A 57671-nucleotide genomic window follows, 5' to 3' on the forward strand; every position below is an offset into this window, starting at 1 on the left:
TATGAATCTTCTTGAGCGTGCATCCTTCATAACGCAGTAGGATGGCCATGACTCGACGGGCATGCTGCTTGTCGCGCGTAGTCTGAATAATCTTGTGCATTCGGCGTCGCTCTGGGCGAGGTAGGGGTGGTAAGATCGGCATGAACTCAGTCCTTTGGGTGTCGTTTTGTTTTGTTTGGCGACTGATCAGATCGCACAAACTGGACTGAGTTCCCTTCCTTCAGTGATCTACTATTCGGAACAGCTATTTAGAGGGTTCGTATTTTATTGTGTCATTCTGATGCCAAATTAACGTATGAGCAACGAAATACAAAACCCTCTGCATTACAACATAGACACTAAATTCATTGAAAACCAAAAATGCTACGTGTTGCGAATTACATTGAATTTTTATGTGTTTTTTGGAGTGTGCTTTCTGATGAATCGCCTAAAGTCTGCGGTAGAACCAAAGTAATTTGGATATGCCTTTTTAAGGCTTTGAGCATTTTTCGCTGAAAGTAATACGCACATTAAAATATCAGGATCTTTTTCACATTCATTCAATTCGCTCAGGGCTTCAGGAGTTTGATCTAATTTAAATGTTTTAACCCCAACATCCATCTTAAAACTATTCTCACTGATAAATTTAGCTGAAGACAAAGAGTTAGAGTGGAGAGTCACTAAGCACATGCCAATATTTTTTGGCGACTTAAGCTCCTTTAATCCGTGAGTTGCAGCTTGAATGCCTACCGAAAATGTTGTTAGTTTTCGAGTTGCGTCTAGCTGAACTTCAAGTTCATGAAGCCTTTCCTCTAAATGCTCCATATCCGATTTGTCTAGTTCATACGCTTTTTCATCATGTGCTACAAGCTTTCCGGCAACTGAAAAAAATTCACGCCAAAGAGGGTGACCTCCCATGCTTGTTTTTAACTCGATTTGCTCAAGTGTATCAATGATCTCAAGACTTGTTGCCCAAGCATGTTGTAATTGAGTTCTAAGTTGTACTTCTACTTTTGTTTTCTTCCAATTGTGACCATCTTCTTCATCATCAAAGCAACTATAAACAAGATGAACCCCTCCGTACCCACTTTCTTTTGGAGTCAAATAGTCAGATATATTAACAATTTTATGAACTGAACGACTTTTTAATAATAATGCTTGAAGTTCTTTGAGTTGTTTTAAATTCTTAACTATAGCTCTGCAACCTCCAATATCTTGCATGCGTGTTAATTTTATAGCGTTGTCACTTATACCATCTAATGAAGGGCGTTCTAACTTGTTAATAATTGTAGGTAAGCGCTTCAATCTACGAGCAACAATAATATCATCTGACACTCGATTTGATGTTCTAACTAAATGATTTTTCATTAACATCAAAGGATAAGCGTGAAGCTCACGATAATTTTGAATTTTATTGATAGCGTCTTCTCTAGTATCTCCTTCGCAGCCATGCCTGATGTCGCGAGCAGCCTTGTCTATTGCCTTTTTCGAATAACGTAAGATTACTTTCTGCTTTTCATATGTTTGATTTGCCATAGCTCCCCCAATACATAACATTTGTAGTTCTGCGAATTCGCATCTCTTGTGGTGATTTTTCGCATGTTTTTGGCCGACGACAAAATACTGCATATTAATAGCCATTCCAGATGGCTAATTTCTGTTATGCCATTCGGCCACGCTACCACCCGAGCGTTTGAGGCTGCCACTGCCTGCCATTACGGTTTTCAAATGTATCTATTTTGACGACGGGAGTGGGGAAGGGCAATGGCCAGGATGAAAAAGCGGGATGCAAAATGCCTGGCGATGAGCAAGCCAATAGGTGAACAAGCCAATAAAAGTGTCATCAATGAGTCATGGATCAGTAACAGTGCTTCGCTAGTTTGCCCTGCAACAGGGTGGCCTGGATTTTAGGTTCTGAACAGTTGTGTTTATGGCTTGAGCCTGGCCACCCGGCTTCTCACTGTTAAAGGGTTATGGTTACGATGAAAATAGCAAAAATGAAACGTCTGGTTGCTCATGGGGTATTTTGCGCACTCGCCGGCTGGAGCGGCACCGTCGTTGCCACCGACGCCGCCCCCCACAGCCTGGCGGGCTGGGCGGTGCTGGATCAGTCCGCGCGTGAAGCGGGCCCCACGTCAGGCCAGTTTATCAGCGGCAAGTTTGGCGTGGCCCCACCCTTTATCAAAACCCAGCCCGTGCCCGGATGGTCGGGCCTGCTGAACAACCATGACGGCACCTTCACCGCCCTGCCCGACAACGGCTTCGGCGCCAAGGGCAACTCGGGCGACTTCGTGATTGGCTTCTACCAGGTCAGGCCGCAGTTCAGGGAGCAGGGTAACGGCACCACCAAACCGGGGCTGATAAAGAACGAAAGCTTTACCCCCTTTAATGATCGCAACAATATCCTCAACAATGGCCAGGGTGTGGATCTGTTGATCACGGCCGATCTGGAACATTATCGCCACGGTGATGGCATGGGTCAGAATTCGGGCATTCCGGTCGCCGCCGACATCAAGGCCGGGCGGTTGCTGACCGGTTACGACTTTGATGTGGAGTCCATCGCCCGTGCGGATGACGGCAGCTACTGGGTGGGTGAAGAGTTCGGGCCTTTCCTGCTGCACTTCGGCCCCGACGGCACCCTGCTGGAAGAGCCGGTGCCCCATCCGGTGCTGGTTAGCCCCAACCACCCCCATGCCCTTGCTCAGCCGGCCACCGCCACCCATGGCAGCAGCCGCGGATTCGAAAGCCTGGCCTTTGACGAGAACAACGAGTTTCTCTACGCCGTTCCGGAAGCCGCACCTGTGGTGGACGCGCTGCGCCCGGTGCCGGGTGACGAGCGGGTGCTTGAAATCTTCCAGTTCGATCCGAAAACCGCTTTTTATACCGGCGTGAATTTCAAGTATCGCAAGGATGGCCCGGCCACCGGCAACGATATCGTGATTGGTGACATGACCAATGTCGGCAAGGATACCTATGTGCTGATTGAGCGTGACGGCAAGTTCGGCGCCGAGGCCGAAATCAAGCGGCTGTATATCGTTAATCTCAACGAAACCGACGAGAACGGCATTTTGAAGAAGCGCCTGCTGGTTGACCTGCTGGATATTGATGACCCTGAGGATATCGGTGGTCCCCTGGCCGGTCTGGCAGAGAAGAAGTTCACCATGCCGTTCGACTCCATCGAGTGCGTGGTGGTCATCGATGGTAACACCCTGGGTATCGCCATCGACACCAACTTCCCCACCGAGGATGGTCGCCAGCCGGGCGTGCCCGACAGCACCGAGTTTATCAAGCTGACATTCAACACCCCCTTGGCGGAGCTGGCATCGCGGAGTTAAGCCCCATCAAACTGGAAGCCGAAAGGCCTTGCATCGAGCAAGGCCTTTTTTGTTTGTCCGGCGATGCCGGCCAACGGCAGTGAGCCGGCTGCGGCAGCGTGAGGATGGCAAGCATGAAACATAGCGCACTCGGTCAGATTCATGCGGTACCGATGGTGGCAGTCCAGTCCGGAAATACCCTGCGGTAACCCGCGCAACCCGGCACCGACTCCGGCAGTGGGAGCGAGGTGTCGCACCCGGATTTGTTTGATCCCTGCGGCGTTAATGGCCGGATTCGATTGAAAATAGCTGATAAAATGTGCTAAAAGTTCACCGGCGGGTTGAACCCGAATTCAGGGCCGACGGGGATCAGGCTGGATGCAAGATCATGCATCAATAAATAAGCCCTGAATGAAACCGAAATCAAGAAAGCAGGCATTCATAGTAACGGCGGGAGTCCGGTTGGGTTTAGGGTTTTGGCCAACTCGAAACCAACCGGCTTTACCGCCGTTTTCTATTTCTCGCAAACCTGCAATCAACCTTAAATTCTTGTGCATTTTGTCAGAGATAACAGATGAAGAATAAACATTCGGATAGCCGTGGGGGGCGCAGTATTCGGCGTCTGCTGGGCCTTTTTTTTGGTATTGGTCTGTTAGTTGCGCCGGGCCTCGTCGCCGCCGAGGACCAGGTGTTCGGCGACTGGCGTGTTGAGTGCAAGCAGCCGCAATGCCATGCGTCCCAGCAACTCTATGTGGGAGAAGGCGACAAGCGTTCTCGGGTGCTGGCCGCGTCTGTGATGAAGGTGAAGGATCAGCGGGTGCTGCAGCTTGTATTCCCGCTCGGGGTCGATCTCAGACCCGGTATCGTCATCAGAATTGACGACTCCAGGGAACAGCACTTTTCCTTTACCACCTGCGTCAGCGATGGCTGTGTGGCGCTGCTCCCCCTCAATTCCGAACTGTATGCCGGCATGAAGGCGGGCAAGGTGATGAAAGCCGGATTCCGGCCCTTCACGTCGGAGCAGACACTGGTGGCGGAACTCTCCTTGTCCGGCTTTACCAAGGCCAGCGCCAAGGTGCGCTGAGCTGAGTCCGGCGGGTAATCAAAATAAATCGATGTGAAAACAGGAATGACAACGGAGGTTCCAGGGAAGATGAGGCTCAAGCCATTGGCAATGATGATAAGTGGAGTATTCGTATTCGGCCTGACGGCCGAGCACAATCTCCAGGCCGCAGAAGTAGGGGTGAGCCGGCAGAGTGTAGAGGATGTGAGCCCACAGGAGGTTGCAACAGGCGAGCATCGCCTGTTGATTACGGCCCGTCCCGGTGAACTGCAGTCCACCCACGTGCAGGCCAATGGCCTCCGGTTGTTTGTAACGCTGTCTGCGACCGCGGATCTTGAGCAGTGGCGAGCCAAGGCCAGGGCGCTGCTGGCCCAGCCCTCCATTTTTCACAAGGCTTATGTGCAGACCATCGGTGAGCGAAATCACCTGGTGGTTGAATTCATGCGGCCGGTCGACCTGATTGACGAAACGGTGGCCCTCAACGGCGACAGCCGTCTGAGTTGGGAACTGCTGTTGCGCGAACGGCCGGTGGACTCCTCCCTGCAACTGCTGGAGCAGATAAAGGTCGAACAACGGGGCAATCTGTACGACCTGTCTTTCAGCGGTCATTCGGAATTGATTGTCGAAGTCTCGCTGGTCGATCAGAGCCGCAAGCTGGTGGTTGAACTGCCCGGTGTCGCCAAAAATGCGGTGAAGCTGCCGGCCATGCCGGAGTTTCTCGGTACGCCGCAGGTGGAATCGCGGGCCGGTGGCGGCTCGGTGCTGATCTTTACCCCGGCCATGCCAATCGATTTGCTCGATGCCCAGATTGGCAGTGACGACGCCGCCGCAAAAAGCGTCATTCATCTGATACTGGTGCCCGATGCCGCGGTACAGCAAGAAGCCGCCGTTCCCGCCTCCCTGCAGATGACCCAGCTCAGGTCGGGCTTCGGACTTGAAGTGGCCGGCCCTGAATCGGTAGAGGCCCGGGGTTACTATCTGACCGCGCCCAGCAGGCTGGTGGTGGATTTCCCCGGCACTCCGGCAGAGGCGGTTTCCGATCTGGTCAGTGGTTTTGCGGCCGATGAGCGCTTCATCCAGAGTGTCAGATACGGTGCCAGCGGGCTGGGTTCCGCCCGGGTGGAACTGACGCTGAATACAGCCTATGCGGACGGGCTGGCGCGCACGGTCACTCCCTTTATCGACCGCCATGCCGGTGCCCTGACGGTGGTGATGCCGCAAGCGGCGATTCAGCCGCAGGAAGGATTTCCCGATGAGCTGAAAGGGATCGCCGGGTTCGAGCTCGATACCTTGCGTCATGTGGCCGCGTTCGATTTCACCAGTCAGCCGGTGCTGAGCATCGGCTCGGTCACACTGGACGACAAACACTACGCCAGTGTGGCGGATGTTCCGGCGGGCGAACGTTATCGCCTGCTGGATCTCGTCGATGAGGCGCTCCGGCAGGATCCGACCTACCTTGCCGCCAAGGCCGAGTTCAGGCGCGCAGCGAGGTGCTGCCACAGGCCAGGGCGGATTATCTCCCCCAGCTCAGCTTCAGTTACCAGCATTCCGGCAAGCGGCAGACCGTCAACGAGTCCGGCTCCATCCCGACCGGCGATTACAATGTGCCCGGCTACAACCTTGCCCTGAACCTGACGCAGCCGGTCTATCGCCGTGCCAGCCTGATCGCCATCGATCAGGCGGAGGTGGCGGTCGAACAGGCCAAGCTGGCGCTGCTGGCCGCGGAGCAGGACATGCTGATGCGACTGACTACCGCCTATCTGGATGTGCTGGCGGCCCGGGACGAGCGCGATCTGGCCGAGGCCGAGCACAATGCGGTCACGGCCCAGCTGCAGCAGGCGCAAATCCGTTTCAACAGCGGCCTGCTCAGCCTGGCCGACTATAACGAGTCGCGCAGTCTGGAAGCCCTGACGCGGGCTCGCCTGATGAAAGCCGATTTCCAGTACGAGGATGCCCGCCTCGGCGTCAAGGAAATTGTGGGTCAGGAGGTGGAAAGCCTGCACGGCTTCAACGCCGACTTCCGTGCGGCAGCGCCCTTCCCCGAACGCGTCGATCGCTGGGTCGGGGCGGCCCTGGATCAGAATCTGGCGCTGCAGGCCCAGCGGCTTTCTACCAACATCGCCCGGCAGGAAATCGGCCGGCGCAGGGCCGAGCATCTGCCAACGGTGGATCTGTTCGCTTCTGCGGGGCAGCAGGTTTCCGAAAGCACCCTGTTTTCCGACACGCGCCAGGATGTGAACGAATTAGAGGTGGGGATTCGCGTCAATGTGCCGATATACAGTGGTGGCCGGACCGCATCACTGGTCAGGGAGTCGGCGGCGAGGCTGGATCGCTCCAATCAGGAACTGGAGCGGGAATACCGCAAAACCGAGCGTATCGTGCGTTCCGCCTATGCGAGCCTGGTCTCCAGTACGGCCATGCTGGCGGCTCTGCGTGAGGGGATCCTGGCGCAGGAGATACGCCTGGCGACGAGGCTCAAGGGGTTCGAGTCCGGTGTGGAAACCTCCGTTTCCGTGTTGGACGCCTATCAGAGCTACTATGCGGCTCGACGTGATTTCATGAATGCACGTTATGAGTATCTGAAGAATCGCCTGACGCTCAAACAGGCGGTCGGCAGTTTGGCCCGTAATGACGTGGCCGATCTGGACCTGATGCTGGAACAGAAGTAAGCGACCTGAAGATACCGGACGGAGAACACCACTATGGGTAGTGCAATCAAAGGCTTTAGAAAGGGATCTCTGCGCGCACGTGCACTGAGGCAGTGGCAGGGCATGATCAAGCGATCTCTTGAGTCCCAGGTGGTGGTCACACAGCGCATGCCGACCGGTGTGGTCGAGCCGATGGAGCCGCGCTATCTCCTATCCGGTGACCTGATGGTCGTGCCGCCGGCCCCGGAACAACCCTCGCCGGAGCCGGTGATCAACCTCGCCCTAGAGGCCGAGAAGAGTCTGGTTGCCGCCGCCCGTCCCGTGGATGAGGTGGCCGATACGGAAGCCGCCGATACCCTCGTCGATCAGGTCATTTTCGTCGACCAGGGAGTGGAAAACGCCGACACCCTGATCCAGCAGGTACTGTCCAACTCCGCTCTGGATAGCAGCCGCTATGAAGTGGTCTTTCTCGACGGTCTGAGTGATGGGGTCGAACAGGTTGGCCAGTGGCTGTCCCGTTATCAGGACCTGAACGCGGTACACCTGATCTCCCACGGGGCCGACGGCCAGATTAGCCTCGGTAATACGGTGCTGGAGCAGGCGACGCTGGAACGATACGGTGATGTGCTCGCCCGCTGGGGCGAGGCGCTGTCGGATCAGGGCGATATCCTGATCTACGGCTGCTCCGTGGCCGGTATTCCCGAAGGGGAGGCGCTGGTGCAGGCACTGGCCGACCTCACCGGTGCCGATGTTGCCGCATCCGACGACCTGACCGGTAGCGAGACCTTCGGTGGCGACTGGGAGCTGGAAGTTCGGGCGGGCCTTATCGATGTGTCGATGCTGCTCGATGGTGGTAGCTGGCAGGGGCTGCTGGCGGACTTTACCTCCGATTCAACCGATGAGAATTTTACCGGTACGGCCACCGATGACCGCTTCGTGTTTGGCGATGACTGGGGCAGCGATGCGGCCACCGGCGCGGGTGGCAACGACACACTCGATTTCTCCGGTGTCACCCGGGATCTGGTGTTCACCGTGGACGGTGACACCGTCACTGTCGCCTATGCCGACAGTGATGAAACCGACAGCTTCACCTTCGATGCCACGGACGGCGGTTTCAGCATCATCGGCGGGCAGGGCAATGATGAATATCGGCTGCTGGACGGTGCCAGTCTGCAGTCCGTGAGCGATGGCCAGGGCCAGGACAAGGCGATATTCCTCAATGCCGTTGCGCCGGTGACCGTTACCCGTCACGAAGACCGTAGTACCGATGTCAGCAATCAGGGCAGCTACAACCTTTCCGGGATCGAATCCCTGACCGGCCATATTTCGCTCGGCAACAGCATGGTGTCCCAGTTGTCGCAGAGTCTCGGCAGTTGGGAGGAGTTGATTGCCGAACTGCTGAACGATTCCGTTCTGTCGGCCGAACTGCCCCTGCTGGGCATGTCGGTCGGCGGCCTGCTGGCGCAGGGGTTCAGTGAAAACCAGCTGTCCACGGCAGAAGGCGCGGCCACCACCTTCCTGAATGACTTGCTCACCGTCAGCAACGACACCCTGACCGGCCTGACCAACCTGGGTGACCTGGCCGATGCGGTGGCGGCCGAGTTGAACGGGCTGGTATCGGGTGAGTTGTTCTCGGTGGCAGCCGGTGTGCACGACTGGTCGGAACTCAGGCTGGATCTGTTGTTCGATGCCACCCGGAGTCTGACACTGACACCGGAGCTGGACGAAAGTCTGACCGACGATCTCGCCCAGGCGGGGCTGACGCTGTCGGCGTTCTCCAACATCGAGCTGCAAGCCCGGCTGGAAGGCGCCGTTTCCATGGGCGTCAGGCTCGATGAGCTGAGTTCGCTGAACCCGACCGATGCGGCCGATCTCGGATTCATCCGCATGTTGCCGTTCAACCTGGGAGTGTCGGCCAGTGCCGATGACCTGGCCCTGAATGTTGGACTGAGCGAGACGGTGTTCGGCTCGGGCGCGGGCAGCATTGGCGTGACCGGAGGACGGCTGGCTCTGGCGGCCGAGGCCGGTTTCGCCATCGATCCGGCATCGCTGGACAGCCAACAGCGAGTCACCCTCGGCGCGGTGCCGGAGCTGAACCGCTGGAGCAGCGGCTCTCTGGAGGCGGATCTGCCGCTCTCGGCCCGGCTTGGCAGCTACGATCTGTCTTCGTTGGGCACCCCGCGTCTGGTGCTGGCAACCGACCGGCTGTTTGTCTATCAGCAGGACATTCTGCTGGTGAGCCGGCCCGATGTCAGTTTCGATATCGAACTCAACGCGACGTTGGCCGCCGACATTCTGACCGCGCTGGACCGCCTGAAAGACAGTGGCGACTTCGTACTGAATAACAGCTTCTTCACCACCACACTGCCGGGCCTGGGGGCTTCCCTGGCCGATCTGTTCTCCGCCGATGACAGCAGCGAAAACACCCTGAATCGCATCTTCAACCTGAAGGAGGCGGCAGAGGCCTATTATGCGACCACCACGCTGAATACGGGGACTGACACGGCGACGGTCGGAGGGCTGGTCGATGCGCTGAATCAATATCTGTTGTCGGCCGCCGCCATGCCGTTCGATTCCGCCCAGGCAGACTGGAGCGGGGCCATGCTGGCCTATACCGACTTCGGCGGGCTGGATTTGAGCGGGTTCGACTTCGGTGGCGCGGATCTGCGTAACGCCAATTTTGTCGGCGCGGATCTGACCGGCGCCAACTTCGCAGGCGCCAACCTCGGCGGCGCCGTGTTCAGCGACACCAGCGGCAAGGCGGTGGCCCGCCAGGCCAACTTCTCTTCCGCCAACCTGTTTGGTGCCATGCTCGCCGGCCTGGATCTGCGGGGGGCGGTGTTTACGGCAGCCGATCTGAGCGGCGCCGATCTGACCGCGGCCTCGCTGGTGGCGGCCAACTTTGCCCGCTCTCTGGTGAGCACCACCACCCGGGTGCAGAATGCGATCTTCTCCGGCAGCGCCGCCGCCGAACTGCAAGCGGCCGAGGGCATGGCCGATATCGTCGACCTGACGGCTTCCGCCGGTGCCGACCTGTCCGGCTTCGATCTTTCCGGGGTCGATCTGTCCGGGCTCGACCTGAGCAATGTGATACTGACCGGCGCCAACCTGACCGGCGCCAATTTGCAGGGCAGCAACCTGCAGGGAGCCGAGCTGACCAATGCCGTGCTCGCCAGGGCCTTCATTTACGGGGCACAGTTTGATGCCGCCCTGGGCGTGGCCCCAGACGCGCTGGCGTTTGCCGACAGCGTGGATACCTCGGATCTGGCAACCACAGGCTTGAACTCGGCACTGCTGTTGCTGGCCGAAGGCACCAGTCTGGCCGGCTTTGATCTGTCCGGCGTGGATCTGAGCAACCTGGACTTCACCGGTATCGACCTGAGTGGTACCTCACTGGCGGGCAGCAACCTGAACGGGGCGTCCCTGGCCGGTGCTATTTTGAGTGATACCACCGACTTTACCGGTGCCTCTCTCGAGGGTGTGGCGGACTTGCCGTCGGAACTGAAGGGCATCTTCGCACGGGCCTCACTGGCCGGTGTGGATCTGACCGATACCGTGCTGGATGGGTTGAACCTGGCCGGTGCCGACCTGACCGGTGCCGTGCTGACCGGCGCCTCTCTGCTGGGCGCCGACCTGCGGGCGGCGATCATCAACGACATCACCGCGGCGGGGGCCGATGCGGCTGCCATTATGGATGCGGTCACCTCCGCCCTGAGTGGCGCCCTGTACGACAGCCTGACGGCGATGAACGAAGCCTCTGCGGCGGCCTATCAGGCCGCGATGGCGCCGTTCGCGCTGGATGACGTCTTTACCGAAGGGGCCTCCGGCCCGCTGTTCGCCTTTCAGGGGGGCTTGAGCTTCTCCGCCGACGGTATGGGGCTGTTGTTCAACCTGCAGGTCAACATCGACAAGCAGGTGGCGCGGGACTTTGCCGTCAACAACACCGATCTGCTGGTCGAGGCCGGTAATCTCGCCCCCGAATTCGAGCTGGCCGCCACCGCCGTCGCCCGCCTGGTCGCGGCGCTGAATACCGATCTCGGTGTCGACATGGTTGCCAATGGCGGGGGCTTCGATACCGAGTCCTGGCTGCGACTCAACCGGCTGGATGCCGGCGCCCGGCTGGCGCTGACCGGACTGGACGCCAGCCTGTCTCTGGCGGGGCTGGCCGAGGTTCAGGTGCGTGAAGGGGTGATCGATCTGCGCGCTGCGGCCCAGGTCGAGCTGGCCGATCCGGACAATGCGGATGGCCTGAACCGCATCACGGCGACCGATATCTCCAGTGCCGGCGGCATCAACGCCCTGGCCGGGCTGACCACTACCTCCAACCTGCGTGGCAGCCTGTTGCTCAATGCCGCAGGGGCCGGTTTCAGCCTGAACGACTTCGGCCTGCCGACCCTGATCTTCCGGGCGCCGGAGTTGATCTCCCGAAACGCCGACACCGGGGAGTGGCAAGTCGCCACCCCCGAGATGTATCTGGATGTACGCATCACCGAAACCCTGAAAGACAGCATCCTCGACCTGCTGGGCAGCATCGACGAGACCGGTAACGCGGCACTCGACAACCCGGTGCTGAACGGCAAGATCCCGGGGCTGGATAAAAGTGTCAACGAACTGCTGGGCTTCGACAGTGACGCCGGTGATGGCGCCAGCATCGACGTGTTCAAGCTGCAGGATGCGGCGTCGGCCTACCTGAACGACTTCGGCTATACCACCAATGACTTTCCGTCCCTATCGGGTCTGGTTGAGTCGCTGAACCTGGCGCTGTCCCGTGATCTGAGCATTCCCTTTACCACCAGTCAGATGGACTGGAGTGGCTTTGATCTGGCCGGCTTCGACTTCGGCAAGCTGGGCATCGATACCCTGCGCAATTTCGATTTCAGCGGTGCCAACCTGGCCGGTGCCGACTTCCGTGGCCTGGACCTGTCCGGTGTGGACTTCAGCGGCGCCAACCTGGCCGGCGCCCTGTTCGACGGTGCCAGCCTGCTGCGTAACGCCACCTTTGATGGTGCCACTCTGACCGGCATCGACTGGAGCAACGTCGACCTGCGCGGGCTGAACTTCTCCGGCGCCGATCTGCGCGGGGCCCTGTTCACCGGCCTCGATCTGTCTCGCATCAACCTGAGCGGTGCCAACCTGAGCGGTGCCAACTTCAGTGGCGCCAACCTGCGCTGGGCCGATCTGGTCGGGTCCAACCTGTCCGGTGCCGATCTGTCCTTTGCGCTGGCACTGGACGTGGACTGGTCCAGCTGGTTCGCCGGCGACCTGCGCTTTGACGCCAACACCAAGCTGACCGGTCTGATCGTGGATACCGATCTGCGCAGCCTGTTTGGCTCTCTGGCCTCAAGCGTGTTGCGCCTCGGCAGTGGCCTTGATCTGTCCGGCTGGACCGACAAGGACTGGAGCGGCTGGGATCTGTCCGGCATCGACTTATCCGGCATCAACCTGAGCGGCTTCGATCTGTCCGGCACCAACCTGCGTGATGTGCGCTTCAACGGCGCTAACCTGCAAGGTGTAAACCTGTCGCGAGCTCTGGCGCTGGATGTGGACTGGAGCGGTGTCACCGGCACCCTGGCGGATATCGGCGGCATGCTGTCGAAGATATTCGATGGTTCCCTACCAAGTGCTACTACCGGCAGTGCGACCACCTGGGCCAGCGGCATCGACCTGAGCGGTTTCGACTTCTCCGGCTGGGACCTGAGCGGGCTGGACTTCGGCGGCATTAATCTGGGCGACCTGAAGCTGAGCTGGTCGATGCTGACCGGTGTGAACCTTACCGGCGCCACCTTCGGCGCGGTGGACTGGACCGGCTCGCGCTGGTCAAAGGTGACGCTGCCCAGCGGCACCCTGTCCGGCAGCTTCCGCAACGTGGACTTCGGTGATTTCAGCTTCAGCAGCGATATCACCTGGTCGCTGACCGGTGCCGACTTCGTTGGTATCAATCTGACCGGTGTCAGCGGTATCGGTGACTTCCTCACCAATATCAATAGCGCCTGGACCACCTCTGGCAGCTTAACCCCCCTGGATTTCGGCTGGGTCGACTTCTCCGGTCTCGATCTGTCCGCGCTGACCGGTCTCAGCAGTACCCTGTTCCAGTTCGGCAGCTTCCGTGGCGCCGATTTCAGCGGCATGCGCCTGCCGAACATCGGCGTGGACTGGAACTTCTCCGGCCTGGATCTGTCGCTGGGTAACTGGAATGGGCTGACCGTCGATGGCGGATACCAGCTCAACCTGGACGGTGCCCGCCTGCTGGGCGCGGCGCTGGATATTGGCAGCTATATCGGTACAGCGACCGGCGCCTTCTATGATGGTCTGACCCGCTTCGGCAGTGCCAGCGCCGAGTTCATCGCCGGTCTGGAGATGGATCAGGCGGTGCTGGACAGCGTGTTCGGCGAGCCGCTGGACGGTCCGCGTATCGCCATCAGCCCGATGTTCGATACCAGCGGCAGCGAGGTGATCCTCGGCTTCAATCTGGTCAGCAACATCGATCAGATGCTCAGTTTCGGCTTCGACTTCGCGCTGGGTGATGTACTGACGCTGGGGGCCGATGGCCTGGCGCGTTTTGCCTTGGCGCTGGATCTGGATGCCGGTATCGCGCTAGCCACCCGTACCGGCTCCACGCCGGTGGGCGACATCCCGCTGCCGGAGCCGGGTGATTCCGATATCTTCTTCAACCTCAACCGCTTCGATACCGGTGTGGCGCTGGAACTGTTTAATATTCAGGCCGCCCTTGGTACGACCGGCTTTGCCGGAGCCAGCATTACGGAGGGTGAGCTCAGCGTGCGGGTGGCGGCCAGCATCACCGCCGAAGATCCGGATAACACCGATGGCAAGGGGCGCATTACCCTGAGCGACCTGAGTGCCGCCGGTTTCGATACTGTGTTCGACCTGACGCCGGCGATGGCGCTGGATGGCCGTTTCGTATTGGGTGGCGACCTGGGCGGCTTCAACGTCACCGACTGGGGCAACCCGGTGCTGACCATCGGCTCCAACATCGTCAACGGCGCCTTCGTGCCCGACTATTTCTTCGATGTCAGCATCGATGCGCAAGCGGTGCGTATCAACCTCGCAGATCTGTTCGCCGAGGTGGCCTCGGTCGGCAGTGCACTCGATGGTTCCGATTTTCTTGATGCGATACTGCCGTTCCTGGACACCAGCCTGGGCAACCTGCTCAAGAGCGAAGACGGGCGCACCCTGGGCGATCTGCTCTCGTTCCAGCGCGTGGACCTGGATGCCGATGGCAACGAGGTTCGCACCAGCGTGCTGGCAGATTACTATGCGAATGCCGATGACCCTACCTACAGCGGCCTGATCGACTGGCTGCGCGACTTCCTGGGCGCGACCGGGTTCTATTCCGACCTCGAATCCCTGTTGCCGAGCCAGTATGGGGAATCCGCACAGGGGCCCTTCACCATAGGTGGTGGTCTGTTTCTTGATGATCAGAATGAGATCCAGCACCTCAGTATCGATGCGACCGGTGGCAGCTATACCCTGAACTTCAGGCAGGGCGGAGCGGACTACACCACCGATGCTATTGCATACAATGCCGATGCCGATGCCGTGCAAACCGCACTGAGAGAAGCGCTGGGTGCCCTCTTTGACGACACCACCAAGCTGACAGTGACCGATGAGGGCAACGGTGTGCTGGCCATTGCCTTCGCCGGCAACTGGGCGGCGACCAACGTCGTTCAGCTGCGGGCCGACAGCAGCAACCTGACCGGCGGGCAGGCGCGGGTCACCACCGCCCAGCAGGGCGGCAGCCGTGGTCTGTCTCTGGATCTGGGATTGAATCTGGGCAAGGCGCTCTCGCTGCCGTTCAATCTGGGCACCGGGCTGGACGAGCTGGGTTTTGCGCTCAAGGGCGACGGCACCCTGGATCTGAATGCCTTGCTGAATCTGGATCTGTCCTTCGGCCTGGCGTTCGACAGCCTGGCGGACCTGACGACCGGCGACAGTTATTTCTTCCAGGCCCGGGATATTTCCGCCCAGGTGGTGGCCGGCACCGACAGCTTCAACGCCGCCGTGTCACTGGGCGTGCTGGATGCCGAGATCGACAATGGCAGCGTTCACTTTGTGGCCGATGCCGGTGTCACGGTCAAGAACAGTGCCACCGCTGCGGCCGTCGGTCAGCGGGTATCGCTGTCCGACTTCGCTGCCGCCGCGAGTCTTTCAGATTTGATTGACGCCTCGGCAACAGTCTGGGCCGAGGCCGACTTCCCGCTCAAGGCCAAGCTGTTCGGCGGCGATCTGACCAAGCTGACCGGTGGCGAAAACCCCAGCATCGAGGTGTACTGGGGCAGCGCGGCGTTGCCGATTGACTTCGACCTGATCGCAGATACCGACCCGGTCATCAAAAAGAAAAACCTGACCAATCTGGCCAGCCTGTCGAACATGACACCGGCCATGATGGTGCAGATGCTGGTCAATATCGGGGACTTCCTCGACCAGTTCCGCGACTCCGAGGCCTTCCAGATCCCGATTCCGTTTACCGGTACCGATCTCGGCGATGCGTTCGACTTCGCCTACGGCTGGACCAAGGTGCTGAACGAGAAGCTGCAGGGCGTGCTCAGCTTCGACCTGACCAGCGAGCAGCCGGTGTCACCGCGCCTGAGCGATGATCTGGCCTTCGATCTGGTGTTGCAGCGCCCGGGAGACCTGGTTGCCAGCAGTTATACCGTGACCCTGTGGCAGGCCGATACCCAGAGCTTTACCCATATCAACGAGCTGGCGGACTACATCAGTGGCCGTATTTCGCAAGCCACCGATGGCGCCTTGCAGTTGCAGGACAGCCTGCCGCAGTGGGTCAGCGATACCACGACGACCGATACTACCGCTACCGATACCGGCAGCGCCAGCAGCACGGCGGTGACGGGAACGGCGGCCAGCGTGAGCGAACAACAGGCCGGTGGTGAACCGGTCAATGCCACGTTGCGCGTCGAGCTGGGCACCGCGACCGGCACCCTGTCGCTGTCGTACAAGGGGAAAGCGGCCGAGACCCTGGCCATCACCGCGGCCATGAGCGATCCCGACATCGCATCCGCCCTGGCCGGGACCATGGCCACCGCGGTAGGGACCGTTGCCGACAACATACGGGTGACCGGCAGTCGCGGCGAAGGCTTCCGCATCGAATTTGCCGGTGCCGTGTCGGGCCGGGCCTATACGGCCGACGACTTCAGCTACAGCATGAGCGTGTCGTCGACGGCGACCTCATCGGTTACCGAAACCGAGGCCCATACCACCGGTGGCGGCGAAGTGAAGGTGCTGACCTTCACGGGGTATGCGGCCGGTACCTTCGAATTGCAGCTGATGGGGCAGACCACGGACCCCATTCGCTATATTGCGGATCCCACCGGCACCCTGCAGGGCAAGATGATTCAGCAGGCGCTGGAGAAAATTGCGGGCGTCGGCAATGTGAAGGTGACTTTCCCGCAGAAAGACCCGCTGGATCCCACCGGCAAGAAGGCAAACTATGGTTCTGCGCCCAAGTTCCTGATCGAGTTCAAGGGTGACTTGGCCAACCAGGACATTCCGGACATGACGGTGTACTACGGCAACCTGAAAAACGGCACCTATGTCCCCGCCGGGGAAAGCCGTGGCGTCACCATCGCCGAACTGACGCCGGGGCAAAACGCCTCGGGTGAAGTTCAGACGGTCAGCGTCAGTGCCGATCCGGCGACGCCGGCAACTTTCGATCTGAGCTGGAGTTATGGGGGCAAGACCTGGACGACTGGTGTTACCCCGTCGGGTACGCTCTCCAGCGATATCACGGCGTCTGCCCTGCGGGCCGCCCTGCTCAATGCCACCTCCGGTGCCAGCCGTCTGGGCGACATCGACGGTCTCGAGATTGCGGTGCGTCAGGTGGCCACGGGCAGCTGGAAGGTGAGCTTCGGCGGCATTCTGGCCGGCCAGGAACTGGCAGAGCTGGCGGTGGTGAACCTGTCCAATGCCACCACCCCCGATGTTGCCATGGGGACAGTCCAGGAGGCCTATTTGCGTAACGAGGTGCAGAGCATACTGCTGGGCGCCTCCGTGGGCGATTACCGGGTGCAGCTGGGCAGTGACGGCGCGCTGTCCGGGCGCTTCGCGGCAACCGCCTCTGCCGCCGAGCTTCAGGCCGTACTGCAAGCCATGCCGGACATCGGTGTGGGCAATGTCAAGGTCACCGGCGAGTCGCAGCGCTGGCAGGTCGAGTTCACCGGACGGCTGGCAGGGCAGGATCTGCCGTTGCTGCAGATGAGCCCGCTGCAGTCCATCGCACTGGCGCCGGTCACCGCCGCCGCTGGCGAAACAGTGACTCAGGTGGTTGAAATCAAGTTTGCCGACCAAAGCACCTACGCGGTCGGTGTCGATATTGCCAACATGAGCATGGCCGAGGCGCAACAGGCGCTGCTCGAGGCACTGGAACAACTGGATGGCGTCGGCGCCGGCAACGTCAGCGTGGTGGCGGCACCGACGCCGGTGGGCGAAAGCCAGCGCTGGGATATTCTCTTTACCGGCGAGCTGGCCGGCAAGACGGTTCAGGCACTCAACCTGAATGTCACGCTGAACGTGACCACCGGCGGCGTGACCCAAACCACCACAGAACAGATCGAAGGGCAGGAAATCCGGGCCAGCCTGATCCAGGTCGGTACTTCGGAGCTGCGCCCGATGGCCGGCGGCCTGACCTGGGGCAAGCTCAGCATTCGCCCGGTCAATGTGGATGACTTCACCTATGTCGCCATCATTCCGAGTGCCGGCATCCTGATTGAAGCCATTCAGACCGGCAGCGAGGTAACCGGTCTCAGCGAGGTGCAGCGGCTGACGGTCAATGATGCGGCTTCCGGCAGCTATACCCTGACCCTGACGTTCGACAGTGGCGATACCTTCACCACGGCGGCGATTGCCGCCGGCGCCGATGCGGCGACCATTCAGACCGCCATCAACGATGCCCTGGACACGGCCGGCAGCGTCAGTGTCGCGCTGGAAAACGATCAGCAGACCAACGTCTTCGAAATTACCTTCACCGGCACCCTGTCCAGGCTGGATGTGCCGCTGCTGACGGCCAGCTTCGGCGGCTTGCGCGCCTACGCCGGCGCCGAGGCCGTTGCCTACACGCTGCAGGAAGGACGTGCCGCGATCGGCGAACAGGTGGCGCGCGATGAAGTCCAGAGGCTGACGTTCAACAACGTCGCGGGCGGCATGTACTCTCTGGTGATGCAGCTTGATGGCAGCTACTACAACCTGCAGGAGCCGCTCGAAGTTCTGCCGGATGAAACCGCTCTGGATACCTGGCTGACCGGGCTCGGTATCGACATCACCGGACTCAGCCTGCATGAAAAACGGGCCGTGGAGCTGGAGCGGGCACTGCAGCTGGCATTCACCACCGGTGAGCGCGCCATTGCCGGCGCCGACGTCGCCGTGGTAGCGGTGCCGGGAGAGGGCCCGAGTGCCTTCAGCTACGACATTCAGTTCTCGGGCAGTATTGGCGAGCGTAACCTGCCGACTCTGCTGGTATTCCACAATTTGCAGGCGGTCGACACCAGCACCAGCTTCGGCAACGGCAGCTCGGCTCTGGGCTTCTCAGCCACCGGAACTGAAGCCCAGACCGAAATCGGGCCCAAGTTCAATACCCTCGAAGACTTCGCGTCCGTGCTGGCCGATGCCATCAACGAGCTGCTGCCCAGTGGGGAAACCTTCAATATCGCGGCACGGTTCGATCCGATCGCGATGGATTTCATGTTCGATATCAGCCTGTCGCCTTCGCTGCCGGCACTGGCGTTGCCGGTGTGGCTGGATATCGGCGATCTGGATCCGCTGGCTTCCCTGGAACTGTCGGGCCTGCTGGCGGTGAACGGTGGTGTCGACTTGACTACCACCATCGGCCTCGACTTCAATCGCCCTGAAAACTTCAAGATTGACAGCGGTGTGCTGGTATCGGGTGAGGTGCAGGGTACCAAGGCCGGAGGCGTGGATACGGGCTTCGCCCGGTTCCTGCAGGATCCGTCAAAGCCTTACGATTCGAGAGTGCAGGTTCAGAACGGGACAGATCCGGATACCGGTGAGCCCATCATGAAGCCCAACCCGGATTACAATCCGGCCGTAGACACCAGCTTCGATGTCAACTTCGATGGCGACCGCTACAGGGTCACCATCAGTGCGGCCTCCCAGGACGACAACAACAACCTGAACGATTTGCTGGCCGACATCCGCACGGCGCTGAGTGGTGTGGCCGTGCATGCCAACAGTGCCCTGAGTCGCCTGGGCTATCAGAATCTGGGGCAGGCCGTCGAGGTGGCGCTGGCCGCCGATGAAGCCGGTGATGAACAGCTGAGCTTTACCCTCTATGGCAAGACCATCACCGAAGCGGGCGTGGCGGCCAGCGGGGCCTTCTCTTCGGTATTCGGTATCACCAGCCTGACCACGCCAATCGATTGGCAGAGCGTCGGGTTGCCAGGTTCGCTGACGCTGGCCAACGGCAGTGCCTTCGATCTGATCATCGATGGCGCCGATGACCTGGCTTCCGCTGGCGTGACGGCGGCGACCGGTGATAACCGCATTACCGTCGGCATTGCGTCCGGTACCTATACACCTCAATCATTGATGAACGCCCTCAATACGGCATTGGCCGGCATTACCGGTGGTGAGCTGGGACCGTTGCAGACCAAGGTCAGTCACCTGGGGGAGGCCTTGAGCTTCAGCCTGGGCACGCTGCCGGATGGTACCCCGGTCATGCAACTGAATACCCAGGGCCAGCATGTTGCCTCGCTGAAGTTTGCGGCCGTGGATCATGATCCGCTGGTGCGCCACCTCGGCTTCGTGACCGACTCGCTGAACAAGGCCGGCGGGGTGTCGGTCTTCCTCGAAGACACCCTGGTCGGTGCCCGCCTGGTGGCCGGTGTCGAGCAGTTCGAAGGCCGTGCCTCCATCGGTTTTGTCGACCTGTCGATGGACAACATGCTGGCGCAGATCGATGCCGGCGTGAACGTGCGTCTGCTGGATGGCGCCGATGGCAATCCGGGTGGACGGGTCTATCTGGATGAGCTGATCGATGCCGCGACCCTGAAGGACAGCCTGCTGGGAATGCGGGGTGAGGTGGTACTGAATGCCGGTGGCAGCGAAACGCTGATCGCGGCCCCCCGAACAGAAGAGCCGGGGGTACTGACGGAGGATCTGGGCCTGAGCATCACCCTGAACGGTGATACGCTCAATGACGGCCAGGCGATAGAGCTGGATGTGAAACTGCTGGCGTCCTCGACGCTGACCAACACCAGCGTAGCGGACCTGGCCGACGACCTGAACACGGCCATCGAGACGGCAATCGATCGATGGAATAGTGCAAACAGCGACCAGCTGAGTGCTGACCAGCTGGCTGAGCTCAAGTCTCATAGCTGGGTGACGGCCGGTGACCTGGTGCTCTATAACGTCAATACCAAAACATCCACCACCACCGTGGCCGGGGCGCTGCAGTTCATTGCACCGGCGGTCGCCAGTGTCCGGGTCGAAGGCCGGCGCCTGATCGGCGAGTACATGAGCCCGGTCACCTTCAGCGACAGCAACTACACCATCGGCAGTCAGCCGATGGCCAGGTTGGTTATCGATGGCATCAGCCTCGATGCGGGGGGCCTGAATCTGTTGCCGCCGGATGTGGACCCTCGTATCGACATCAGCCTGCCGATCATCGATGTCTGGCAGGGAGCCCTGTCGTTATCGGAGGCGGTCGATATCCGGGTGATCGGTGCCGATGCGCTGACCGGTTTCGGCGATCTGTCCTGGCTGCAGGTCATCGAAGGGCTGCGCATGGCGTCGAACCTGCTCAGCCAGTTTGAAACCTTCAGTTTCCTGGATCAGGACATTCCGGTTATCGATCTCAGTGTCAACGACATGTTCGATATCGCGGTGGAGCTGGCGCGCGCCATCGAGGAGGTGGGCAATAATCCGGCGACGGGGGTGGGGCAGCTGCAGGCAGTGCTGGCCGACAGTTTCGGTCTGCCCATCTATGACCCGACCCGTCCCGAGGTGTTCGGTGTCAGCCTGGAGTACGATGCCACCTCCAATGCGGTGATGCTCAATATTCCCTACGAGATCAACCTGCTCGACAAGAGCTATCCGATCTCCATCGATCTGGCGACGCTCGGTGAGCTGATTGGCGGGTCGACGCTGCAGGATCTGATGGGTTCCGTCGGCAGCATTGTCGATGTGGGAGGCAGTGCTCTGGTCACACTGCAGTCTTCGGCCATGGTCAATATCGCGCTCGGGCTGGACCTCGCGTCCGGCGCCATGTTCGTTTACGACTACTTCGATGGCGGCACCACCGACAATCTCGATGACGATACCGGTACCTTTGCCCGTCTGGGGATGGAGGTCAACGGAACCGCGCTGGCGTTCAATGCCTCGCTGGGGCTGTTCTCGCTCGACGTCAAGGGGGGCACCGCGGATATCCTGGCTCAGGCCGGCCTCTATCTGGGCGACGATCCCGCCGGCGCGGCCGGGCAGGGCGATGGCCGTCATTATCTCGGTTCTGCGGTGTCCGTGCTGACCCTGCAGGACGGCGAGAGCGTTGCCCTGATCTGGGACGAGACGGCCGTGACCACCGGTTTCGATATCGGCGGCACCGGCACGACAGCCGATGCCTGGACCCTCACCGCCGATAACGATGACGCCTTCCGTCTGCACTTCAACGTTGCCGGGGTGGACTACCATACCCAGTCACTGGCGCGTGGCTACGATGCCGCCACGGTCAAGGCCTATATCGCAGAGGCGCTGCTGTATGGCCCAACGGCGCTGCGAGGCACAGTGAGTGTCGAACAGGTCGATGCCGAGGACCCGACCCAGGGCTGGAAGATTGTGGTCAGAGGGGCCGGTTTTGACGGCAAGTCGCTGAGCCTGGAGGTTCAGCAGTTGCGTGCCGACGCCGATGGCGGCCCCCTCGGTGCGCTGAACGAGATTCAGTGGGTCAGCATTCCTTCCGGCTCGGGTGGCAGCTTCACCCTGAGCGCGAACATCGACGGCAAGGACTACCGCACCGGCGACATCGCCTGGAACGCCGATGCCGCCACGGTGGCAACGGCATTGCGTACCGCCCTGACCAGTGGAACCAGGGCAATAGCGGGGGCCGATGTCAATGTTACCCTGCATAACGACGCCAGGCCCCAGGATGGCTGGCACATCGAATTTACCGGCTCCCTGGCCGGCCGTGGTATTTCGTTGCTCGAAGCGGATGACGGCGGCCTGACCCACGCGGGGGCGGTGGTGGCCGTGCCGGTGGTGGTGAGCAAATCCCCGGGCGTGGTCAACCAGGCCCGGGTCATGCTGGTGGCGGCGACCAGTGGCACCTTCGATATGAGCTTCGGCTATGGCTCGGCCACCAAAACCCTGACCGGCCTTGCCTGGAATATCACGGCTGAAGAGTTGCAAACCAGGCTCAATACCGCCATGGGCGGCGGATACAGTGGCATCCTGGTGGTGGACGACAGCGATAACGGCGGCTTCCTGATCAGCTTCGATGGCAACCTGCTGCGCGGCCAGGGGGTCACCGTCAGCGTGGATGGCACCAACCTGGGGGCTCGCCCTTCGGCGCACTCTACCGGGACATGACCGTGGATTTCGAGGGCTCGGCCAATGTGCTGTTGCCGGGCTATGTCACCCTGCCCAACGATATCTTCGCTCTGGGTCGCGAGCTGGGCTTGATCGATGCCAGCCTCAGAAACCCGATCTACATCGGTGACCTCGAATTGCAGGTCAACAGCCTGAGCGAACTGATGAACGGCCTGATGGCCGGTGACACGGTCAGCTCCGTCATGATCGACAGCGCGGGCGCCTATGACAGTGCCTATACCCTCAACTATCGCCTGCCCGAGCTGGGCGGCATGTTCGACCTGTTCAAGCTCAACAACCCCCTGATCCGCCTGATCCGTGACCCGTCCGTGATCATCGACGGCATCGATTATGCGCTCAAGGGCATTCAGCAGTCGCTGGATGCCATTGCCTCGCTGCCGTTGCCGCTGATCGGCGAGCAACTGGCCGAGGGGGCCCAGTTCATCGCCGATATTCGCGGCAGCGTGATTGCCGAGATCCAGAACTTCATCGACAGTTCGCTCGATACCTACGGCGGCATGGAAAATGCGCTGCGCATGACCCTGTTCGAGGTGTTCACCTCCGACAGCAATAACGACGGTCTGATCAATCCGCTGAGCATGGATCAGTGGATCGAGGCCGAGATTGACGGCATGGCGATTGCGGACCGTGGCGGTGACAATCCCTTCCTGAACTACCTTAAGGACTACAACGGCGATGGGGTGATCACGGCCGACGATATCGTGGTCGAATACCTGGCATTTGGCTCCCTGTCTCCGGCCGTGGCGGCAGGTACCCGTCTGGGCTATACCCTGGCCGGTCGTACCTCCGATGTGCGAGGTGACAAGAAGGGCGGTGATATCGTGGCGGTGGACGGCTACGACCCACTGGCCGAAGCCGGTGCACTGCAATTCCGCATGAACCTCGGCCAGAGCCTGCTGTCCCGCGAGCTGGATCTGTCCTTCGATATCGGCCTGGCGGGACTCAACCTGGATGTGGACGGCGGTATCGGGCTCGATCTGGGCTGGGACTTCTTCTTTGGTTTCGGGGTGAATATCGAGGAAGGCCTCTATCTGGTTTCCGAGATGCCGGGCAATGCGGGCCTGGATGATGCGGCGCTCACCCAGAGCGTCTACGACCTGATCACCCAGAAAAAGACCCTGCCGTCCGACAGTCTCACGGAAACCACGCAGCTGCGTCTGACACCGCCGGATACCTCTGCCGGCACCTTTGACCTGACCTTTACGGCCGACGGAACCGGCAGGACAGTGTCGGGGCTGGACAGCAGCACGCTGACGGCTTCCATCCTGCAGCAGCAGCTCAATACCGCTGTTGCAGCGGATTATACCGGCATCAGCGTCACCGAAAGCGGTGGCAACTGGGTCATCGACTTTGGTGGCGCCAGCCTCGCCGGCAAGACCGTGACCCTGACCAACACGGCGAGCCTGGCGGTGTCTACGCTGAGCACGCCAACCGATCCGGCCACGGTCGCCTCCCAAATCTACGTGACTCCTCCGGTCTCCTCCCAGGGGACCTTCGACTTGAGCTTCTCGGCCGGAGGCAACAGCTGGAACCTGACCGGGGCCGGCAACGACATGACGGCGTCCCAGTTGCAGACCCGGCTCAACAAGGCGGTGGCTGCCGACTATACCGGCATTACCGTGGCCGAGCAGGATGATACCTGGTTGATCACCTTTGGGGGTGCATCCTTGCTGGGGCAGGACGTTTCGTTGAGCGGCAGCTTCGAGGCGGTTCAGGACCCGGCGCTCAATCCGCTGATCGACAATCCCTGGGATCTGCCGGACTCCAACCCGGCGGTCAACGAGCTCAGCATAGTGTTCGATGCCTATCTGGCGGGTAACCCGGCGTCGATATCGGCCAATATCTTCTTCGTGGCCGGTACCCTGACCGATTATCTGGCGGGTGATCTGGTGGTGGATCAGGACGGCAATGACGTCAGCAACTACTCGCCCTTCGGGGACGAGGTGGGTGCGCGCACCTTCTTCCATGGCGAGTTCGCCATCAACATGACCGACCGCAACTCGGACGGCCGTCTGACCTATGCCGAAATGACCAGCGGCAAGTTCTCCGACAATTTCCGCCAGCAGTTTACCGGTGCGGCCCAGGCCAACTTCCATATGGAACTGGCGATTCCGGATACGCCGTTGCCGCGTATCATCGGTGATTTCCACATGACCTGGGCGCTCAACACCGCCTCGATTCCGATCGGCTACGGCGACATGTTTTCGACCCAGCCACAGGTCTGGATTACCGACCTGGCCATCGATGTCGGCAGCCTGTTCTCCGACTTCCTCGCGCCCATCGTGGGCGAAATCCAGCAGGTGACCCAGCCTCTGCAGCCGGTGATCGACGGGCTGACCATGGCGATACCGGGCCTGTCCGAACTGGCCGGGCGCGACTATACGGTACTGGATCTTGCCGAGGAGCTGGGTCAGGGCAAGGTGAACGTCAAGTTCATCAAGTCTTTCGTCTACATGCTGGATCTGTTCAACGCGATTCCGGTTGATGCCCAGGGGCTGATTATCCCGATCGGACGGGTGTTCAGCTTCGGTGGCAACCTGCAGGACAGCGGCAGTCGCAAGAATTCATCCCTGAGTGGTGATGTCAACAGCACCGATCAGGCGATGAGTTCCAGCAACGGGACCGGTTCCACCGCCGGGACGGCCTCGTTCCTCGATAAACTGCAGAACCCGAACAACGCCTTCAAGATCCCGATTCTGACCGATCTGTCGCTGGTGCTGGATCTGATCATGGGCAAACCGGTGGATCTGGTGACCTTTACGCCACCGAACCTGAGTGTGGATGTGCGGATTGATGCGGGCTCCTATATTGTCCCGGGCGTCAAGGCGGGTATCCGGGGCGGGGTCGCTGTTAATGTGGCATTGACGCTGGGATTCGATACCTACGGCATCATGAAGTTTATCGACAGTGAAAATCCGCTGCACATGCTCGAAGGCTTCTATGTCAGCGACAATTTCATCAATGGGGTCGATACACCGGAAGTGGTGTTGAATGCCTTTCTGGCCGTGTATGCGGAACTGAATATCGGACTTGCCCGGGCGGGGGCGGAAGGGGGCATCAAACTCACCGGCGAGCTGGATTTCTGGGATGAAAATGGCCCGGGGGCCCGGGATGGCAAATTCCGTGCGCTGGAAATTCTCAACCAGCTGATGTGTGAGCCGTTTAATCCGCTCAATCTGGTTGAAGCCAGCCTGAGGGCAAATGCCTACGCCAAAATTTACGTCGACGTAAACACCTTTATCGCCGGCTGGCAATCCATTTACAGTAAAACACTCATCGATGTTCAGCTGTTCGAGGTCGTCTGGAAGCCCAAGCCCTGCATGCCGATACTGGCATCGGACGATAACGGTGACGGCACCTTCGTGCTGCACATGGGAGATAACGCCCTGTTGCCATCCGACAGTGCGGTGGATTTCAACATCGCCGCCATGATGGAGGGCAAGGGGGCCGAAGATCGCAAATACCGCAATATCGAGGACGGTGACGAGAAGTTTGTCATCAAGGAAACCGGTAACGGTGAAATCGAGATCACCGCGACCCTCAACGGCACCGAATACACCGTTGCCTATACCGGCGTTAAAAGGATCGTCGGCTTTACCGGTCGCGGCAACGACACGGTCGATGTCTCCGGCCTCAAGAACATCGATGTGGTGCTGGTGGCCGGTGACGGGACCGACAAGCTGGTCGGCAGCCCGAACGACGATGTGCTGATCGGGGGTAGCGGCAGCTCCAGCCTCGAGGGGGGCGACGGCGACGATCTGTTGATTGCCCGTGCCGGAACCACCGCCATGGAGGGGGGCGACGGTGCAGACAGCTATCGCTTCCTCGGTAACTGGGGGGTGGCGACCATCGCGGACAACGATATCCGTGGCAGCGCCAACGTGATCGACTTCTCCAAACAGACGGCCGGGCTGGTGCTCGACACCTACAACGGCAAGGTGACCCAGGGCAATAGCCGGGTATCCTGGGACAGCCGCACCGAAATAGGCCTGATTGCAGGGGGCAGCGGTGACGACATCCTGGATATGTCCTACGAGAGCGCAAGATTGCATATTCAGGTGGCCGACATCTCCGCCGACATGGTGCAGCTCGAGGCAACACTCAACAGTCATGCCCAGAGTCGCCTGACCGATACCGATGCCGCGGGGCTGAATGACGGGGTGATCACCGGCATGACCAGTGGCGCGGTCAACAACGAGGGTGCGCCGGTATCCTCTTACGGCGATCGTGTGCTTCGCTTCACCGGCTTCGAAAATCTGATCGGTGGTGTCCAGAGCGATATCTTCGCCTTCGAGAACAAGGCCGCCGTCAGTGGCAGCCTCCATGGCGGGTCGGCCCGCGGGGTTGGACTGAATGTGACGCAAGAACGTGAGGGGGTGCGCAATACCATCGATTTTTCCGACTATGCAACGGCGCTCAGCATCAACACCAGTGGCAGCGAATACACCCTGCCGGACGGCTTCACGACGGTGGCAGGTGCCGCGACCGTGGCATCGGGCAGCCGTATCAACACCAATGCGACCAACGTCACCATCCGTGGCTTCCACAACATCATCGGTGGTCAGGGCAACGATGTGCTGGTCGGGGACAAACGACAGAACCAGATCTTCGGCATGCAGGGCAATGACACCCTGATCAGTACCAGTGGTGGCGACCTGCTGGTCGCCGATACGCTGATCGTCGAAGACACCGACAACCGGATCGAGTCCAAATCCACCGCGGTTGTCACACGGCCGGCCTGGACCCAGCTGCCGGCACGGGAATGGACCTGGTTCGACTCCACACTTCACAGCAGCTCGTTCAACAGCACCGAAGAGGTACTGATCGGCGGCCTGGGTGACGATGTGCTGCTGGGTTCGCTGGGGCTGGATCGGCTCTATACCGGGGCCGGCAACGATACCTTGGCGGGGGATCTGGCGCGCATGAGCTTCGATGCAACCGGAGCCCTGGTGAGGGCGGAAGTGGACGACACCACCGATGCCGGTTTTGGTGAAGCCGACTACATCGAAGGCCTGCATGGGGATCATGTGGTGATCGGTGGCGCCGGGGCCGACGAGATCCTGCTGGGCGACGGCGACAACCTGGTGCTGGCGGATGAGGGCTATCTGGTACTGGATCCGTTCACCCGCCGTGCCCTGGAGGTCGCGACCTGGACCAGCGGTTATGGCGCCGGGGACACCGTCACGCTGGGCGCTGGCAGCAACATCGTGCTGGGTGGCGCGGGTGCCGACCGTATCGTGGCAACGGATCCGGATGGCGAACGCAACATCGTAATGGGTGACCACGGTCGTATCGAGTTTTCTCTGGCGGAGCCGGATGACCACCGTCTCGGCAGCATCACATCGCAGACCGGTGTGACGAGCGGTGGCGACGATATCATCACCCTGGGCACCGGGGACGCCGTCGTGATCGGTGGCCGTGGCGCGGACAGCATCACCCTGGCCGCGGCTGGCGGTGACACCAGCGGCGACTCCCTACGGCTGCTGGCCGGGGATCATGCAGATATCCTGTTCGATAGCTATGGTGCCATGACCGCCTTCCGCTCCACCGATACCCTGGCCGCCACCACCGGTGTCGACCAGATCCGGATTGGCAGCGGCGGCGACACGGCCGCGCGCAACCTGGGACAGAATTTCATCATCGGCGGCATGGGTAACGACCGTATTCTGGTGTCGGCTCATATCGATACCGATGGCCGATGGGTGCAGGGCGAGGCGACCAGTGAAGACGTGATCCTGGGGGATAACGGCGAAGTGCTGCGCGCGGCCTCCACCGGTTCAGGTCCGAACATGATGCTGAAGGTGACCAGCACCGAAACCGACAAGGGCGGTAACGATGAGATCGTCTCCGCCAACGGCAACAAGCTGGTGATTGGCGGCTTTGGAGCCGACACTATTTCGCTGCTCGACGGTACCCATCTGGTCATGGGGGACAGTGCCACCTTCCTGTTCGATACGGTCGCCGAAAACGGTGTGCTGCGCTCCGCCACCACCATCAGCACCGTGCTGGGTGGTGCCGATACCATCAGGCTGCGCGACGGCTACAAGCTGGTGGCGGGTGGCATCGGCGCCGATAACATCACCATCGATGCGACCACCACCGCCGATGCCGGCGGTAACGGCTGGAGCAATGGTGGCGACTTTATCGGCGGCACCAGCTACCTGGCCGGGGTGGTGGGTATTGCGGCGGTGTTGCCGGCTCCGGTAACGGCGTCGGCCCAGACCGAAAATCGCGGTCGCACCGGTCGTTTCATTGCCGGCGACAACGCCGAATTCCTGTTCGATAACCGGGGTGGTCTGACGACGCTGCGGACCCTGGACCAGATCGCCGCCACCGGTGGTAATGACACTATCCTGATTGGTGCCGACAACACCCGGGAAACACTGGGTTTCAACCTGGTGATGGCGGGCATGGGGGCCGACAGTGTCACTATTGCACCGGGCTCGCTGAGCGAAAGCATCGTGCTGGGCGACAATGGCGAATATCTCCGACAGTCCCAGAGCTACCTGCTGAACGCGGTCAGATCCACCGTTACCGGTTCGGGCAGTGGCGACAGTATTCTGCTGGGCTCCGGTGAACACATGGTGATCGGCGGTCAGGGCGCCGATACCGTCGATATTCGCTCCACCGATGCCCGCGCGGCACAGGATGGAATGAGCAATCGTCTGCTGGTGGCCGGTGACTCGGCCGAGATGGTGTTCAGTTCCGGCGCACTGGTGCGGATCGAGAGTCTCGCGATCAACAGTGGTGGTGACGACAGGCTGACGATAGGGGAAGGTGATCTGGCACTGATCGGCGGCTTCGGACGCGATCAGGTGTTCGTCAATGCCAACACCACGGCCTTCAGGGTGCTGGCGGGTGACAACGCACGCTTCGAGTTTGCCCCGACCGATCAGGCGGACGAGCAGGTCGAGAGCCTGACTCGCATGGTATCCACCGACCTTCAGGCCGCCACCGGCGGCGATGACCAGATCCGGGTCGGTATCGCCGGCTCCGTGACCGGTGATATGGGCGAGGTGCTGGCAATCGGCGGCATCGGCGCCGACCGCATCGGCATCAACGGGGCCCGAGCCCGCACCACGCTGGTGGGAGACAACGGCGAGATCAGGCGTGCCGCCGGTCTGGTCGGCAACGGCGGTGCCCAGCGGCAGTCCGTCAGCAGCCATGACGTCACCCTGGGGGCGGACGATATTCTGACCACCGTCGCCGGCGACGCCGTCATCATCGGCGGTAGCGGCAGTGACGAAATCCGTGCCGGACGGGGTAACACCCTGGTGGCCGGTGATCATGCCCGCATGCTGTTCGGTGCGGCGGGAACTCCCGAATTGATCACCAGTCTTGGCACCAGCATCGGCGGTAACGACCGCATCCAGATCGGGGGCGGTGACAATACCCTGGCCGACGGCAACAAGGTCGTGATCGGCGGTTTCGGGGCCGACGCCATTACTCTGAGTGCGGATGTGGCGGCAACCGGTGAAAGCCGGGAGCGGGCCATTGCCGGCGACAATGCCAACATTGCCTTCGATGTGCAGGGGCGGCTGCTGAGCTTTGCGACGCTGGATGGCGATGTGTCTTCCGGCGGTAACGACACCATTACCCTGACGATTTCCGGTGATGATCAGAATGCCGGCGCCATGGCGGAATATCAGGTGATTGCCGGCGGCGTGGCCGACGACGAGATCCGAATCCAGACCGGTGTCAGAACCGACGATGTGATCTCCGGGGACAACCTGGACTATCGTCGCCTGATCACCGCTGACGATAGTCGTCAGCATCTGTTCGCAGGGGTGACCCAGCCGACGCTGGGTGGTGATGACAAGATAGTGACCGCCGCCGGCAACAAGCTGATCTTCGGCGGTGCCGGTGCCGACGGCGTGACCGCCTTCACCGGAGCGGAAGACAGTTCGGTCCTGTTCGGTGATGCCGGTGCCGCGGTTTACGAGCAGTACCTGAACGCAGATGGCTTCGAGCGAACCCGTTTGCAGCAGTTGATGACCACCTCGGCTGCCTCGGGTGGCGTCGACAGCATGGTGCTGGGCAGCGGCGATGCCGCCGTGTTTGGTGGTGCCGGTGCGGATCAGATCCGCATCAGCTCGCCCGATCAGGGCCGTCGTCTGGTGGCGGGTGACGACGCGCAGGTCAACTACGACCTGGGTGTCCCGGTTCTGATGCAGAGCACCGACACCAGCTCTGTCGCGACAGGGCAGACGGGCAATCATTTCATCCTGCCGGATGCGGGCACCAACTTCCTGCTCGGTGGCCTGTCACTCGATACCCTCACCGGCAGCATCGGTGACCGTCATCGCCTGTTGCCGGGCTCCGGCTCCATCAATCTGCTGAGCAAGGTGGTCAGTGTCGTCGTACTGGGCGAGGCGGGCGAGATGGGCATCTTCGCCGATCGCGAATATGCCTCCGCCGCCAATGACGACGTGCTGATCCCGGGCTCGACCCTGGTCGAGGGGGATACCGGTGGCAGTACCGGTGCCGGCGACAGCTATACCTATTATGGCGAAGGCAGCGTGACCGAAGAGCTGAGTAACAGCGTGTCCGGCCGCATTGCCTACCCGTCTCTGACCGGCGGTTTTGCGACCTTCAGCCCCGCGTCCAACAGCCAGCAGGGCCGCTATGGCTATCTGACCGTATTCGAGAACGGTGGCTGGCGCTACGACCTGGGTCAGGATGCCAGCGGCTTCAGCGAAGCCGTCAATGCCCAGGTGCAGGCCCTGACCGATGGTGAACAGCGAGTCGAGTACTTCACGGTCACCACCACCGATGGCAGTGCCACCACGGTGACCATCAACCTGTCTGGCCGTACCGATGCACCGGGATCCGTCACGACCACGCTAACCGAAGACGACAGCCTGGTCAGTGCGGCGTCCGGTCGCCTGCTGGATGGCGAAGATACGACACTGAGAACGCGTTATCTGGCCATGGAAACCGATACCGCCTTCGGCCGGTTTACACTGACCGCCGATGGTCAGTGGCAATACCAGATCGATAATGGCGCCGCGGCCGTCCAGGCATTGCGCGCCGGTGAGCGGATTGTCGACTCACTGGTGGCGACCACCCTGGATGGCAGTACCGCGACCATTGCGGTCGAGCTGGTGGGAACCAACGATGGCGCCGAGATCGGGGGGGCCGAGCCGACGGTCGGCACCCTGGTTGAAGAAGCCGACAACAGCGCGGGCGAGCAGCTGCTCACGGCGAGTGGTCAGCTGACGATAAGCGATGCGGACGCTGGCGAAGACGCCTTCGCCGAACAGGTCGAGATGTTGTCGGCAGATACACTGGGCGAGCTGAGCATCTCCGCCGATGGCCACTGGAATTACGTGGTACGCAATGGCGATATTCAGTATCTGAAAGAAGGGGAAGTCCGGGTTGAGCGCTTCCGGATCGGCAGTGCCGATGGCAGTGCGACCAGAACACTGGAGATCCGCATCGAGGGACGCAACAACGCCGCCCAGATCTCCGACCCGGGCAGCCAACGGGTGACCGAGGATCAGCTTACCCGGATCGGGGGGGCGCTGAGCGTGAGTGATGCCGATGCCGGCCAGTCCCTGTTCGTGGCGCAGGACAGCAGTTCGGCCTACGGTCGCTTCGTGCTGGAAACCGACGGCAGCTGGAGCTACACCCTCGACAATGCCTCTGCGGCCGTTCAGCAACTGACTTCCGCCGATCTGCTGACCGACACTGTGACCGTGATGACAGAGGATGGCACCAGCCGCACCTTCAGCGTCGAGATTCAGGGCGATGATGACCAGCCGGTGATCACGCCGGCGGCCGGTGACGGTGCCCTGGCCGTACTGCATGAAGATAGCCAGCTGCTGGCCGGCGGTGTACTGACCATCAGCGATGCCGATGCCGGTCAGGCCCAGTTTGTGGCCCAGAACAGCGGCTCTGCCTACGGTCGCTTCGTGCTGAAAACCGACGGCAGCTGGACCTACACCCTGGATAATGCCGCGGCCGCCGTGCAGGAGCTGGTCTCCGGTCAACAGGTGATCGACGCCTTCACGGTCGAAACAGCTGACGGCACCACCCAGCGCTTCAGCTTTGCCATCAATGGCAGCGATGACCAGCCGGTGATCACACCGGCGGCCGGTGACGGTGCCCTGGCGGTGCTGCATGAAGATAGCCAACTGCAGGCCAGCGGGGAGCTGGCTGTCAGTGATGCCGATGCGGGCCAGTCGTTGTTTGTGGCCCAGGACAGCATCTCCGCTTATGGGCGCTTCGTGCTGAATGCCGATGGCAGCTGGAATTACAGCCTCGATAATGCCTCGGCCCAGGTACAGCAACTGACAGCGGCAGATACCCTGAGCGATAGCTTCACGGTAACGACGGCGGACGGCACCACCGAGACCTTCAGCTTCACTATCCGCGGCAGTGACGACCAGCCGGTCATCACCCCGGACACGGGTGATGGTGCCCTGGCGGTATTGACCGAGAGTCGGCAGCAGCAGGCCAGCGGGGTGCTGGCCATCAGCGATGCCGATGCCGGACAGTCCCTGTTTGTGGCCCAGGACAGCGACTCCGTCTACGGTCGTTTCGTGCTGGATACGGATGGACGCTGGAACTACACCCTGAACAACGACGCACCCGCGGTACAAGGGCTGGCGGAAGGTGTCAGTGTGACCGATCGCTTTGCCGTCGAAACGGCGGACGGCAGTGTCCGGCAGGCTACGTTCACCATTCATGGCCGGAACAATACCCCGGTCATCACGCCAGACCCGACTACAGGCGCGATGGCGAATCTGATCGAGAGTCTGGTCATGTCCGAAAGCGGCCGTTTACAGATTATCGATGCAGATCAGGGAGAGTCCGCGTTTGTTGCGCTCAACAAGAGAACCGCGTATGGTTCGTTGGCACTGGATTCGTCCGGTAACTGGGAGTACCGACTGAACCCTGCCAGCACCGCGCTGGCCGAGCTGGCCCGGAATGAACGCATCGAGGAAAGTTTCACGCTGACGACGCTCGATGGTTCCGAGTTTGTTTTTTCGGTACGCATCACCGGTTATCTGAACGTGAGCCAGAATCAGGCCGCCTACATTCTGAATGAATCCCCGACCAACTCCGGGCCGACGCCGGCGACGGGTGAAGGCACTCGCGGTGAATTCACAACCGGCAGCCTGCTTGAACAGATGGCCGAAGCCGGCTCTCCTGCCGAGCAGGATGATAATTCGAGCACTTCTCAGGTGGTGCCCTTCAGTCTGAACACCCTGGGTGAGCGCGTCTTTATGCCGACGGCCGGGGTGGTACCGACCGGGGCCAGGCCGGCCCTGGGTGGCGAGATCGCCGCCGCTCCCAGCCTGCTGGACTCGGGTATCGTGTTTGGCCATGCCGAAGGTGTGGCCACACAGGTCGGCGTACCGGCAAACGGGCCTGAAGCGGCGCAGTCACTGCTTGCAGATGAAGATGATGATCGCGAGCGCAGGCTCGCTGCCGAAGAGCCGGTTGAACAGACCGGGGAGGCGGTCGGGGAAACCGAAAATGAAACCACATCCGGGCTGAATCCGGATGACAATCAGTCAGTACCCGGCAGAGACACCGTGGTCGAGGCCGATTCGCCAGAGACGAATGCAGAGGGCGAGGCCGATGAGCCTCAACACCAGGCACCTGGAGCAGATAGTGCGGTCTCCGAAGAGGCCGGTGTGACGGCCCTCGAAGGGATCGGTGCGGCTTCGAGCCTGGCGGTTGCCCGGGCCGGAGCCCCGAACGGCAATGGACGAATCCGCTGGAACTGGGGGCGGTTGGACACTTGAAAACAATAATGAATATTGATGCGATGGACAGAATTGACAGGGACCCTATGTTGACACCGATATCCGTGAAATGCTTTGGCGCGGCCCGTGAGGTAACGCAATGACGGCGGCCAGAGCAGATATCAAGCCACTCGTTTCGCTGATCACGACGGTACTGGCGCTAACACCCATGCAGTTGCTGGCACAGGGAGCCGATGCCGACGAACTCCAGCTGGTGAGCCTGTTTGCTCAGCCGGACGAACGCAGTGCAACCGACCCGGCATCGGACCCGATGCGTATTCCCGAGCGGATGAAAGGCAAGGTGGTATTGCGGGCGCCGGCGGCGGCGCCGACGGTCGATCCTGCCATCGAACCACCACCTGTCGACCTGACCCAGAGAACCTTCTCAGTCGATGCGATCCCGGTGCTGGATGGCGCGGATGTCAATGTAGAGCACCTGTCCCAGGTGATGTCGCCCTGGAGTGGCAAGGCACTGAGTTTTGACGAATTCCAGCTGGCTGCCAACGATCTGCTCATGTTCCTGCGTGAAAACGGACACCCTGATGCCGTGCTGAGGTTCTCCCAGATTGAGTTTCTGGAAAACCGGCAGGTGGCCGTGGCAATCGAAGGCCTGGCGCCGGTGACACCCTATCAGGATGCCACCCCCAGAATTCAGGTGGCCGGTTACGATATTCGGGGCATTACCCTGCTGAGTGACACCGAGGTCGCGGAGCACATGGCACAGTGGTCTGATCGGGAGCTGACGGTCGAAGAACTCGGCGACGCGGCTGAGTCACTGGCCCGGCTGCTGCGTGATCGCGGTTATGCACTGGCGCAGGCGTGGTTGCCGCCCCAGGAGATCCGTGATGGTGTCGTGCGGGTGGATGTGCTCGAGGGCATCGTGGACGAGGCGTCCGGCCAGAATGGCCTGACCATCGCGGGTGAAAGCGAGCGTCTCAAGACCGAGGTGGCATCAGCCTATCTGGCTGACGCGGTCAAACCGGGAGCGCCGCTTGATGTGAATGCCCTCGAGGAGAAAGTGAGACTCCTGAACGATCTGCCGGGCGTGAAGCGCGTACAGACCGATCTCAAGCCCGGCTCCCAGCCAGGAACGACCCAGGTGGTGGCGCAAGTCGAGGATGATGACCTGGTCAATGTGCTGCTGACGGCCGACAACTACGGCAGTCGATACACCGGTGCCGAGCGCCTGAGTGCCAACCTGAACCTGAACAGTCCCACCGGGCATGGCGAGCAACTCTTCGTCAACCTGACCGAGGCCGACGCGTCCCGCAGTTACAAGGTAGGTGGCCACTTTCGGGCCGGGCAATCAGGTCTGAGGCTGGGGATGTCCTATGCCGCCATGAGCGTGGATTTCGATTTCGAGCAGGGTTTCGCCGTTCCGATCAACATTGCCAGTGACTCCTCGGTGACCACCCTGTTTGGCAGCTATCCGCTCCAGCGCAGCGCCCAGACCAACATGGATCTGTATGCCAGCCTCGATTTCAAGAACTACCAGAACTCCATCCTCTTTGGCGCTATCGAGAATGATCGTGACATCAACTCCGCCAGCCTGGGCTTCAGCGGTGATCATATCGACAGCCTCGACGGCCAGACCCGTTGGGGCCTGACCCTGACACAGGGTTCTGTCGATCTCGAAGGCGGCAGCGACTATCAGTTCAACGATGCCCTGGGGGCACAGACCGAGGGCGGCTTCACCAAGAGCAACTACTCGCTGCAACGCTATCAGGCCCTGCCGTTCGAGACTCTGTTCTTCAATGCGTCTCTGAATGGCCAGTGGGCGAATGGCAACCTGGACAGTGCCGAGAAATTTCAGCTAGGCGGACCGGACGGCGTTCGCGCCTGGCCGGTAGGCGAAGGGATTGGCGATAACGGCTGGGTGACCAATCTGGAGCTGCGCAAGATCCTCGCCCAGCCGGACTGGGGGCGTGTGGAAGCGTTCGGGTTCTATGACGTCGGTGGCATTACCCAATACGCAGACCCGAACCCGGGTATTGTGTTCGACGGGCCCAATAGCTATACCCTCGCCGGTTATGGCGCCGGCCTCAGCCTGACTTATGGCGAAAACGGCAACCTGCAGCTGGTCTACGCCCAAAAAGCCGGCGATAACCCGAATCCAACCCCTGAAGGTACCGATAGCGACGGTAAGAATAATCAGGGACGTCTCTGGGTGATCGGTAAAATACTGTTTTGAGGAAGGTTTACGGAATGACCAAGCATAACACCCGGGTGAACAAAACACCCCACATGAATCCCAAGCTGCTTTCGCTTGCCGTTGCTTCTGTCTGCCTCTCCATGAAACTTCAGGCGGCTCCTGCACCCGATGAGCTGCCCTCCGGCGCCGTGATCCGTCAGGGTCAGGCGGTGATCACCCAGGCAGACAATGTCATGAACATCCAGCAGAATAGCTCACGGCTGGTGACTGACTGGAATACCTTCAACGTGGGCTCGGCTGCCATCGTTAACTTCCTGCAGCAGAGCTCTGATCTGGCCCTTAACCGGGTGTTGTCCGGTGACCCTTCCCAGATCCTGGGGCAGATCAACGCCCAGGGCGGTGTGGTTATCGCCAACCCGGCCGGCGTGCTGTTCGGCAGCAGTGCCCGCATCGACGTGGGCAGCCTGGCTGTGCTGGGGCAGATGCCGGACAGTGACGAGTTCATCAACGGCAGCCTCTTGCTGGAAGATCTGGCGGCCGGTGGCAGCGTCATCAACCAGGGGCAGATCACCACCCGTACCGGCGGCTTTGTGGTACTGGCCGGCAAGACGGTCGAGAACAGCGGCACCATTACCGCCGAAACGGGACAGGTCGCGCTGCTGGCCGGGGATCAGGCCCGCCTCGAGCTGACGGCCGATGGCCTTATCGGTGTCGAAATGGATGGCGTCAGTGCCGATGCAGCCATCGCCAACAGTGGTGCCATCGTCGCCGATGGCGGCAAAGTGCTGATCCAGAGCCGCCATGCCGGCGGCGCCCTGGCGGCGGCTATCAATCAGACCGGTATCGTCCGGGCCAATACCCTGGCCATGAATGGTGACGGCAGCATCCGCATCGATGCCGGGGAAGGAGCGGCGATGATTGCCGGCACCGTCGAGGCCAGAGGCGATGACGCGGGAGAAACCGGCGGTCGCATTCTGGTTACCGGTGGCGATGTCGACATCAAGGGCACGGTCAACACGGACGGGCTGGCCGGCGGCGGTACCATCCATGTGGGCGGCGGTTGGCAGGGCGCTCAGGATGAGATTGCCGAAGCGGGCCGGGTGACGGTTTCCCAGGATGCCGACATCAGTGCCGACGCGATCACCTCAGGTGATGGTGGCGAAGTGGTGCTCTGGTCTGCCGAGCAGACACGGCATGACGGCCGTATCAGTGCGACCGGGGCCGGTGAGGGCCGAGGCGGGCAGGTTGAAACCTCCAGCCGCGGCGCCCTGGGCGTGAGTGGCAATGTGGATGTGTCGGCGGAGTCCGGTGAAGGTGGCAGCTGGCTGCTGGATCCGACCAACCTGACCGTGGATACGACCGGAGGATCCGCAGACACGGTCAGCAATACCTCCATCGAGGCCAGTTTGAATGGTGGCTCAAATGTCACGCTTCAGGCGGATCAGGATATCAGCATTGAAGCGTCGATCGCCAAGACCACCGGTGCAGCCGCCACGCTGACCTTCGATGCCGGCAACGATATCGTGCTGCATACGGGGGTGGATATTACCTCCAGCGGGAGCGGCAACCAGCTCAACCTGATTTTTGGTACGGCAGCGTCTGATATCGGCACCATCTCCATCTTTGGCCAGCTGGCGACCAATGGCGGTGCCATCACCTTCAACAAAGACACCTATCTGCGTCATGAAACCCCGGTCAGCACCAAGGTGACCCAGAGTGTCGGCGCGGGTGTGGCTTCTGGCGATGTGCTGTTTGCCAAAAATGTCTACCTGGCCGATGACGGCTACACCGTCGCCATCAACACTCAGGGATCGGACGCCGGCGGTGTCTACAACAACCTCGGTGGCGATATCCGGTTTGACGGTCAGGTGCTCAGTGCGGCCCCGGTCATTTCATCGACTGACCCGACGGCCCAGACCCAGTCACCCCAGAGCCTGACGCTGGATACCACCGGCCTGACCGGGGCGGGGGCGACCGCCGGCAAGATCATCTTCAACGGCGATATCGGCAGCGTGGCCGACCCGCTGCGCAGCCTGACCTTCAACGGCGCCACGGACATCGACTTTGATGCCGCGTCGATCAATCTGAGCAACACCTCGGGCCCCGTGATCACGGCCAGCAACAACTTCGCCGGCAATCCGGTACTCAACCTGCTGAGCGATGATGTGACCATCAACATCACCGGCGGCGCGGTACCGGGTCTGACGTCGGGTTATACCAGTTATCTGCAGGACAGCTTCGACATTCATGCGGCGTTAGCCGGCGAGCAGACCCTGACCATCAACTCGGATCAGTCAATCAAGCTGTCGGGCGTCAGTATCGATACAGACGCGGGGCAAGCGTTCAACCTGCTGTTCAATCCCAACGTGGCGACCGGCTCGGGACAGGGTGCCGTGATCATGTCCAACGTGGATATCGACACCGAAGGGGGGGATATCAGCCTGGGCAGTGCCGGTAATTATGCCGAGGGCGTGGCCGGCGATACCGACGGCAGCGATGGTGTTCGTCTACATAATACCCAAATGGAGACCGCTGGTGGCGATCTCTCGATTTATGGCCGCACCGCCGACAGCGGGCAGGCGTCGGATTCGTCAGGGGCCGGTGTGCGCATCACCGGTGCAGCCACCCAGCTTAGCACCGGCAGCGGCCAGCTCAGTGTGCGCGGTAAGGTACTGAATCAGACCGATAGTGGCAATAAAGACGGCATCGTGATCGGTGAGGGTGTATCCGGTCGGGCCACCCTGGCCACCACCAGCGGCAATATTTTGCTCGACGGTGACGCCAGTGCGGTTGGAGATGCGGTGACCGGCGGTAACCGTTATCTCGGCGTCTTGCTGGCCAACAGCGCGTTGGTGCAGAGTGACAGCGGCGATATTCTGGTTCGTGGTCAGGGCGGCGGCGGCAACGTGAACTCCGTCGAGCAGAACCACGGTATCCGGTTGCAGGACAATGGCACCGGCATTCTCAGCAGCAGTGGCTATATTCTGCTGCAGGGCACCTCGGGTGGCCGCCTGGACGACGCTGGCGAGAACAGCTTCGGTATCTATGCCTCCGGCAACAACATCTATGTAGGGCGTGACGCAAACAAAGGCACGGCCACGGGCGATATCATCTTCGTGGCCGACTCCATGGAGTTCGTCAACAACTCTTCGTCCCGTTTGCAGGTGTCCAGTGACGGTCATCTGGTGATCCGTCCGGAAAATGCCGATACCCGCATCGAATTCGGCAATGCCGGCAGTCGCCCGGAAACGGATGTCAGCCGGACCCTGTATCTGGGTGAGGACTGGTTCAACGGCAGTGCCAACGCGGTGTTCCTCGCCGCGCCTCAGGTCACGGCCAGCACCGCCAGTCTGGCATCGCAACAGAATCTGCTGATCAACGGCAATGCGGGCGGCAACTTCAAGCTGAATATTGGCGGCTTGCAGACTGCCGACATCGCCTACTCAGGCAACGCCGCCACCCTGGGTGCTAATATCCAGGCGGCGATCCGGAATCTGACCGGTTATGAAGGAACGACGGTACTCAATCAGGGCAGTGGCAGTTATCTGGTGACCTTCAGGGATGGTTCCACCACCGCCGTTGCCATGAGTGAGCTGGTAACGGCCGATAGCGCGCGCACCGGTTTTGCCGATATCACCATCGGACGTACCGATCTGAGCGGCAATATCGTGGTCAATGCCCCGACCACCTTCAGGGATGATCTGACGCTGCTGGCCGGTGTCAACAACGATGCCTATGCGGCCAAGACAGTGATCAACTCGGCGCTGACCGTGGCTCGCCAGCCGAATACCCGGGATGCGGGCAGCCTCACCATCATCACCGACAGCGGCCTGACCAGCTCCGAGGGCATGGTCGCCAAGGGGGTTATCACCGCCGACGAACTGCGCCTCGAAGGGGGCGGAGACTTTGTGGCCACTGCGGTCAACCGCATCAACACCCTGGCCGCGGATATTGACGGTGATTTGGTGCTGACCAACGGCCAGGCGCTGGACATCGGCGAGCTCGATAGTACCCGTGTTGAAGGATATGCCTTCGATACCGACACCGGAATGGTGGCTATCCAGCCGGCGGTAACCGACACCTCGACGGGCCTGACCGCCAACGAGATTGACCTGCGTGTGCTCAGCACCACGCCGGGCGTGGTTGCCAATTTAACCCAGTCCGAGAACATTACCGCCAACATCCTGAGCGCACGGGTCGAAAACGGCACCCTGCTGCAGACCGACGACGCCGTTATTGCTGACGGCGATGCCGATGTCGACACGGCCACGGCGGTGTACCTGAGCACCGGTGAGGGCGTGGCAAAGCTGCTCAGTGACAATATTATCGGGACTTTTGCCGGCGCATTTGCGGCGGATTCCGGTCTTGCACTGAACAACGCCCGCGCACTGGAGATTGGCCGCGTGTCCCTGTCCGGCAAGACCGCGGATACCGGCAGCAACCTGGGTCTGATCAGCCAAACGGCCGTGGACCGTGACGGCATCACGGCCCCCGATGCCCAGATTGCGCTGAAAACCGCAGGCGCCCTGACCCAGGCCGCCGATGCCGCCCAGTCACGTATTACTGCCTCTGCTCTGGCCGCCGATGTCTCCGGTGGCGAGATCGGTCTGAATAATGAAACCAACCAGATCGACCTGGCGGCACTGGCGCTGAATACCGACGATTTCGATGTCACCCTGCTCAATGCCGGGGATCTGACGATAGGCGAAGTGACCGGCATCGATACCGGCCTGATCGGAGCCGGTTCCGTTACCGGCGTGACGCCGGGTACCAACGGTAATGTACGCATTGCCACCGGCAACGGCTCGCTGACGCTGGACAAGGCGGTGACCGCAACCGGTACCGGCACCGTTGATTTGCGTGCAGGCGGAGCCGGCTCCGACCTGATCCTCGATCAATCGGCATCTGAAACCGCGCTGGTCACCAGTGAAAACGGCGTCATTCAGATGCTGGCCGGTGACAGCATCACCACCACCAAGGCCACCGATGGCAACGCGCTGATTGGTTCTACCGGCAATACCATCTTGCTGCAGGCGGGCAATGCCATCGGCAGCGACAGCAACCGCATCGAAGTGTCCGTGCCGATCAGTATTGCGGCAGAGGGCGGTGCCGGCGGCATCTGGCTGCGGCATCTGGACAGCACCCCTCTGGAATTGGGTGAGGCAACGGCGCTGAATACGGCTGAAACCTTCGGTGGTACCGTCAATCAGACCGGCGGTGCCATGTCCGGCCTGAGTACCCTGGCCGGCAGTAACGGCAGCATCACCCTGACCAAGGTGAATGGCGACATCGTGGTGGTGGACGCCATCGCAGCTGACGGCAGCGGCGATGTGGATCTGCGCACCGGCAACGGCTCTATCCGCATCGATGGCGGCCAGGTTCAGTCCGCTAGCGGCACCCTGCAACTGCTTTCGGCAGGCGGCATCAGCACCGATACGGCCACCGACACCACCACCGAATTGAGCACCGGCGGCGATGTGTTGCTGGTGGCCGCTAATGGCGCCATCGGCAGTGATAGCAATCGCATCGAGATCGCGAATGCCACGGGCGTGGCGGCACAAAGCAGCGGCAGCCAGTATCTGGCCCACGGCGGAGATATGACCGTGGCTCAGGTGGCGGCGGTAAACACGGCCAACAAGACCGACCGGACGGCGGCCGATTTGAACGGCCTGACCGCCGGCGCTAACCAGACTGTCGATCTGGAAGCGACGGGTGCCCTGCAACTAGACGACCGGGTACAGATTGGTGGTACCACCGGCATTATCCGGCTGCTGGCGGACAGCATCGATCAGGTGCTGGGCAGTGACAAGGCGATGAGTGCCGGCTCCCTGCGTGCAGAGGCCACCAATAATATCGCGCTCAACAATCCGGAGAATGCCATCGGCATCCTGGCGGCAGACTCGGTGAATGGCAGCATCAGTTACGTGGACCGCGATGGTCTGACCGTCGGGACGGTGGCTGGCCTCAGCGGCCTGAACGCGGCGGGCAACATCGATGTGCAGACCCTGGGCGGCGATCTGCTCGTGGCCCAGGCCGTGGGCTCCGACAGCGGCAACATCGACCTGCGGGCGCTGACCAGCGGTAACCTGACCACCAACGCCGCCATCGTGGCCGGCAATAACGGCAACGTGGATTTACGCACCACCGACGGCGCCATCACCCTGAACGCCAACGTCACCGCCAGCGGTGATGGCTGGGTGGATGCGCGTGCCGGCGGTCTCTCTGATCTGACCATCGGTGCTTCGGCCCTGATCAGCTCGGCCACCGGCGATATCCAACTGCTGGCGGGCAACAATCTGGTTAGCGACAAGGCGACCAACAATACCGCTGCCATCAGCACCGACGGCTCCGTCCTGCTACAGGCAGGCGGCCGCATCGGCAGCGACGGCAACCGCATCGAAATCGGTAGCGCCTCCAAACTGGCGGCCAACGCGGACGGCGGCAGTCTCTGGCTGCGCAAGCTGGGTGCCACAGATGCGCTGCAGCTGGGCGGGGTGGACGCATTCAACACCGGTGACAATATCGGCGGCAGCTATCAAGTCGACTATGCGGGCCTGACCACCGGTAACGGCGGTAACATCACCCTGACCACTCAGGGCGGAGCTCTGACGTTGACCGAGAACGTGGCGGCGGATGCTAACGGCTATGTGGATCTGCGCACCGGCGGCACCGGCGCCATGGCACTGAACAACGGTGCTCAGGTGACCTCCGGCAGCGGCACCCTGCAGTTGCTGGCGGGCGGTGTAATCGGCACCGACAGCGCCACCGGTACCACCACCGAATTGAGCACCAGCGGCGATGTGCTGCTGCAGAGCGGTAGCGACATCGGCAGCCTGAGCAACCGCATCGAGCTGGCCGGGGTAGACCAGCTGGCGGCCGACAGCGTCGGTAGCCAGTATCTGGCTCACAGCGGCAAGCTGACCGTGGATCAGGTTACGGCGGTGAATGACGGCAGCAGCATCGACCATACGGCGGCCATGCTGAATGGCCTGACCGCCGGCGCTAACCAGACCATCGATCTGGAGGCGGCGGGTGCGCTGCAGCTGAACGATCGTATTCGGGCTGTCGATGGCACGGTCAGAATGGACGTGGCGAACACCCTGTTGCAGAACACCACCGAATCGATCAAGGCCGTCACTGCCGCGTCACTGAATATCAGGGCGGGTGGCGATATCACCCTGAACAATAACAGCAATGATGTTGATACACTGGCGGCCGATTCCATCAGTGGCGGCATCAGTTACGTGGACCGCGACGGCCTGACTGTCGGCACCATCGATGCGGGCACGGCGGACGAGCTCAGCGGCCTGAACGCGAAGGGCAACATCGATGTGCAGACCCTGGGCGGCGATGTGCTTGTGGCCCAGAGCATAGGCACCGACACCGGCAGCATAGACCTGCGGGCGCTGACCAGCGGTAACCTGACCACCAACGCCGCTATCGTGGCCGGCGGTAACGGTAACGTGAATCTGCGCACCACCGACGGTGCTATCACCCTGAACGCCGATGTAACGGCTGAGGGTACAGGCTGGATCGACGTGCGTGCCGGTGGTGCAACCTCCGATATCACGGTTGGCGACCTGAGCGCGGATTACGCGCAGCTCAGCTCGGCCAGCGGTGATATCCAGCTGCTGGCCGGTCGTGACCTGTTGACCACCCGGGCAACGGACGATGCCGGTCGTGCGACCGTCACCACCGATGACGGCAGCGTGCTGCTGCAGGCGGCCCGCAACATCGGCAGTGACAGCCATCGCATCGAGATCGGCGGCGCCTCCAAACTGGCGGCCAACGCGGACGGCGGCAGTCTCTGGCTGCGCAAGCTGGGTGCCACAGATGCGCTGCAGCTGGGCGGCGTGGAAGCCTTCAACATCACCGATAATACCGGTGGCAGCTTCAACGCCAGTTATGCCGGTCTGACCACCGGTAACGGCGGTGACATCACCCTGACCACTCAGGGTGGCGACCTGACCCTGGTCGGGGACGTGGCGGCCAATGGCAGTGGTGATGTGGATCTGCGCACCGGCGGCACCGGTACCATGGCGTTGAACGACGGTGCCCGGGTGACATCGGGCACGGGTACTGTGCAGTTGCTGGCGGGTGGGGCCATCGGCACCGACAGCGCCACCGGTAATACCACCGAGCTGAGCACCACAGGCGATGTGTTGCTGCAGGCGGGCGGGGATATCGGCTCCGATACCAACCGCATCGAGCTGACCGGTGTGACCGCACTGGCCGCCGACAGCAGCGGCAGCCAGTATCTGGCTCACGGCGACAAGCTTACCGTGGACCAAGTGGCGGCGGTGAACGACGCCAACAGCATTGACCATGCGGCAACGGATCTAAACGGTCTGACCGCCGGCGCTAACCAGAGCATCGATCTGGTGGCGGCGGGTGCGCTGCAGCTGAACGATAGAGTGCAGATCACCGGTACCACCGGCATTATCCGCCTGCTGGCGGACAGCATCGATCAGGTGCTGACCGGCGGCAAGGCGATGAGCGCCGGTTCCCTGCGCGCACAGGCCACCAACAATATCGCGCTCAACAACCCGGAGAACGCCATCGGCATCCTGGCGGCGGAATCCACCAGTGGCAACATCAGTTACGTGGACCGTGACGGTCTGACTATCGGCACCGTCGATGCTGGTACGGTGGATGGCCTCAGCGGCCTGAACGCGGCGGGCAACATCGATGTGCAGACCCTGGGCGGCGACCTGCTCGTGGCCCAGGCCGTGAGTACCGACAGCGGCAGCATCGATCTGCGGGCGCTGAACAGCGGCAAGCTGACCACTAACGCCGCGCTCGTGGCCGGCGATAACGGCAACGTGAATCTGCGCACCACCGACGGCGCCATCACGCTGAACGGTAACGTCACCGCCAGCGGTGATGGCTGGGTGGATGTGCGCGCCGGGGGCCTCTCTGATCTGACTATCGGCGCTTCGGCCCTGCTCAGCTCCGCTACCGGCGACATTCAGCTGCTGGCGGGTAACAACCTGGTCAGTGGCAAGGCGACCAACAACACCGCCGCCATCAGCACCGACGGCTCCGTCCTGCTGCAGGCGGCCGGCGGCATCGGCAGCGACAGCCACCGCATCGAGATCGGTGGCGCCTCGGCGCTGGCGGCCAACGCGGACGGCGGCAGTCTCTGGCTGCGCAAGCTGGGTGCCACAGATGCGCTGCAGCTGGGCGGGGTGGACGCATTCAACACCGGTGACAATATCGGCGGCAGCTATCAAGTCGACTATGCGGGCCTGACCACCGGTAACGGCGGTAACATCACCCTGACCACTCAGGGCGGAGCTCTGACGTTGACCGAGAACGTGGCGGCCGATACCACCGGCTACGTGGATCTGCGCACCGGCGGTACCGGCGCCCTGGCGTTGAACAACGGTGCTCAGGTGACCTCGGGCACGGGTACCTTACAGTTGCTGGCGGGTGGTGCCATCGGCACCGACAGCGCCACCGGCACCACCACCGAGTTGAGCACCACCGGCGATGTGCTGCTGCAGGCGGGCGGCGATATCGGCACTGAAACCAATCGGATCGAGATCGCGGATGCAACGGGTGTTGCGGCGCAAAGCAGTGGCAGCCAGTATCTGGCTCACAGCGGCAAGCTTACCGTGGACCAGGTCACGGCGGTGAACGGCGCCAACAGCACCGACCGGGCGGCGTCAAGCCTGAACGGTCTGACCGCCGGCGATAACCAGAGCATCGATCTGGTGGCGGACGCCCTTCAACTGGACGACCGTATTCGGGTCGTCGACGGCACTGTCAGAATGGACGTGGCGAACGCCGTGTACCAGAACACCACCGAATCGGCCAGGGCGGTCACGGCCGCGTCACTGAATATCAGGGCGGGTGACGACATCACCCTGAACAATGACAGCAATGATGTCGATACCCTGGCAGCCGACTCCACCAGTGGCGGCATCGGTTACAGGGATCGCGACGGTCTGACCGTCGGGACGGTTGATGGTTTGAGTGGCCTGAATGCGGCGGGGGACATCGACGTGCAGGCCCTGGGCGGCGATCTGCTCGTGGCGCAGGCGGTCGGTAGCGATACCGGCAATCTGACGCTCGGCGCCGATACAGGGCTGCTGCGACTGGATGCCGATCTGGCAACCTTTGATACCGCCCAGATCCTGCTTTCGGCTGACCGGATGCTCCAGGCTGGTGGTACCGGCATCGATACCGGTACTCTGGTAGCGGGAACCACCACGGATCTGGCCATGGCGGGTGATAACCGTGCCCGGGTGGTGTCGATGAATGCCGGCGGCTCGCTCTCCCACACCGGGTTGCTGACCCTGACCGACAGGGCGAGCCTGAATGCGGGCGGCAACATGACGCTGGGCGAGATTGACGGTGCCTCGGCCGATCTCGTTGCCCAGGCCGATGGGCGCATGACCTGGCATGGAAGCAGTGAACTGTCGACAGTCTGGGCCCGCAGCGGTAAGGAGATCTTCCTCGACAGCCCGATGACGGTGCACGGCGCGAGCGGCAATGCCGCCGTGCTGGCCGCGGGAACCTGGTTCTACAATCGCACTGGCGCCGGCAATGACGCCATCACCGCGGCGGATAGCAACTGGCTGATCTACGAGCGTACATCAGACTTGTACACTCAGCGTATGGCCGGGCTGCAGCCGAATTATCTGAGGTTCAGCACCCTGTACAACGACATGCCGGCCGATCTGGTCACCCGCCCGGGTAACGGTTACTACACCGGTACCTCGATGCTGGTGCCGGATAATTACATGCGTATCATCAGTGGTGTGAACAATGAGTCTTCAACGGGCAGCGGCATTCCGACGCAGAGTCCGAACGAGCCGGTGATCGCGTTATCCGCAACCGCGCAAATTTTCCCGGATGCGCTGCTGAATACCCGGCCGGATGTGGTATACGGCGCCTCGGCGATCACCCAGGCCGGAGAGAGCGGATATGCCTTGTTGACCACGGATCCAATGGTGAGGGGTAACCTGAGCATCGAGATGCCGGTCATCAAACTGGCGACGGATGAGGAGTTCAGAATCTCTCTGGCAGAGCTGGTGGGTGACTCCGAGCTGGTCCAGGTGACACTGGAGGGAGAGCCACTTCCGGTATGGATCGAACAGATAGGTCACGGACCCTCTACTCGCTTGTCCGGGGTCATTCCGGCTGACAGCAAGGTGTTCGTGATCATGATCGAAACAAAACACCCGTTGACAGGTGAGTCACAGACTTTGAAACTGCTCATCGAACCTGTCAAACCCGAATCTGATGACAACACGCAAGCACTCACCCGTGCGTGATATACAACCAAGGAGTAGTAAATGACTGAACAAGCGGACCTGAACACCATGAATGAACAGCAGGCGCGGCCGACCACGCCGAAAATCAAGTGGAATGATGACAACATGCAGTCTACCTATGCCAATGTCTGTAATGTCATGGGGACTCGTGAAGAGATCATGGTACTGTTTGGTTCCAATCAAAGCTGGCAGGGAAACCAGGAAGAAGTGGAAGTGATGCTGTCTCAGCGCATACTGCTGACTCCCTATGCCGCCAAACGTCTGCAGATCATGCTGGATATAGGACTGAAGGAATATGAAAAACGATTCGGTGAAATCAAGCTCTGATACGCCGAATCCGGAAAAATACATGCACTGGTTCAGGCTTCTCCAGGAGGAGTCTGAACCGGTGTTTTTTTCGGCTTGGTTCAATCTGCTGAACGATGGGCTGGGCGGCATTCAGGAGGGGGTGCTGGTACTGGGTCCTGCCAGTACGGGGCCTTTCGAGCCAAGAGCAACCTGGCCCTACAACACGCCTTGCAGCGACCCCCTGATGATGGTGGCCGAGCAGGCGCTGGAACTGTGCAGACCTGTATTGCAGCGGGCTGGCACCCGACTCCTGTTTGCGGTGCCGGTCATACAGAACAATGAGCTGCTGGGAGTACTGGCACTGTCACCCCTTTCTCCGGGATTATCCATACAACAGAAAAACTGGATGCAGTGGGGTATCGGCTGGTTGCTCGGTCATCCCGCCGTTCAGGCCGGCAGCGGGGAAGGAGAACTGAACGAACGGTTGATCCTGCTGCTGGAACTGCTGATGTCTTCACTCGACAGTGATGATCTGGAACAGGCGGCCCAGACGGTGCTGGCACAGGCCAGTGTCAGCCTCGGGTGTGACCGTATTTCGCTTGGCTTTGCCCACAAACACGGTATCCGTCTGTTTACGCTCGCCAATGTGGCGGAGTTCTCGCGCAAGATCGATCTGGTGCAGGACCTGGAGTCCGCCATGGAAGAGGCGGTGGATCAGGGGGAGCCCGTCTGCTGGCCGGGAGACGAACAGAGCCTGGTCATTCGTGATGCCCATCGCAAGCTGATCGAGCGGCACGGCAACCATACCTCGCTGTCGGTCCCCTTCATTCGTGATGCCGAACAGTATGGGGTGCTGACATTTGAATGGGCTGGCCGGCCCGAACCTGAAAACGTTGAACTGGCCGCCGCGGTGGCACCGGTTCTGGGACAGGTACTGCTCAAGGGGCGAGCGGCCAACGCCGGTTCCATGGACATGATCGGGCGTATGCTCAAGGCACCCTGCAAACGTTTGCTGGGGGCCGGCTACCTGGGCACCAAGCTTATTGCAGCGGGGGTGCTGGCGGCGGTACTTTTTTTCAGTCTGGCAACCGGCGAGTTCCGGATCAATACCGACGCTCGCCTTGAGGGGGCGGTCAACCGCTCGCTGGCGGCACCTTTCGATGCTTATCTCGAGCAGGCGGTGGTTCGTGCCGGCCAGGTGGTCCAGAAAGGGGATCTGCTGGCGAAACTGGATGGTCGCGACATGAAGCTGGAGCTGGCCAAGCTGGAGAGTCAGCAGGCGCAGTATACCCGCCAGCTGCAGTTGGCGCAGGCCAATTGGGATCCGGCTCAGGCTGGCGTGGTGCTGGCTCAGCTGGCACAGGTCGAGGCACAATTGAATCTGGTCAGAACCATGCTGCAGAGAACCGAACTCCGGGCCCCTTTCGATGCGCTTGTCACCAGTGGTGACCTGTCGCAGGATCTGGGGCTGCCGATCTCGAAGGGGCAGGTGCTGTTCGAGCTGGCACCACTGGAGGATTACCGTCTGGTGCTGGATGTGCCCGAGGCCGATATCGGTTACCTCAGCCTCGGTCAGCGCGGAGAGCTGGTGCTGAAGGCGTTCCCCGAACAGCAGTCCACATTCGACGTCAGCCTGATCACGCCGCTGGCCGAGGCCCGCGATGGCCAGAACCTGTTCCGTGTCGAGGCGACACTGGCGTCCGTCGCCGAGGGGATGAGACCCGGCATGGAGGGAGTTGGCAAGGTAAGTGTGGATGAGCGCAAGCTGATCTGGATCTGGACACGAGAGTTGCGTTACTGGTGGCGACTCTCGCTATGGAAATGGTTTGGAGTCTGACGTGTCGACACTCTTTTCGTCATCCTGGTATCGCAGCGCCACGCTGGTACCGCGCCTCAGGACTCAGGCCACAATATTCAGGCATGTCTACCGGGGTGAAGTCTGGCGAGTGGTGCAGGACCAGAGCAGCGGCAAGTTCCTGCGGCTGAATGCCCAAGCCTACCGTATTCTCGGCCTGATGGACGGCGAGCGCACGCTGGAGCAAATCTGGCAGCTGGCTTGTGAAACCATGGGGGACGATGTTCTCGGCCAGGACGAGATAGTGCAGTTGATGACCCAACTGCACAATGCCGGCGTACTGAGCACCGGTCAGGTACCCGACCTGGATGAACTGCAGGAGCGTACGCAGGAGTCTCGACGCAACCGGATCAAGCAGTATCTGTCCAATCCGCTCGCGCTGAGAATTCCGCTGGTTGATCCCGATCGCTTCCTGACCCTGCTGGTCGGCTGGATCCCGGCCTGGATGCGGCCGGTGATACTGGTCCTCTGGACGCTGCTGGTCACCTTTGGTGGCTGGCTGGCATTCAGTAACTGGGAAGGGTTGACGGCCGACGTCGGGCAACTGGTCTTTACTCCCCAGTACATGGTGACGCTGTTGCTGGTGTTCCCGCTGGTCAAGGCCATCCACGAGCTGGGGCACGGTATTGCGATCAAGCTGTTTGGCGGGCAATGCCACGAGATGGGCGCCATGCTGCTGGTAATGATGCCGGTCCCCTACGTGGATGCCAGTCATGCCACGGCCTTCGTCAGCAAGTATCAGCGCATGATCGTGGGGGCCGCCGGCATGATGATCGAACTGGCGGTCGCCTCCGTGGCACTTTGGATCTGGACCTGGGCCGAGCCCGGCATGTTCCGGGTCTTTCTGCATGACGTCGTTATTCTGGCGGGTGTCACCACGCTTGTCTTCAACATCAATCCGCTGCTGCGTTTCGACGGCTACTATATTCTGTCGGACTGGCTCGAAATTCCGGGGCTGGGGCAGAAAGCCAATCGCTACGTTGGTTACCTGATGAAGCGCTATGCGCTGCGTATCCGCAGGGGGCTGCAGCCGCCCCGGACCACGGCGCGCGAGTCGGTCTGGCTGGCCGGCTATGCGGTCGGTTCTTTCGGCTACCGCATGATGCTGGTATTCACCATAGTGCTGTTCGTGGCAACCCAGTTTTTCATCATCGGTATCCTGTTGGCGCTCTGGGCTGTCTACATGATGCTGTTGTCGCCCCTGATCAAGCTGGTCAAGGGGGTGCTCAATGATCCACTCATCATGGAGCGGCGTCTCAGACTCTGTGGGGTGACGGCATTGAGTATTGGCGGACTGGTCTGGCTGCTGGCTCTGACCCCGGTTCCTTCTGCCACCCTGGCTGAAGGGGTGGTCTGGATGCCCGAACAATCCCGTATCCGTGCACCTCAGGGCTGTTTCGTGCGGGAGGTGTTGCGGCCGCAGGGACCCGTCACCGAGGGGCAGCCGTTGTTGCGTTGCGAGGATGAACTGCTGCCGACACGCAAGGCCGTGCTGGAGGCACGGAAGACCGAGTTGCAGGCGCGCAAGGTGATTTCACAGCACTCCGATCGGGTCGAAGCGCGGTTGATCGAGGAGGAGCTGATCAGCGTGCAGACCCAGATAAATGATCTGGAGGCGAGAATAGCCGATTTTGTACTGACAGCACCGATGGATGGCCGTTTTCTGGTGCCTGGCTCGGCGGATCTGGCCGGGCGCTGGTTCCAGCGTGGTGAGGTGATGGCCCATATTATCGATCCCGCACGTTACACGGTCATCAGCGCGGTGCCGCAGATGAGCATCGACAGGGTCAGGGCGGACAGCCAGGAGATACGGCTGCGCCCGGTCGATAATGTGGCCCGGGAGCTGCCTGCCAGGGTACTGCGTGCGGTACCGGCCGCAACGCATCGTCTTCCCAGTCTGGCGCTGGCGCTTCAGGGGGGCGGGAGCATCGGTATCGAGCCGGGCCAGCAGGAGCCGATAGCACTGGATCCCCTGTTTCTGCTGGAGTTGCAGGCTCAGTCCTCAGCGCCGATCAGTACGGCGCTGGGCGGGCGGGTCTACGTCCGCTTCGAGCATACCCCCGAGCCGCTGGCGATGCAGTGGTATCGGGTACTGCGTGATCTGTTCATCCGCAAGTTCGGTGTCTGAACATGTTTGCGCTGCTGACCTCTGCCGAACGTTACCCCCAGAAGCTGGACTGGAGTGAACGGCCATTTCTGGAGCGGGCGTGGAACTGGATCGAGTTGCACTGGACCCGGCAGGTACAGCTTTCATCCCGGCGTCAGTATCGTTTTGTCGAGCAGGTCGGCACCCATGAAGCCCGGCTGGAAAAGCTTGACGACGCCGCGCTCAGGTTGCACCTGCAGGAAATACGCAGCTGTCTGCGACGGGAAGGAATAAAGAGCGGGCAACTGGCGGCGGCCTTTGCCCTGATCCGGGTCGTGTCCTTCCGCATCTTGGGTATGCGCCATCACGATGTGCAGGTGCGGGGAGGATTCGTGCTGGTTCATGGCTGCATCACCGAGATGAATACCGGGGAAGGCAAGACATTGACCGCCACACTGGCGGCGATTGTCATGGCGCTGGCCGGACGTCAGGTTCATGTCGTGACGGTGAATGATTATCTTGCCAGACGCGACGCCGAGGAGATGAGTCCTCTGTATGACTGGTTCGGGCTGACCACCGCCGTCGTGGCGGAGGATGCGACGCGCGAGGCGCGTGAGCAGGCTTACCGGCATCCGATCGTTTACTGCACCGGTAAAACACTGGTGTTCGACTACCTCAAGGATCGTCTGGTGCTGGGGCAGCAGCTGTCGCAGCTGGGCATTCGTCTGAAAGACTTCATTCACCGTCGTCCCGGTGGCGAGCTGTTGTTGCCTGGCTCCAGTTCGCCATTGTGGACGAGATCGACAGTGTGTTGATCGATGAAGCGCGTACCCCTCTGATCATATCCGCCAGTGACGAGAGTGCCCGTCATGAAGATTACTATGGTCATGCGCTCGAACTGGCCAGGGCTCTGGAGGCGGGAACGGATTTCATGATTGACGCCCGCAAGATGATCGAGCTTACCCGTCATGGGCGGGAGCGGCTGGCCGAGCTGACAATCGATTCTGAACCGGTGTGGCACAATCAGTTCCGCCGGGAAGAGTCGGTGATCCAGGCCTTGACGGCGCTTTACAACTTCACCCCGGGCGTACATTACATCGTGCGTGACGACAAGGTGCAGATCGTGGATGAGCATACGGGACGGGTCATGCCGGATCGCTCCTGGGAGAAGGGGCTGCACCAGCTGATTGAATTGAAGGAGGGCGTGTCGGTGACGCCACCGCGAGTCACCCTGGCCAAAATCAGTTTCCAGTTGTTTTTCCGCCGTTACATGGGGCTGGCCGGAATGACCGGAACGGGACAGGAGGTGGCGACCGAGATGGGGAGCGTATACAACCTCCTGTCGGTCCGGATCCCGCCCCATCGTCCGAGCCGAAGAGCGCATCATGGCAGCCGGGTGTTTGCCACGGCCGATCTCAAGTGGCAGGCATTGGTGGATAAAATCGAGTATCTTCAGGCGCGCGGCCAGCCGGTACTGGTCGGGACACGCACCATCAGGTCGGCCGACGAGCTTTCTAGCAGGCTCGAGATGAAGGGTGTCGAACACCAGGTGCTGCATGCCAACCAGGATGTGGAAGAGGCGCTGATCGTCTCGGAGGCCGGCAAATTCGGACGTATCACCATCGCCACCAATATGGCGGGCAGGGGCACCGATATCAAGCTGTCACCGGGGGTGGATGAGTTGGGGGGCCTGCATGTCATCCTGACCGAACTGCATGACAGTGCCCGTGTCGACCGTCAGTTGGTCGGGCGCAGTGCGCGTCAGGGGCAAGCCGGAAGCTGGGAAGAGATGCTGTCGCTGGAAGATGAGCTGTTACAGGTTCTTCCGCGCCGTCTTGTCGGGATACTGCAGCATCTGCTGCAACGATCACCCGACAGTGGGTGGCTGCAGAGGCTGGCTCGTCATTTTTACCATCGTGCCCAGAAACGGGTCGAACGTTATCACAAGACCATCCGGCGCCGACTTCTGAAAGCCGAATTCCAGAACCGTCGGTCCCTGTCCTTTAGCGGAAAATCGGAGTAGTTGAGCAATGTTGAAACAGAAATGCCTGCAGGCGGTCGTGTTGTTTGGATGTGTTACTACCTGGGCTCATGCAGAGCCCCTTCAGACACTGAGTTGCTATATCGAGCCCTCGGCCGATGTCACCGTGGGTACGACTGCAGAGGGGCGCTTGGTCCGTATGCTGGTGGACCGTTCCGATCAGGTCGAAAAAGGGCAGTTGCTGGCGGAGCTGGATTCGGGCCTTGAGCGTGCCGCGATTGATACCAAGTCGGCTCAGGCTGCCTATGCCGGGAGAAGGCTGGAGCGGATCAGAGACCTGACTGCAGCCAAGCTGATTACCGAGCAGGAGGTAGACGACATCGGCACGGAAAAGTCGATTGCCAACCTTGAGCTGCGGGAACGGCGGGAACAGCTGAAGCTGAAACGGATTACCAGCCCCATCGACGGTGTGATTGTCGAACGGATGGTGACCGAAGGCGATCTGGTGACGGGAGGAGAGGTGTTCCGTATTGTCCGGCTCGACCCGCTGTATGTGGAAACCGTGATGCCGTTGGAACGATTCGGTACCATCGCTAAGGGTGACAAGTATCGGGTGCGTCTGCAGCATCTGGAGTCAACCCACGAGGCTGATGTGGTCAATGTTGACAGCATTATCGATGCGGCCAGCAGTACTTACCGGGTTCGACTCAAGCTGGATAATCCCGGCTACAAGATCCCTTCCGGACTGAAATGCTCTCTGTTTTCGATATGATTTGAAAGGCACTTCGCGATCATGAGATCGACTTTCGATGGCTATAGCACGAAGCCCAGCCCCTCGATTCGACCGCCGGCGAGCTGAAATAGCCGTACAGCGGTGGCATACCTAGCCTGCGGTGTGCTACTAGTTGGTCTGGGGTGGAGGTATGTCCTGCGGATTGTTCAGGCTACCGTTCCTTCTCATCCTCGGAAAATCACAGCTTCGGCTGGCCTGCATCAAGGCTTGATGCGGTTTGCGAGGAATCGACAATACTTAGGAAGTTCAAGACCCCCAATATGTTCCAATAACCAAGAAGAGGTGCCATATGTCAGACTGGATCGTAATAGCTGATGCTTCAAAAGCCGTTATCTACCTGCAAGACAGGATAGAAGGCGTGTTTGAGGAGATTATGGACCTTGCTCATCCGGAAGCGCGTTTAAAAGCCGGTGATCTGGTCAGTGACGTGCAGACCATACCGGAGAAAAGCGACCCCCGTCATACCGAGAACCAGCGCTTCGCGCGTGATATTATCGCCAGGATCCGTCATGCTCTGGACACCAATGAAATCCGGGGCTTTTATCTGGCGGCTCCGCCCCAGTTTCTCGGTTTGCTGCGCGATGCCATGGATGAGCGCCTGCGCAAGGCGTTGTACCGGGACCTCGATAAAAACCTGAGCGGGGCCACTCATAATGAAGTGATTGACGCCTTCGCCTGACCCGCCAGCACATCCTGACCCCATTGCCGAAGCCTGCCCTGTGTGGGTTTCGGCTCGATTCATCGAACGCATCATGCTGTCGGTGTCTTTTATCCTTCGAGTGGGAACAGCCGTTCCGATAACGCCGTTGACGTCTTTTTCATGGTCAAAAACATGGCGGTGGGCTGGCTACTTCGGTGGTTAGTGGATATGGTAAACAGGCATTGTGACATTCAAGCAAGATGTTTATTTCTGACGAGACAAGGAGGCGCCATGAGCCGGAACTACGAAGCGGAACGAGCGGTATTGATGGATGACGTCAAGCAGGTACTCAAGGACGCCGAAGCGCTCTATCAGGCGGCGGTTGATGATGGCACCAAGGAAGGCAAGGCACTCAAGGAGAAGCTGAAGGCCCAGCTGAAGCGGGCGCAGCAGCAGTTTTCGGAGCTGGAAGACTCTATGGTCGATCGTACCCGGCAGGCGGCGGCACAGACCAACGATCTGGTGCATAAAAATCCCTATCAGGCCATGGGCATCGCCGCGGTCATCGGCCTGGTGCTGGGCGCCCTGCTGAGCCGTCGGTGAGTCGGTGGTGCCTGCCTGTGCTGTGGCCAAGCCTGCAGTGGGCGGTCAGTGGTTTAGCAGGCAGGGTGCAAGGTTTCGGGCGGTGATGTGCATCACCGCCCGGCAGAGGGTTTACGCCATAAGGAAGGTTCAATGAGTGGACAGATCAATTCGTTGAAGGAATTGCTGCATACCATTACCGAGCTGCTGTTTGTCCGCTTCAAGATGGCCCGCATCGAATTTGTGGCACAGAAAGAGCGCATGGTGCGTCTTGGCATCCTGGCATTGGCGGCGGTTTTTCTGTTCTTCATGTCATACATCAGCCTGCTGTTTGGTCTTAATCTGGTGCTGTCTCATTCGGCCCGGCTGTGGGTGTTTTTCGGGCTGTCGGCGGTGTTGCTGTTGTTGATGTGCTGGGCCTTCTGGTCCATCGCCCGTAACCTCGCCGGTCAGCGCCGGTTTCTGGCCAGGACACTGCACGAGCTGCAGGAAGATGTCGCCTATATTCAGGGCAAGAAAACCATGTCCGATTGGTCTTTGAAGGACTGAGTCCATGCACAAGTCGTTACAACAGGAACAACAGTTATTACAGCTCAAGGCGGAGGCGCTGCGGTTGAAGCTGCTGACGAATCAATTGCGCCGGCAGCAGGAGCAAAGTGAGTCCGGGGTATGGCAGCTGGCCAGCCAGCTGCCCCGGGCCGGGCTGGTATGGCGGCTGGCCAACATGCCGCGCAAGTTCAGAAACAAGTTGCTGTTGGGCGGCGCCTTGCTGGCGGTCATCTATCTGCGGTTCTGACTTCCCGACGAGCCCATGTACCCGGCAGGTGCCGGTATCGGCATTGCCGAGCAGGCAGACAGAAACAGAAAGAGCGCCCACCGGGGCGCTCTTTCTGTTTGGTGCCCGGGCCCCGACTGCGGTCGGGGCGGGGGTCAGGCGCTTTCTTCTTGCACCGTTACTACCTTGGCGGAACGGAACTTGAGCAGGAAGGCGACGGTAAACACCAGGGTAACCGCCAGGCCGATCAGGGTGGACGGCTGCAGCGCCAGACCGAAGCCGATGTCGGCATTGGCCAGGTAGGTAAAAGTCACCGCGGTTATGAACATCGCCGGCAGAGTACATACCCAGTGCAGTTTGCCTTCTTTCGCCAGGTAGGCGGCGGCGGCCCACAACATGATCATGGCGGTAGTCTGATTGGCCCAGCCGAAATAGCGCCAGATAACGCCGAACTCCGCCTGGGTGATCAGGTAGCCAATCATGAACATGGGCACGGCAATCAGCAGTCGTTTGGGCAGGGCCTGTTGTCCCAGCTTGAGGAATTCGGCCACGATCAGACGGGCGCTGCGAAAGGCGGTGTCGCCCGAGGTGATTGGCAGTATCACTACCCCCAGGATGGCGAGGATGCCGCCGACGGTACCCAGCAGGCTGGTGGACACTTCATGTACCACGGCTGCCGGACCGCCGCTGGCCAGGGTGGCATTGAGGGCCTCGGGGCTTTCATAGAAGGACAGTCCCAGGCTGCACCAGATCAACGCTATTACGCCTTCGCCGATCATGGCGCCGTAGAAAATGAAGCGGCCGGAGCGCTCGTTTTGCATGCAGCGGGCCATCAGCGGTGACTGGGTGGCATGGAAGCCAGACAGGGCGCCACAGGCGATGGTGA

At 60.8% G+C, this 57671-nt stretch carries 19 protein-coding genes and 2 pseudogenes (1 of these 21 running past the window's edge); 18 read left to right on the top strand and 3 right to left on the bottom strand.

Annotation, left to right across the window (positions count from 1 at the left end):
- Window positions 1-142 (bottom strand): annotated as a pseudogene (locus tag BFR47_RS17845) (IS630 family transposase); the annotation flags it as partial.
- Between the two features lie 248 nt (window positions 143-390).
- The gene (locus BFR47_RS17590; RefSeq protein ID WP_217645556.1) at window positions 391-1608 is read right to left on the bottom strand and encodes a RelA/SpoT domain-containing protein; all 1218 of its coding nucleotides are present in this window, start codon (window positions 1606-1608) and stop codon (window positions 391-393) included.
- A gap of 368 nt (window positions 1609-1976) precedes the next feature.
- Between BFR47_RS17590 and BFR47_RS13475 the strand changes: the two genes are divergently transcribed.
- The 18 genes and pseudogenes from BFR47_RS13475 to BFR47_RS13555 all read left to right on the top strand — a co-directional run bounded on the left by BFR47_RS13475 (window position 1977) and on the right by BFR47_RS13555 (window position 56806).
- Window positions 1977-3314 carry an esterase-like activity of phytase family protein gene (locus tag BFR47_RS13475; protein ID WP_071473551.1) on the top strand — a complete coding sequence of 446 codons (1338 nt, stop codon included), beginning with the start codon at window positions 1977-1979 and terminating at the stop codon, window positions 3312-3314.
- 553 nt (window positions 3315-3867) lie between these two features.
- Window positions 3868-4377, top strand: coding sequence for an invasion associated locus B family protein (locus tag BFR47_RS13480; protein ID WP_071473552.1), 510 nt, complete (start codon window positions 3868-3870; stop codon window positions 4375-4377).
- An 885-nt stretch (window positions 4378-5262) separates the two neighbouring features.
- Window positions 5263-5490: pseudogene (locus BFR47_RS18785) on the top strand (AMIN domain-containing protein); the annotation flags it as partial.
- Window positions 5491-5846: 356 nt separating this feature from the next.
- Window positions 5847-7025, top strand: coding sequence for a TolC family outer membrane protein (locus BFR47_RS18790; RefSeq protein ID WP_083399149.1), 1179 nt, complete (start codon window positions 5847-5849; stop codon window positions 7023-7025).
- A 102-nt stretch (window positions 7026-7127) separates the two neighbouring features.
- The gene (locus BFR47_RS13495) at window positions 7128-22574 is read left to right on the top strand and encodes a pentapeptide repeat-containing protein (protein WP_071473555.1); all 15447 of its coding nucleotides are present in this window, start codon (window positions 7128-7130) and stop codon (window positions 22572-22574) included.
- A gap of 2 nt (window positions 22575-22576) precedes the next feature.
- Entirely contained in the window at window positions 22577-34351 is an 11775-nt protein-coding gene (locus BFR47_RS13500) for a VCBS domain-containing protein (protein ID WP_139215190.1), read from the top strand.
- A gap of 100 nt (window positions 34352-34451) precedes the next feature.
- Window positions 34452-36542 (top strand): ShlB/FhaC/HecB family hemolysin secretion/activation protein, encoded by a 2091-nt coding sequence (locus BFR47_RS13505; RefSeq protein ID WP_083399151.1) that lies wholly within the window; start codon window positions 34452-34454, stop codon window positions 36540-36542.
- Window positions 36543-36556: 14 nt separating this feature from the next.
- A complete protein-coding gene (locus BFR47_RS13510) occupies window positions 36557-47785 on the top strand; it encodes a two-partner secretion domain-containing protein (protein WP_071473558.1) in 11229 nt (3742 codons plus the stop codon).
- A gap of 21 nt (window positions 47786-47806) precedes the next feature.
- Window positions 47807-48112: a DUF3467 domain-containing protein gene (locus BFR47_RS13515; protein WP_217645557.1), complete on the top strand. Its 306-nt coding sequence runs from the start codon at window positions 47807-47809 to the stop codon at window positions 48110-48112.
- Window positions 48113-48173: 61 nt separating this feature from the next.
- Window positions 48174-49910, top strand: coding sequence for a GAF domain-containing protein (locus BFR47_RS13520; protein ID WP_175514116.1), 1737 nt, complete (start codon window positions 48174-48176; stop codon window positions 49908-49910).
- 1 nt (window position 49911) lies between these two features.
- Entirely contained in the window at window positions 49912-52056 is a 2145-nt protein-coding gene (locus BFR47_RS13525; RefSeq protein WP_071473664.1) for a PqqD family peptide modification chaperone, read from the top strand.
- A 2-nt stretch (window positions 52057-52058) separates the two neighbouring features.
- Window positions 52059-52829, top strand: a complete 771-nt coding sequence (locus BFR47_RS19180; protein WP_083399153.1) for a hypothetical protein — start codon at window positions 52059-52061, stop codon at window positions 52827-52829.
- Window positions 52805-54037 carry a preprotein translocase subunit SecA gene (locus BFR47_RS19185; protein ID WP_139215191.1) on the top strand — a complete coding sequence of 411 codons (1233 nt, stop codon included), beginning with the start codon at window positions 52805-52807 and terminating at the stop codon, window positions 54035-54037. The genes BFR47_RS19180 and BFR47_RS19185 overlap by 25 nt, the downstream gene beginning before the upstream one ends.
- A 7-nt stretch (window positions 54038-54044) precedes the next feature.
- Complete coding sequence (locus BFR47_RS13535) at window positions 54045-54767, top strand: efflux RND transporter periplasmic adaptor subunit (protein WP_083399155.1); 723 nt, start codon at window positions 54045-54047, stop codon at window positions 54765-54767.
- 310 nt (window positions 54768-55077) lie between these two features.
- Window positions 55078-55467: a host attachment protein gene (locus BFR47_RS13540; RefSeq protein ID WP_071473561.1), complete on the top strand. Its 390-nt coding sequence runs from the start codon at window positions 55078-55080 to the stop codon at window positions 55465-55467.
- Between the two features lie 252 nt (window positions 55468-55719).
- Complete coding sequence (locus tag BFR47_RS13545; RefSeq protein ID WP_071473562.1) at window positions 55720-56031, top strand: ElaB/YgaM/YqjD family protein; 312 nt, start codon at window positions 55720-55722, stop codon at window positions 56029-56031.
- 132 nt (window positions 56032-56163) lie between these two features.
- The gene (locus BFR47_RS13550) at window positions 56164-56559 is read left to right on the top strand and encodes a phage holin family protein (RefSeq protein WP_071473563.1); all 396 of its coding nucleotides are present in this window, start codon (window positions 56164-56166) and stop codon (window positions 56557-56559) included.
- Between the two features lie 4 nt (window positions 56560-56563).
- Window positions 56564-56806 (top strand): hypothetical protein, encoded by a 243-nt coding sequence (locus tag BFR47_RS13555; protein ID WP_071473564.1) that lies wholly within the window; start codon window positions 56564-56566, stop codon window positions 56804-56806.
- 134 nt (window positions 56807-56940) lie between these two features.
- On the opposite strand, the gene BFR47_RS13560 is transcribed toward BFR47_RS13555, so the two are convergent.
- A protein-coding gene (locus BFR47_RS13560; protein ID WP_071473565.1) for a carbon starvation CstA family protein crosses the window boundary here: on the bottom strand, window positions 56941-57671 show its 3' portion. It continues 697 nt past the right edge of the window; the window shows 731 of its 1428 coding nt (coding positions 698-1428); the start codon falls outside the window, past its right edge — the gene reads right to left on this strand; it ends in the stop codon at window positions 56941-56943.

The sequence above is a fragment of the Oceanisphaera psychrotolerans genome (assembly GCF_001870485.1).
GTDB classification, from domain to species: domain Bacteria; phylum Pseudomonadota; class Gammaproteobacteria; order Enterobacterales; family Aeromonadaceae; genus Oceanimonas; species Oceanimonas psychrotolerans.

What these genes read in the sequence shown, in the direction of transcription:
- BFR47_RS17590 (WP_217645556.1), bottom strand. Translation starts at nt 1,608, where the DNA reads ATGCAGTATTTTGTCGTCGGCCAAAAACATGCGAAAAATCACCACAAG.
- BFR47_RS13475 (WP_071473551.1), top strand. Translation starts at nt 1,977, where the DNA reads ATGAAACGTCTGGTTGCTCATGGGGTATTTTGCGCACTCGCCGGCTGG.
- BFR47_RS13480 (WP_071473552.1), top strand. Translation starts at nt 3,868, where the DNA reads ATGAAGAATAAACATTCGGATAGCCGTGGGGGGCGCAGTATTCGGCGT.
- BFR47_RS13495 (WP_071473555.1), top strand. Translation starts at nt 7,128, where the DNA reads ATGATCAAGCGATCTCTTGAGTCCCAGGTGGTGGTCACACAGCGCATG.
- BFR47_RS13505 (WP_083399151.1), top strand. Translation starts at nt 34,452, where the DNA reads ATGACGGCGGCCAGAGCAGATATCAAGCCACTCGTTTCGCTGATCACG.
- BFR47_RS13510 (WP_071473558.1), top strand. Translation starts at nt 36,557, where the DNA reads ATGACCAAGCATAACACCCGGGTGAACAAAACACCCCACATGAATCCC.
- BFR47_RS13515 (WP_217645557.1), top strand. Translation starts at nt 47,807, where the DNA reads ATGACTGAACAAGCGGACCTGAACACCATGAATGAACAGCAGGCGCGG.
- BFR47_RS19180 (WP_083399153.1), top strand. Translation starts at nt 52,059, where the DNA reads ATGTTTGCGCTGCTGACCTCTGCCGAACGTTACCCCCAGAAGCTGGAC.
- BFR47_RS13535 (WP_083399155.1), top strand. Translation starts at nt 54,045, where the DNA reads ATGTTGAAACAGAAATGCCTGCAGGCGGTCGTGTTGTTTGGATGTGTT.
- BFR47_RS13540 (WP_071473561.1), top strand. Translation starts at nt 55,078, where the DNA reads ATGTCAGACTGGATCGTAATAGCTGATGCTTCAAAAGCCGTTATCTAC.
- BFR47_RS13545 (WP_071473562.1), top strand. Translation starts at nt 55,720, where the DNA reads ATGAGCCGGAACTACGAAGCGGAACGAGCGGTATTGATGGATGACGTC.
- BFR47_RS13550 (WP_071473563.1), top strand. Translation starts at nt 56,164, where the DNA reads ATGAGTGGACAGATCAATTCGTTGAAGGAATTGCTGCATACCATTACC.
- BFR47_RS13555 (WP_071473564.1), top strand. Translation starts at nt 56,564, where the DNA reads ATGCACAAGTCGTTACAACAGGAACAACAGTTATTACAGCTCAAGGCG.